The following is a 55,965-nucleotide window of genomic DNA, read 5'->3' on the forward strand; positions in this document are numbered from 1 at the left end:
CCCGGATCGAGGCGATCGACTTCGAGATCTTCGGCCGGCGTGCGACGGTGGGCAAGCCACGACGATTGGCCGTCGCCGTAGCGGGCATCGGCAAGGCATGGGTCAACCGAGTGCGACTCAGGAGAGTGTGAGGGTGGACCAGGGGCACCTCAAGGGGCATCGCAACGGATCCGATCGTCGGCGCAAGACCTGGCCCGCTCTCCCGGGCCGTGCCTCGGCGGGTGACGGCCGACCGCGCGTTGTCGTCATCGGCGGCGGCATCGCGGGTCTGGCCGCGGCCACCGGGCTGGCCGAACGCGGCGTCGCGGTCGACGTCGTGGAGAAGCAGGACTACCTCGGCGGGCGGGTCGGCGGCTGGCCGGACGCGCTGGAGGACGGCACACCGGCGGCGATGAACCGGGGCTTCCACGCGTTCTTCCGGCAGTACTACAACCTGCGGGCGATGTTGCAGCGCAGCGATCCCGGACTGACGGCGCTGACGCCGGTGGAGGACTACCCGCTGATCGACGGCGCCGGCAGGCAGGACACGTTCCGCGGGCTGCCGCAGACCCCGCCGTTGAACGCGCTGGCCTTCGCGTTGCGCAGCCCCACCTTCCGGCTGCGGGACCTGGTCCGGCTGGACGCCAAGGCCGCCGCGCCGCTGGCCGCGGTGTCGGTTCCCGAGACCTACGACCTGCTCGACGGCCGCGACGCGGCAACCTTCCTGCGCGACATCAACTTTCCCGAGGCAGCCCGGCACCTGGCCTTCGAGGTGTTCGCCCGCAGCTTCTTCGCGAGGCCGGAGACACTGTCGGCGGGCGAACTGGTCACCATGTTCCACATCTACTTCCTGGGCTCCAGCGAGGGCCTGATCTTCGATGTCGCCAACGCGAATTTCGATGTGGCACTGTGGAACCCGCTGCGCCGATATCTGGAGGGCCGGGGTGTGGTGTTCCACACCGGAGCCGAGGTCGACACCGTCACCGCCGGCGACGAGGTGACCGTGACCAGTGCCGGGGGCCGGACGTGGACGGCCGACGCCGCGGTGCTGGCCACCGACGTCGGCGCACTGCAGCGGTTGGTGACGGACTCGCCCACCCTCGGGGACCCGGGGTGGCGCGCACAGGTCGCCGCGATGGGCACCGCGCCGCCGTTCGTGGTGCTGCGGCTGTGGCTGGACCGTCCCGTGCGCCGCGACCGTGCGGCGTTCGTCGCCACCGGTGGACGTGAACCGCTCGACAACATCAGCGTGCTGGAGCGCTACGAGCGCGAGGCTGTCGAATGGTGCTCCCGCACAGGGGGTTCGGTGGTGGAGCTGCACGCCTACTCGATCACCGAGGGCGACGCAGACGTGCGCAGCGGGCTGATCGCCCGGATGCACGAGCTCTATCCCGAGACGGTGGGCGCGACGATCGTGGCCGAACGACTGCTCCGCCGCGCCGACTGCCCGCGGTTCGCGCCGGGCGATTTCGCCGACCGGCCCACCGTCGCGACGCCCGATCCGCGGCTGGTGCTGGCCGGCGACGGGATCCGCATCGATCTGCCGGTGGCGTTGATGGAACGCGCGGCGACGACCGGCTGGACGGCGGCCAACGAACTGCTCGCCGGTTTCGGTCTGGCTGGGCACGCGTTGCACACCGTCCCGAACCAGGGTCGATCGGCGGTGCTGCGCCGGCTCGCCACCTCGGCCGGGGGTGTGCGGTGAACACGTTGACGGGACTGCGGGCCAGGCTGGCCAAGGCGTGGCCGTTCGAGGTGGTGCGGGCCCCGTCGTGGTCGGCGCAGACGCCGACCTATCAGGACGCCAACCCGGCGGTGATCGACGCGGCGCTGCGGCGCACACTGCGCCGCCCCGGCGGCAACTGGTTCGTGCTCGCGGCGAGTTCGCAGATCACCACGAAGGCGTACGGGGCCACGGTGGCCGGCAGGCAACTGGTGGCCTGGCGAGGCGCCGACGGCGGCCTGCTGGTGGCCCCGCGCGCCTGCCCGCATCTGGGCGCCGACCTGTCGACCGCGCCGGTGGACTGCGGCACGCTGGTCTGCCCGTGGCACGGGCTGCGGCTGGGCGACCGCAGGCACGGCACGTGGAAGCCGTACCCCGCCCACGACGACGGCGTGCTGTGCTGGGTCCGGCTCGACACCCGATCCGGCGCCGAATTCGGTGGCGGCGTGGACATTTCGTCCCCGACCGAGGCGCCCGTCGTCCCGTTGCGGCCCGGAGAGCCGTCGCTGGCCGCGGTCACCCGGCTGGAGGGGGTCTGCGAGCCGCGCGACATCGTCGCCAACCGTCTCGATCCGTGGCACGGCGCGTGGTTCCACCCCTACTCGTTCACCCAGCTGCGGGTGATCAGCGCGCCGCCGGCCGACGACAACCTGGCCGAGGATCTGGACCGGTTCCTGGTCGAGGTCACGTTCCACATCGGCAAGCTGGGCGTTCCGGTGATCGCCGAGTTCACCACCCCCGGACCGCGCACGGTGGTCATGCGGATCATCGAGGGGGAGGGCCGCGGAAGCGTCGTCGAGACCCACGCCACCCCGCTGGGACCGGGCCCGGACGGACGGCCCCGCACCGCGGTGATCGAAGCGACGATCGCGCACTCGGACCGGCCGCGGTTCGGGACGGGACTGGTCGCGGCGCCGCTGATCCGGCCGCTGATGCGACACGCCGCGAACCGGCTGTGGCGCGACGACCTGGCCTACGCCGAGCGGCTTTTCGAGCTGAGGTCCTAGCTCTGATGCCCGATCCCGGCCTCGTCCAGCAGCGGGACCTGTTCGACAGCCCACGGGCTGATCGCCCAGCTCAATTGCGCTGCCGCCCGCAGCTGCGACCACGGCACCCACGCGTAGTCGGCGACCTCGTCGGGAGCGGGGCGCACCGGACCGACGGCCCGCCCGCAGAACACCGGGCACACCTCGTTCTCCACGACGCCGTCGGCGGCCACCGCGTAGTAGCGGAAATCGGGCAGCACGCAACGCAGCCCGGCGATCTGCAGCCCGAGCTCCTCGTACACCCGGCGGGTCACGGCCTCGTCCGGCGCCTCGCCGGGGGCGGGATGCCCGCAGCAGGTGTTGGTCCAGATGCCGGGGAACGTGCGCTTGTGCAGGGCGCGGCGGGTCAGCAGGACGCGGCCCGTGCCGTCGAAGAGGTAGCAGGAGAACGCCAGATGAAGCGGGGTGGATGCGTGGTGGACCTGCGATTTGGGCGCCGACCCGATGTTCTGGCCGGCGTCGTCGAGAAGGACCACCATCTCGGCGGTGTCGATTGGGTGCATGTTCGTGATTCGTCGCCGCTGCCGACGCGGATCGGTGCCACCTCGGGAGGCGTGCGATGGCGGTAGTGCTGGCCTACACCGCACCGGCGATCGGTCACCTGTTCCCGTTCTCGGCGCTGCTGCAGGAGCTGTCCTCGCGCGGCGACGAGATCCACGTGCGCACCATGGCCTCGGGCGTCGACCTGTGCCTGGGCATGGGATTCAAGGCCGCGCCGGTGGATCCGCGCATCGAGGCCCTGCAGAGCGCGCACACCACCAGCGGGGTGCTCAGGTCGGCGCAGGAGACGGTCCGAGTGCTCACCGAACGGGCCGGGTACGAGGTCGACGACTTCGCCGACGCGGTGCGCGCGGTGGATCCCGACGTGATCCTGGTGGACGCGAACTGCTGGGGCGCGATGTCGGCCGCGGAGGCGCAATCGCGGCCGTGGTTGGTGTTCTCGCCATTCATCCCGTACCTGCGCTCGCCGGGCTCGCCGCCGTTCGGTGCGGGTGCGCGGCCGTGGCCCGGTCCGCTCGGCGCGGTGCGCGACCTGGGCGTCGGTACGGTCACCCGCTTCGTGTTCGACCGGCCGTTCCGTGCCGGGATCCGTTCGGTACGAGCGTCGTTGGATCTTCCCGCGGTCGGCTCGGCCGATGAGCTACTGCGCCGCGCACCCCGCATCCTGGTGCCCACCGGCAAACCGTTCGAGTACCGGCACACGGACTGGGGCCCGACCGTCGACCTGATCGGTCCGGCGATCTTCGACCCGCCGGCCCCGCGCCGGACTGGCTCGACGACATCGCCGAGCCGATCGTGCTGGTGACCACGTCGTCGGTCGGTCAGGCCGACCGGGCGTTGGTCGCCGCGGCGATGCGCGCGTTCGAGGACGACCCGGTGCACGTGGTGGCGAGTCTGCCCGCCGACGGCAGCGGGCTGCTGCACCGCGGCCGCCGCGTCACGCTCACCCGATTCGTCCCGCATTCGCCGGTACTCGACCGCGCGGTCTGTGTGGTCACCCACGGCGGCATGGGGGTCACGCAGAAGGCTCTCGATCGCGGGATACCGGTCTGCGCAGTGCCTTTCGGCCGGGACCAGTTCGAGGTCGCACGCCGCATCGAGGTGGCGCGCTGCGGCGTCCGGCTGCCTGCGCGCGAGCTCAGCGGTCCGCGGTTGCGGGCCGCGGTGCGCTCGGCGATGACGATGAAGGCCGGCGCGGCCGAGGTGGCTGCGGGCTTCGCCGCGACCGGCGGGATGCGCCGCGGCGCCGACATCGTGGAGGCGCACGCGGTTTCGGTGTGACAGCTCAGTCGCCGCGGGTGCGCTGATAGTGCCTGCGGGCCTTCATCCGGTTGCCGCAGATCGCCATCGAGCACCAGCGGGCGGTGTTGGGCTTGCTGCGGTCGATCAGGAACAGTTGGCACTCGGTGTTCGCGCACGGGCGCAGCCGTCCCGGGCTGGTGAGCCGCAACCCGTCCCACGCCAGGACCGCGCGCACCGCACCCGAGGCGTCGCCGCTGTCGAGCCGCCAGTGCACGCCGGACCGGTCCGCCGACGGGACCAGGCGGGCGTCGGTCAGGAACCGCTGCAGCACGGCCGGGGTCCGCTCGCCGCGGATCACCGCCTGCAGGCAGGCGCGGGCGTCGGTCAGGCGGGTCCACTCCGCGTCGGTGGCGGGGACGCCGTGGGCGCGCATCCACGGCGACGCGGTGGCGAGGTCGGGCAGCTCGTCGGTCGGCACGCCGTCGACGACCGGGGTGGTGTTGAGCAACGCCAGCAGGAACGCCTCGTCCTCCGGGGTGGTCGCGTACACATCCATCACTAACCTCCAAACTCTTGTTGACAGGTTACAGGCTCCGGCGTTGAATGCACCTAACCGGTAAAACAATTTAAGGAGTTAGTCATGATCGACGTGCATCACCGCTACGCCACCGTGGACGGCCGCCGGCTGTTCTACCGCGAGGCCGGAACGCCCGGAAATCCGGTGATCGTGCTCCTGCACGGCTTCCCGACGAGCTCGTTCATGTTCCGCAACCTGATCCCCGAGCTCGCCGACCGCTACCACGTGATCGCGCCCGACTACCTCGGCTTCGGTTACTCCGACGCACCGCCGGTCGAGGAGTTCGACTACACCTTCGACGCGCTGGCCGACTCGGTGGCCGGCCTTCTGAGTCAACTGGGCGTCGACCGGTACGCGATCTACGTCCAGGACTACGGCGCACCGGTCGGCTGGCGGCTGGCCCTGCGCGACCCCGAGGCCCTCACCGCGATCGTCACGCAGAACGGCAACGGCTACGACGCCGGCTTCGTGGTCGACGGCTGGGTGCCCGTATGGGATTACCAGCGCGAACAGACCCCCGAGACCGCGGCGGCGCTGCGCGGGATGCTCACCTTCGAGGCGACCAGGATGCAGTACCTGGCCGGCGTGCCCGACCAGTCGGTGGTCAGCCCGGACGCCTGGCACCACGACTACGCGTTGCTGTCGCGCCCCGGTAACGACGCGATCCAGCTCAAGCTGTTCCTCGACTACGCGACGAACCCGAAGATCTATCCGGCGCTGCACGACTACCTGCGCACCAGCGCGGTGCCGCTGCTCGCGGTGTGGGGCGACAAGGATCCGTTCTTCGGGCCGGACGGCGCCCGCGCGTTCGCCGACGACGCCGTCGACCCCGAGATCCACCTGCTCGACGGCGGGCACTTCCTGCTGGAGAGCGCTCCGACCCAGGCGATCGCGCTGATCCGCGACTTCCTGTCCCGTCGGCTGCGGTGATCCCGGCGGGCCCGTCGGCGCCGGGCGATGATTCTCACCACGCAAACACCAGTTGAAGCGGGCCGGGGTGGGGTAGAAGAGGCGGGTGAACGCTACGACGCCGGCAAACCCCACCCGCGGATCGATCTACCGAAGCCATCTCCGGGCGAGTGCGACCGTCGCGCTGTGGTTCCTCGCGGTGTCCGCGGCGCTGTGGGTGCTGTCCTGGGTGGTCGGCAAGACCTGGGTGGTCTTGCTGCCGGTGCTGCTGGCCCTGATCGTGTGCACGGTGCTCTGGCCTCCGGTGCGCTGGCTTCGCAGCCGGCGGGTGCCCCCGGCGGCCGCGGTGCTGCTGGTCCTGGTGCTCGCCCTCGGTGTGGTGGCCGGGGTGATCGCCGCAGTGGCGCCGGCGGTCGTCGACCAGGCCACCGAGCTGGCCGAGCAGGCCACCGCCGGCGTGGTCAAGGTGCGGGACTGGCTGGACGGGCCGCCGCTGAACATCAGTGAGGCCCAGCTGAATTCGGCGGTCGAGGCGATCAACGACACGCTGAACTCCAGCAGCGCGCAGATCGCGTCGGGCCTGTTCACCGGCGTGGGTGCGGCGACGTCGGCGCTGGTCACGCTGTTCACCACGATCGTGGTGGCGTTCTTCCTGCTCAAGGACGGTCCGGCGTTCACCCCGTGGCTGCGGCGCACCGTGGGCATGCCGGCCGCGCCGCACCTGGCCACGGTGCTGGAGCGGGTGTGGTCGACGCTGGGCGGGTTCATCCGGACGCAGGCGCTGGTCAGCCTGGTCGACGCCGTGCTCATCGGGATCGGGCTGGTCATCCTCGGTGTGCCGCTGGCGTATGCACTGGCGATCATCACGTTCATCGGCGGTTTCGTGCCGATCGTCGGTGCGTTCGTGGCGGGCGGTCTGGCGGTGCTGATCGCGCTGGTCGCCAACGGTCCGGTGAACGCGCTGATCGTGCTGGGCATCATCCTGGCGGTGCAGCAGCTCGAAGGCAACGTGCTGCAGCCGTGGTTGCAGTCGAGGTCGATGAAGCTGCACGCGGTGATCGTGCTGCTGGCGGTGACTCTGGGCGCCTCGACGTTCGGGGTGATCGGCGCGTTCCTGGCGGTACCGGTGGCCGCGGCGATCGCGGTGGTGCTGCGCTACTACGACGAACAGGTCGCCGCAGCCACGGGGGAGGACCTCGCCGAACCCGACCAGAACGAGGCCGAGGACGACGCCGACGCCGAAGATGCCGAGGAGGCGGTCGAGGCCTAGCGCGCCGAATTCACGAGTGGGCGATCGAGGTGCGCACCTCGGCGACGATGAGGTCGTACATGCGGCGGGTCACGTCGGTGTTGTCGCTCATGATGTTGTAGCCGTGGTCGACGCCGGCGACGTCGTCATGGCGGACCAGCGCTCCGGCCGCGTCCAGCTTCGCGGCGTACCGCGCGCCCTCGTCGCGCAACCGGTCGTACTCGGCGGTGATGACCAGTGCGGGCGCGATTCCGGCGATGTCGTCGGCGTTGGTTCCCCACGCCGGCGAGGCGAGCCGGTGTTTCCGGTGCGCGGGATCGGGGATGTAGGCGGTGTCGAACACCTCGCCCATCCACGGCTTGAGAATCGCCCGGTTGCCCAGCGGCGAGAACTTCGCCGCGGTCGGGGTCACCAGGTCCAGCGGTGCATAGTGCAGCACCTGCAGGGCGATGGCCGGGCCGCCCTCCTCGAGCGCGACCCGGCTGACGGCAGCAGACAGATTGCCACCTGCGCTCTGGCCGCCCACGCACAGCCGTGCGCCGTCCCAGTCCCGGTCCGGCGAGGCCGCCCAGCGCACCACGTCCACGAGTTGTTCGACCGCAGTGGGGAATCGGGCCGCCGGTGCCACCGCGTAGTCGACGTTGACGACGACCACGCCTGCGCGCGCGGCCAGGTAGCGGCACCACGGGTCGTCCTGCTCCGGGTGGCCGACGACGAACCCGCCGCCGTGCACGTTGACGTAGACGCCGGGGCGGTCGGTGGTGTCGGCACGCGGGCGGTAGATCGTCACCGGCGTGGGTCCGTGGCGGGTGACGACGACGTCGTCGCTGCGGTCGCCTTCGATGTCGGGGAAGCGCACACCGGGTTTCGGCGCGGGCCTGACCACCCGGGCGAAGACGCGGGCCAGCGCGTCGGCGACGGGCGGTCGGGACAGTATCGACATGTCATCCCCCTTGCGAATTCGGCGCGCTATGCGACACAGGGTGTCGCATAGCGCGCCGAATTCACCGGTCAGCGGGCGAACATCAACGCGCGCTTGACCTCTTGGATCGCCTTGGTCACCTGGATGCCACGCGGGCAGGCCTCGGTGCAGTTGAACGTCGTGCGGCAGCGCCACACACCGTCGACGTCGTTGAGGATGTCCAGCCGCTCGGCGGCACCCTCGTCACGCGAATCGAAGATGAACCGGTGGGCGTTGACGATTGCGGCCGGGCCGAAGTAGGAGCCCTCGCTCCAGTACACCGGGCAGCTCGTGGTGCAGCACGCGCACAGGATGCACTTGGTGGTGTCGTCGTAGCGGGCGCGGTCGGTCTGGCTCTGAATCCGTTCGCGCGTAGGCTGATTCCCCGAGGTGATCAGGTAGGGCTTGATCGCGCGGAACGCGTCGAAGAACGGCTCCATGTCGACGACGAGATCCTTCTCCACGGGCAGGCCGCGGATCGGCTCGATCGTGATGGTGAGCTGCTTCTTCGGGTTCTTCGGCAGCATGTCGCGCATCAGCACCTTGCACGCCAACCGGTTGACGCCGTTGATGCGCATCGCATCCGAGCCGCACACGCCGTGCGCGCAGGACCGGCGGAACGTCAAAGTCCCGTCCAGGTACCACTTCACGTAGTGCAGCAGGTTCAGCAGCCGGTCGCTCGGCAGGCACGGCACCCGGAAGCTCTGCCAACCGGCGTCGTCGGGCGCCTCCGGGTTGAACCGGGCGATCTTCAGGGTGACCATCACCGCGCCCTCGGGCACGGGGGGAGTCTCTTGCTTGTCCAGAACAGGCGCGCTCATGTCAGTACTTCCGTTCCATCGGCTCATACCGCGTCATGACGACGGGCTTGTAGTCCAATCGGATGTCGGAGAGCAGATCGGTGCCCTCCTTGTACGCCATGGTGTGGCGCATGTAGTTGGTGTCGTCGCGGTTGGGGTAGTCCTCGCGGGCGTGTCCGCCGCGAGATTCCTTGCGGTTCAACGCTCCCACCACGGTGACCTCGGCCAGCTCCAGCAGGAAGCCCAGCTCGATGGCTTCCAGGAGATCGCTGTTGTAGCGCTTGCCCTTGTCCTGCACGGTGATTCGCGAGTACCGCTCCTTCAGCGCGTGGATGTCGGTCAGCGCCTGCTTGAGGGTCTCCTCGGTGCGGAACACCGCGGCGTTGTTGTCCATCGACTGCTGCAGCGCACCGCGGATGTCGGCGACGCGCTCGTTGCCGTGCTCGCTCAAGATGTCGCCGACCCAGCCGACGACCATGTCCGCGGGCTTCTCCGGCAGGTCGACGAAGTCGTGGCCCAGCGCGTAGTTCGCCGCGGCGATGCCGGCGCGGCGGCCGAACACGTTGATGTCCAGCAGCGAGTTGGTGCCCAGCCGGTTGGCGCCGTGCACCGACACGCACGCGCACTCGCCGGCGGCGTACAGGCCGGGGATGACTGTGGTGTTGTCCGAGAGCACCTGGCCGTTGACCGTGGTCGGGATGCCACCCATGACGTAGTGGCAGGTCGGGTAGACGGGCACGAGCTCCTTGACGGGGTCCACGCCGAGGTAGGTGCGGGCGAACTCGGTGATGTCGGGCAGCTTGGCTTCCAGCACGTCCTCGCCGAGGTGGCGCACGTCGATGTAGACGTAGTCCTTGTTGGGGCCGGCGCCGCGGCCCTCCAGCACCTCCAGCACCATCGAGCGGGCCACGATGTCGCGGGGGGCCAGGTCGACGATCGTCGGCGCGTAACGCTCCATGAAGCGTTCGCCCTCGCCGTTGAGCAACCGGCCGCCCTCGCCGCGCACGGCTTCGGAGATCAGGATGCCCAGGCCGGCCAGACCTGTCGGGTGGAACTGGTGGAACTCCATGTCCTCCAGCGGAAGTCCCTTACGGAAGATGATGCCGAGGCCGTCGCCGGTCAGCGTGTGCGCGTTCGACGTGGTCTTGTACATCCGTCCCGAGCCGCCGGTCGCGAACACGATCGCCTTGGCATGGAACACGTGGATGTCGCCGGTGGCCAGCTCGTAGGCGATGACGCCGGTGGCCACCGGGCCCGACGGGGTGTCGGTCAGCGAGATGTCGAGGGCGTAGAACTCGTTGAAGAACTCGACGTCGTGCTTGACGCAGTTTTGGTACAGCGTCTGCAGGATCATGTGGCCGGTGCGGTCGGCGGCGTAGCAGGCGCGGCGCACGGGCGCCTTGCCGTGGTCGCGGGTGTGGCCGCCGAAGCGGCGCTGGTCGATGCGGCCCTCGGGGGTGCGGTTGAACGGCATCCCCATCTTCTCCAGGTCGAGCACCGCGTCGATGGCCTCCTTGGCCATGATCTCGACGGCGTCCTGGTCGGCCAGGTAGTCACCGCCCTTGACGGTGTCGAACGTGTGCCACTCCCAGTTGTCTTCCTCGACGTTGGCCAGCGCGGCGCACATGCCGCCCTGGGCCGCGCCGGTGTGGGAGCGGGTGGGGTAGAGCTTGGTCAGCACGGCGGTCCGGACCCGGGGCCGGCTTCGACGGCCGCCCGCATGCCTGCTCCACCGGCGCCGACGATCACGACGTCGTAGCGGTGTTCAATGATCATTTCTGGATCACTCGGCCCTTCTGGTCAGGAGATCGTCGCGTCGAACGTCAGCAGCACGTAGGTCCCCAGGACCAGGGTGAACACGATCGACAGCGCCAGCAAGGAGTTGAGCCAGAACTTGGTGGAGTCCTTGCGGGTGTAGTCGGCGATGATCGTGCGCATCCCGTTGCCGCCGTGCAGCTGGGCCAGCCACAGCAGCAGCAGGTCCCAGGTCTGCCAGAACGGCGACGACCAGCGCTCGGCGACGTAGTTGAAGTCGATGCGGTACACACCGTCTTGCCACATCAACATGATGAACAGGTGGCCCAGCGCCAGGAAGATCAGCACGATCCCCGAGAAGCGCATGAACAGCCAGGTGTACTTCTCGAAGTTCGGCATCCCGCCCGAGCGGCGCGGCGCCCGTGGATTGTCCAGGCCGGCGGGCCGGTCGAAGCTGCGCTGCATGACGGGTGCGGGCCCGCCGCGCTCAGAGACGTGGTCGTACGGGTTCTCGGCCCGTCCGGCGGCGGTCACAGGAACCGCTCCGCCATGTGCATGCCGATCACGCCGAGCGAGGCGATCATGACGGCCAGCCAGATGCCGGCGATCACCCACAGCATCAGCCGCTGGTACTTCGGCCCGTCTTTCCAGAAGTCGATCAGGATCACTCGAACTCCGTTGAGTGCGTGGTAGAGCACGGCGGCGACGAGGCCGATCTCCATGAGCCCGACGATCGGGCTCTTGTAGGTCTCGATGACCTGGTTGTAGGCCTCCGGGCTGACCCGAACCAGGGCGGTGTCGAGCACGTGCACGAACAGGAAGAAGAAGATGGTCGCACCAGAGATGCGATGCAGCACCCAGGACCACATGCCCGGGTCACCGCGGTAGAACGTCCGGCGGCGCTGCGGGTGCGATCGCGGTGCCGGTATGTCGGTATCAGCGGATGTCGCCGTACTCATGTGACCCTCCAACGCCATCGGTGGACGTCTGAAGCTCGCTCCTGCTTTCGGAGCCCCAAACCTCGGGGCGACTCTAATCCCCTACGTGCTGTGGAACGAACTAGCGTGAGGCCGTATGCCCTGGTTCCAGGGTAGAAGTTAGGGTCGCCTATCTGGGATTTCGGGTCACGGGACGGGGTGTTCGGAATGGATTCAGAATCAACTCGGGTGGCATGACGCGATGACGCATGTTGACTGGAACATGTTGCGCCGCAAGGCAATCGACGCATCTGTGCACGCCTACGCGCCGTATTCGCGGTTTCGGGTGGGCGCGGCCGCGCTGGTCGACGATGGGCGGATGATCGCCGGCTGCAATGTGGAAAATGTCTCATATGGCCTGGGTCTCTGTGCCGAGTGCGCAGTGGTCTGCGCCCTACATTCCGGCGGCGGCGGACAACTGGTCGCGCTGTCCTGCGTGGGCCCCGACGGGGAGTTGCTGATGCCCTGTGGGCGGTGCCGGCAGCTACTCCTCGAACACGGCGGGCCGGACATGCTGATCGACCATCCGCTCGGCCCGCGACCGCTGCGCGCGCTGCTTCCCGACGCGTTCGGACCGGACGATCTGGCCCGAAATCGGCTGCCTGCCGAGGAAACACCGTGACCGGCCTCACATCGCAGACGTCACCTCTCGACGCGCCGACGGTGATCCGGACCAAGCGCGACGGCGGTGTGCTCTCCGACGCCGCGATCGACTGGGTGATCGACGGCTACACCCACGGCCGCGTTGCCGACGCGCAGATGTCGGCGCTGCTGATGGCGATCTTCCTGCGCGGCATGACCAACGGCGAGATCGCCCGCTGGACCGCGGCGATGATCGACTCAGGGGAGCGGCTGGATTTCGGCGACCTGCGCCGGGACGGCAAACCACTGAGGCTGGTGGACAAACACTCCACCGGCGGTGTGGGAGACAAGATCACGATCCCGCTGGTGCCCGTGGTGATGGCCTGCGGTGGTGCGGTGCCGCAGGCGGCCGGGCGGGGCCTCGGCCACACCGGCGGCACCCTGGACAAATTGGAGTCGATCCCCGGATTCACCGCCGAGATCTCCAAAGATCAGATCCGCCAACAACTTCGTGAGCTCGGCGCGGCGATCTTCGCCGCCGGGGAGCTGGCTCCGGCCGACCGGAAGATCTACGCGCTGCGCGACGTCACGGCCACCACCGAGTCGCTGCCGCTGATCGCGAGCTCGGTGATGAGCAAGAAGATCGCCGAGGGCGCCCGTGCGCTGGTGCTCGACACGAAGGTCGGTTCCGGGGCGTTTCTGGCCACCGAGGACGAATCCCGGCAACTCGCGCGCACCATGGTCGAGCTCGGCGCCGAGCACGGTGTGCCGACCCGGGCGCTGCTGACCGACATGAACACTCCGCTCGGGCGCACCGTCGGCAACGCCGTCGAGGTCGTCGAATCGCTGGAGGTGCTCGAGGGCGGCGGTCCCGACGACGTGGTCGAGCTGACGCTGGCCCTGGCCCGGGAGATGTGCGACGCCGCGGGCCTGGACGGCGTCGATCCGGCGCAGACGCTGCGCGACGGCACCGCGATGGACTGCTTCCGCCGGCTGGTGGCCGCGCAGGGCGGAGACGTCACCAAACTTTCCGCTGACGTTCTGCCTCTGGGTGCGCATTCCGACACCGTGCGCGCCCCACGCGGTGGCACCATGGGAGACATCGACGCGATGGCGGTGGGACTGGCGGTGTGGCGGCTGGGAGCAGGTCGCTCGGCCCCCGGTGAACAGGTGCAGTTCGGCGCCGGAATGCGCATCCACCGCAGGCCCGGGGAGCCCGTCGCCGCTGGTGAGCCGCTGTTCACCCTCTACACCGACACCCCGGAACGCCTCGCAGGGGCCACCGCCGAACTCGACGGCGCGTGGAGCGTCGGCGATCAGTCCCCGGCCGCGCGTCCGCTCATCATCGATCGGATCAGCATGTAGAAAGGCTCCGTCGTGAGAAAGGTTTCGTCGTGACGACACCGTTGACGTTCGACAACATCCGGCGCGCACCCAAGGCGCTGCTGCACGACCATCTCGACGGCGGCCTGCGGCCGGCGACGGTGCTGGACCTGGCCGAGCAGTACGGCTACGAGGACCTGCCGGCCACCGACGCCGACGGCCTGGCCACGTTCTTCCGCACCGCCGCGCACAGCGGATCCCTGGAGCGATACCTGGAGCCGTTCGCGCACACGGTCGGCGTCATGCAGACCCCGGACGCGTTGCACCGCGTCGCCCGCGAATGCGTCGAGGACCTGGCCGAGGACAACGTCGTCTACGCCGAGATCCGGTTCGCCCCCGAACTGCACATCGACGGCGGGCTGAGCCTGGACTCCGTCGTCGACGCGGTACTGGCGGGGTTCGCCGACGGCGAGAAGTCCGCCGCCGCCGACGGCCGCATCATCACCGTGCGCTGCCTGGTCACCGCGATGCGGCACGCCGCGCGCTCGCGCGAGATCGCCGAGCTCGCGATCCGGTTCCGCGACAAAGGCGTGGTCGGGTTCGACATCGCAGGCGCCGAGGCCGGTTACCCGCCCACCCGCCACCTCGACGCGTTCGAGTACATGCGAGGCAACAACGCGCGCTTCACCATTCACGCCGGCGAGGCGTTCGGGCTGCCGTCGATCCACGAGGCGATCGCGTTCTGCGGTGCCGACCGGCTCGGCCACGGGGTGCGCATCGTCGACGACATCGAACTCGACGCCGACGGCAACGCCAAGCTGGGCCGGCTGGCGTCGCTGCTCCGGGACAAACGGATTCCATTCGAGATGTGCCCGAGCTCCAACGTGCAGACCGGCGCGGTCGCCAGCATCGCCGAGCACCCGTTCGACCAGCTGGCCCGGCTGCGGTTCCGGGTCACGGTCAACACCGACAACCGGCTGATGAGCGACACCACGATGAGCATGGAGATGCTGCGCCTGGCCGAGACTTTCGGCTACGGGTGGAGCGATCTGGAGCGTTTCACGATCAACGCGATGAAGTCGGCGTTCATCGCGTTCGACCAGCGGCTGGCCATCATCGACGAGGTGATCAAACCGCGCTACGCCGTGCTCGTCGGTTAGGCGAATCGGGCGCGCCCAGGCACCTCGAGGGTGCTCAGGCGCGCCGGATTCACTCCTCGCGCAGGCGGGATTCGGCGAACGACTCCAGCGACTCCCACTGCGCGACCGCATCGGCGTAGGGCCCGCTCGGCCGCGGCTTCGCCGGGTCCAGCACGTGGGCGATGACCTTGCCGAGCGCGGTCCCCGGGGCGAGCTTGGCCTCCACGCTGGTGTCCTCGGAGTAGTCGCCGATGTCGCGTAGCAACTCGACGGCCAGCTCGAGCTGGTCGTGGTCGAGCGCGTCGGGGCCCTCGGCGAGGTCGTCGACGATGCCGGTCAGCACATAGATGTTGTCGTCAGTGACCTCGACACGCAGCGAGCCGTCGGTGGCCGCAGTGCGGATGTCGTCGTAGGTGGCCAGGTCGGACAGGTCGTGATCGTGCTCGTCGGCCAGGTAGCGGGCCAGCGCGCGCTCGGACGGGAACACACTGATCCGGCCGTTGCGGCCGAGGAAGATCGGATGGTCGTCGAGGTAGCAGCGCAGCGTGAAGAACGTCCCGCGGCTGGTCATGATCCGGACCGGGTCGATGCCGACGCGGACCCAGAAGTCCTTGTCGCTGCCCAGCACCTTGGTCGCGGCCTCGGCGGCCAGGGAGTCGGACTCCTCCTCGGTGTCCACCACGTCGTCGATGATCAGGTCGTCCTCGTCGGGCTCCGGGGCCGGCTCGTCGAGCTCGGCCTGGGCCTTCTGCACCGCGGCGCTGTCCACCTCCGGGATGACGATGATCTCGTCGAGCGCCTCGATCACCTTGTCCCAGCCGCGGGCGATGATCTTCTCGATCTCGGCCCAGCGCTTGCGTCCGGCGCGACCGGCAAACGCCTCCACGCCGCCGCCGACGGTGCCCAGCATCGGGTTGCCGTTGAAGAACTTGGTGACCGCGGGCAGCTCGCACACCGATCCCAGCGACGACACCACCGCAAGCGCGCCGTGCAGCGCCCGCACGCTGTCCTCGGTCGGCTTCTGCGCGAGCAGTTCCTCGATCACGACCAGGTCGTGGGTGTGGTCCTCAGTCGGAACGAGCCGGTGGGCGTTGGCCTCGGTGAGCTTCTGCCACGCCGGGTGGTCGACCAGGTCGTTGTCGGTGCTGGTGCGGACGAAGGCCGTCAGGTCGGCCACCGATTCGAGGACGTAGAGGTCCTCGTCCTTGCCGAGGAAGGCCTCCCACTCGTCGCCGTCGGCACGCCACCGCGGCGCCCACAGTGTGTACACGTCGCCCTTGGTCAGCGTCAGCCCGATCGGCACGATGTCAGCAGCCATGCGGCACAGCCTAACGACCTGGCCTGCGGGCATCGGGGGCATGGCTGTGCTTTGGCCCGGGCGCGTCGCACCGTTGCCGTACCGCAACCCGTTCGACGCTCGGGATGTTCGTCACGCCTGCCATGATCGCCGGGTGACCAGACTCGGCCTGCACGGCCTCGGTATCGGTGCGGGCGCGCAGCGCACCGTCATCGATGCGGTGGCAGCGGCGGCCGAGCGGTCGGGCTTCGCGACGCTGTGGGTGGGCGAGCACGTGGTGATGGTCGACGAACCCGGGTCGACCTACCCCTACAGCGACGACGGCCAGCTGGGAATCTCCTCGCAGACCGACTGGCTGGACCCGATGGTCACGCTGAGCTTCGCCGCGGCGGCGACCAACCGCATCGAGTTGGCCACCGGGGTGCTGCCGCTGCCCGAACGCAACCCGGTCGCCACCGCCAAGCAGGCCGCGTCGCTGGACCGGATGACCGGCGGCCGGCTGTCGCTGGGCGTCGGCATCGGATGGTCTAAGGAGGAGTACGACGCGCTCGGGGTGCCGTTCGACGAGCGCGGACGCCGGCTGGCCGAGTACGTCGAGGCGATGCGCACCCTGTGGCGCGACGACGTCGCATCGTTCTCCGGCGAGTTCGTGTCCTTCGACGCCGTGCGCGTGAACCCCAAGCCCCACGGCCGGTCGATCCCGATCGTCCTCGGCGGCAACTCCGATGCGGCGTTGCGGCGCGTCGCCGAGTGGGGCGACGGCTGGTACGGCTTCCACCTCGCCGATGTCGAGGAGGCGGCCTCGCGGGCGTCGAAGCTGCGGGCGCTGTGCCGGGAGGTGGGCCGCGACCCGGCCGATCTGAGGTTGGCGGTCTCGTTGCAGGACCCGGTGCCCGCCGACTCGGGCCGGCTGGCCGACGCGGGCATCGACGAGTTGGTCCTCGTCGCCTCCCCACCCGCCGACCCGATCGCCGCCGAGGCGTGGATCGCCGAGCTGGCCGGCAAGTGGATGCGCGTCCGCACCTGAGCTCACCCCTCCCGCCGAAATTGCATTCCATGCGCGAACGAGCGGGTGCTGACCGCATGGAATGCGGTTTCGGCGAAGGCCGGGTCAGGCGGTGGGCCGCCAGAAGCCCTGGAACCCCTGACCGGCGTTGGCGGTGCGCACAGGCGACAGCTGCACGGGATCGCCCGCCTCGACCATGATGCCGTTGCCGACGATCATCGCGACGTGGCCGTCCCACACCGCGAGGTCGCCGGGCAGCAGCGCGCCCGCGGCGACCGCGCGGCCGATGTCCTGCTCCTGGGCCAGTCGCGGGAGGTCGAGTCCCGCCTCGCGGTACGCCCACTGCGTCAGCCCGCTGCAGTCCAGCCCGACCCCGGGCGTGGTGCCGCCCCACTGATAGGGCACGCCGAGCTGGGTCAGCGCGTGCCGGACCGCGCCGGCCGCGATCGCGTTGGGCGCCATCACGACCGTCCCGTCGGGCAGGCGTACGGCCACACCTTCACCGAACGACGCCGCGTCCGGCGTCTCCGCGCCGTCGGGACGGGTGAATGCGGCCGGCTCCGCGAACCCGCCGCCACCCAGGCCGCCCGCACCCAGAGCGCCCGGTCCCGCGCCGAAGCCCGGCGAGCCGACCGCCGGAGCGCCGGCCGCCGGCGCACTCACCCCCGGTGCGGCTCCGCCGGAGCTGAACCCGGCCGGAGCCGTCGCCGCCGACGCCTCCACCGCGGCCGCCTGACCGTCCAGTTCGGCCGACAGCTCCTCGACCACCGCGATCGCCCGGGCCAGCGCGTCACGGGCCTCGGTCAGCAGTTCCCGGGCCACCCCCGGCGAATCCAGATGCGGTTCCAGCGCGGTTGCCCGAGCCTCGAAGTCCTCGACGATGTGCTGGAGTCGGCGGTGGGCGCGGGCCACCGCGGCGGCGGCATCGGCGGCCACCACGCCGAGCCCGCCTGCCCGCTCGGCGGCGGCGTCGATCGCCGAAGCCGTCGACGTCGCGAACGCCGCGGCCGCGTCCGCCCCGTCTCCCGACCAACTGTCGCCGGTGCGCCGCCACGCCTGGCTCGCCGATCCGGCCACCTCGGCGAGCATCGCGCGCACCCCGTCGAGCTCGGCCGCCGGATCGGATGCCGGCACGCCCGACCAGCCGGGGCCGACCAGCTGTTGGACCCGCCGGATCGGCGCAGCCAGCGCGGCGACCGTCGGGCCAGGCATCACCACGGCCCGATGACCCGCGCGGCCGCGGCGTCCTCGGAGACGTCGTAGGCGCGTGCCGAGCCCGACGCGGCGGTGCCCCCTTCCGTGAGACGGCCGCCGACCGCGCCGAGGAAACCGGCCTGCTGTTGGACCGTCCGGGAAAGCGACGCCAGGAACCGGGCCCCGACGGGTCCGAACATGGGCGCTGCCGCGGCGGCCGCGCCGGCCAGCCGTGCCGCGGCGGTATCGAGGTCGGCGGCGTGCGCGGTGCAGGCGGCTCCGTAAGCGCGGAGGGACGCGGTGTCCACGGACAGTGGGGCGGGCATATGGATAGGACGCCGGGAACGGCTGCCCGGTTCCCGTTAAGGTCTGGTCCCATGGATGTGCGCGTGGTGGATCACCCGCTGGCCGCGGCGCGGCTCACGACCCTGCGCGACGAGCGCACCGACAACGCAGGCTTCCGCGCCGCGCTGCGCGACCTCACGCTGATGCTGGTCTACGAGGCCACCCGGGACCTCGAGGTCGACGTCGTGCCGGTGCGCACCCCGGTGTGTGAGACCGCGGGGACGCGGTTGGCCTCTCCGCCGCTGCTGGTCCCGGTGCTGCGCGCCGGTCTCGGCATGGTCGATCAGGCGCATGCGCTGATCCCGGAGGCGCGGGTCGGCTTCGTCGGGGTCGCCCGCAACGAGGAGACCCACCAGCCCACGCCCTACCTGGAGTCGCTGCCCGAGGACCTCAGTCACCAACCGGTGATCGTGCTGGACCCGATGCTGGCCACCGGCGGTTCGATGGCGCACACGCTGGAGCTGCTGTACGCCCGCGATGCCGTGGACGTCACCGCGATCTGTGTCGTCGTGGCCCCGGAGGGCCTCAAGGCACTCGAAAAGGTCGCCCCGCGCCTGAAACTGTTCACCGCCACGATCGACTCCGGCCTCAACGACATCGCCTACATCGTTCCCGGTCTGGGCGACGCGGGGGACCGCCAGTTCGGGCCGCGCTGACCGACCCGGGTCACAGGGCGCACAGCGCCGCGCGCAGCCGGCCGTCGAGGTCGCCGTCGCCGAACTGGTAGAGCGGGCCGCCCCCGTCGGACAGCACCCGCCGGATCCGTGCCATCCCTTTGGCCTGCACCGGCCGTGGTGAACGCAGTCGGTCGACGATCAGCTCGACGGCGTCGCCGGCCAGGCGAATATTGCTACGGTGCAGAGGGATTCGTCCGGTCCGCCACGCGCTTGCGTCATGGGCGTCGGCGGCCACCCGCTGGAGTGAGCCCGCGATGCGCTGCCGCTCCCGCCGGGATTCCAGGCGCCGGGCATGGGCTGCCAGAGGCGTGCCGGGTTTGCCGGTGAAGCCCAGAGCCAGCTGCTCATCCAATCGGCCGGCGAATGTCCATGCGGTGAGGCGTGCGGTCAACGAGCGGGAATCGGGGTCTCGGAGGGTGAAGGGGGCGTCGAGCATGATTCTTCCTTTCCTGAAAGGCTCTGGGGGGTGGTGCACGTCGCATTCCCGACAGCGAACGCCAGCACCTGGGTGACCTGGTCGGCGGCGAAGTCGTCGTCGCTGACGGCCACGACGGTCGGGCGGCCGTCGGGTAGTGCGGGCCCGAGGGTCATCCCCTCGAGGTTGGCCACCGGCCCGAGGTGGGGGGTGGCGGCGAGATCGGCGAGCAGGGTCTTGCTCATCGACGACACCGGACGGCCGTCGAGGGCGGGCACATCCATGATGTCCTGCGCGTCGCCGATCTCCGCGTGGTAGATCCGTGCCGAGGTACGGGAGCCACGTCCCCGTTCGAGGATCAGGAAGTTGGAGTCGTCCAGCGCCAGGAGATCGGACAGCCCGTTGTCGCCGCCACTTCCCGAGGTGACCGGGTCCAGTGCGTAGGCGTACTGCGCAGTGGGTTCGAGAGTGTCGGGATCGAACCGGGTGATCCGGGTCAGCGCACCACGCACCGGCGTCGGGCGCGGCCCGTCCTCGAACAGCGGACCCTCCATAGCCGCGAACAAGGAGTCTCCGCTGGGCGTCAGGGACAGGCCCTCCAGCGCGAGATTCTGGCGTGGGCCGTGGTCATCGGCCGACATGAGCAGGTTGGTCGGCATCGTGAACTCGCCGAGTCCGCTCCCGTCGAAGTCGACGATCCGCACCGACGGGTCCTGTAGGACACTCGAATTCGGTTCATCGACGAGTCTCTGCCCCTCGCCGGCCCAGTAGATCCGTTGACGGCGGCTGTCGACGGCGATCCCCTCGGGGTCCGGCGGCACGAACGAGGCGCGGGTATCGGTGCTCGCCGCGTGGAACTCGGTCCGCCGGGCAGGGGACAGCGGGCGGGAATCGAGGAACTCCACGGATTGAATACCGTTGGCCTGCAGTTCGATTCGGGATACATAAAACCGGGTCGGCCCGTTTCCCAGCTGGTCGTCGGTGACGAGGTAGTACACGTCGCCGACCGGGTCGTAACTGATGCCGGACAACCCGCCGATCACCGAGGTGCCGACGGTCGACAGATGCGGAACCTGTGACTGTCCCAGATACGTCAGGGCGGCGGGGGTGGTGTGGGTCGACGTGCAGCCGGCGGCCGCGACGGACGCGGCCAGCAGCGTGACGCAGAGGTGACGCTTCATGCCGTCACCGTTGACGGCAGATAGTTGTGGCGCATTGTCTGTCCTTTGATCTGGAATGCTCCGGAGGGGTGAATGGGTCGGGCCGGGAACCGAGTGACGGTGTGACCCGGCGGCCTGTCCGGAGCGGGCCGCGTTAACACAGTGAATCGCACCGTGCATTGCGGAGAGAAGGCAGGACTTTTCCTAGGAGGATGACAACCACCCTGAGAGGGTTGGATTCTCGCCACGGAGCACGGTACAGCGGCCCTCGGAACTCGGCTCGGGTTCGCCGAATTTGGTTGTAGCCAAAGGATACCGCCGGGCATACACTCAGGGGGTGTCCAAGAAGAACCATCCGCTCGCGGAGTTCTTGCGCACCCACCGGAACAAGCTCCAGCCCGCCGATGTCGGGATACCAGCCGGTGGTCGTCGCCGCGTCGCCGGCCTTCGACGCGAAGAGGTGGCCGGGCTGGCGGGGATCAGCACCGACTACTACCACCGGATCGAACAAGGCAGGGAGCGGCCGTCGGATCAGGTGCTCGACGCGATCGCGCGGACTCTGCGGCTGAGCCCGGACGCGGCCGAGTACCTGAGAAATCTGGTGACGAACCATATTCCGCGCCAGAACCTCGCGAGGCCGCAGCGGCTGTTGAACCCGGCGCTGCAGGTCCTGATCGACGGCTGGCCCGTCTCGCCCGCACACGTTCACGACGTCAGCGTCAGCGTGGTGATGGCCAATCCGACCGCGGCGGCGTTGTCTCCGAGTTTTGCGACCGGTGGTAATCCGTTGCGCAGCCTCTTTCTCGACGAGCAGATGCGCGAGTTCTACCGCAACTGGGACGGGTTGACCGCGTGGGCGGTCCGCTGGCTGCGCGACTTCGTCGGGCGCCACCCGGATCCGAAGCTGCACGCGCTGATCGACGAATTGCACAGCCGAAGTGCACGGTTCGGCTCACTGTGGGGCACCTACGACGTCCGCGGACACAGCCGCGGTCTGCTGTTGATCGATCACCCGGTAGTGGGACCGCTCGACCTGCATTTCCAGCATCTGAACCTGCGCGGAAGCGAGTACACCATGGTCACCTACTGGGCGGAACCGCAGTCCCCGTCCGACCGCGCACTGCGCCGGCTGGCGGAGATCCAGGGTTTCTGATCGGTGGCCTGTCGCATACTAGGAGAATTCCGGACTGGGTAAGGTCCTGCGACGCCGTCACGATGAAGCATGCACTCGACCGATGACGGGACCGCGGGACAATGCTGAGGCTGGGACCCTCGTTCATCCAAAACCCCCATCCGGCTTACGATCTGCTGCGTCGGCAGGGCGCCGCGCACCAGATCGAGATGGCGGGAGGTGTGCCGGTATGGCTGATCACCCGTTATGCGGAGGCCAGGAGTCTGCTCGCCGATCCACGACTGTGCAAGGACGGCGCCACCGCAAGCGCCCTCTACCCGGCCGGCACCGACGTATCGGTCGCGGTGTGGGGCGACAACATGCTCTTCCGGGATCCACCCGACCACACGAGGCTGAGGCGGTTCGTCACCGCGGCGTTCACCGCGCACTCCGTCGAGAAGCTACGGTCCACGGTCGCGGCGATCGTAGATGAATTGCTCGCTGCGGTGGCCGCGTCGGCGCCTGGGCCCGTGGATCTGATGCAGGCGCTGGCCCGGCCGCTACCGATCAGGGTGCTCGATGAGCTGCTCGGGGTTCCGCCGGACCATCGGGACCGGTTCTACTTCCTCGCAGCGCTCATGTTCACCAGTGCTGACGCTGCTGAGTTGACCTGTGCACAGGGACAACTGACGCAACTGCTGAGGATGATGATGGCAGTCAAGCGTGACCAACCGGCCGATGACCTGCTGAGTGGGCTGATCCACCTCCGGGAGAACGGCGATCGGCTCAGCGAAGAAGAGCTGCTGGGGACCGCGTGCCTGTTGATCGTCGCCGGTTACGAGACGACTGCGAACCTGATCGGCAACGGTGTGTTGGCGCTGCTGACCCACGAGGCGCAATTGCACGCGCTCCGCGCCGACCGGTCACTGCTGCCCGCTACGGTCGAGGAGGCTCTGCGTTACGACAGTCCCGTGAACGCCGCGAGTGTCCGTTTCACCAATGCCCCGATCCAGCTGGGCGAGGTGACGATTCCTGCCGGGCATCTGGTCTTGATCGCGCTGCAGTCGGCCAATCGTGACGTCGCACAGTTCGCCGGCCCGCACCGGTTCGACCTGTCCCGCACCGGCAATCGTCACCTCGCCTTCGGTCATGGTGCGCACTACTGCCTCGGAGCGCCGCTGGCCCGAATGCAAGCCGAGATCGCCTTCGACGGGCTGCTGTCACGATTCGACCGCATCGAACTGGCCCGGTCCGAACCCCTGCGGTACCGGCCGAGCACCCTGCTGCGGGGTCTGCACACACTGCCTGTTCTGCTCGGACGCTCCGACTGAGTGCCGTGGTGTCAGAGCAGTTCCATCACGACGACGAGCAGTGCGGCCGTGAGAATGACCGTACGCACCACGGAAACGACTGTACCTCTGTAGAACTCGGAAGTCCGGTCATGTTCCGGATGCATGAACACATCGTCACCGGCGCGGGGGAGTCCATCCAGGCAGCGTCGTCACCACCGTCGTGCGACTGCGGGAAGCGTTCATGCTGGGCCTCACTGCAGGGGTTCGGTTTCGTCGCGGGCCCGGCGCAGTAGCGCGACGACGCCGTCGACGATCGCGTCGAAGAGCAGTGCGCCCGAATCCGCGCTGGCCGAGGTGGGGGAGCCCACCACTCCGCTGCGCGTCACGTCGGGCATCGCGTAGGTCAGCACGCGGGTGGAGGTGCGGTCCTCCTCGTCGACTGCACGGTCGAGGGAGACCAGCCCGGCGTCGAGGTGAAGCAGCATCGACGTCTCGGCGGCGTTGGCGTGCGGGTCGTCCGCGTCGCCGAAGTATCCTGCGCGGGCCTGCGGCGTGATGTCGTACAGCGACGCAAAACGCGTGTGCAAAGAAGGGATCTCGTGTCGGAGGGTGAGAAGCGCACTCTTCGTGGGTGGGCCGTTGGTGGCGTGGGCGTTGATCACCACCATCTTGCGGAAACCGGAGCTGAACACCCACCGCCCGATGTCGGTGACGAGCGCGGTCAGCGTCGAGACCGACAGTGACAGCGTCCCCGGCCAACGGGCCGTATGCCCGAGGGAACACCCGTATGCCAACGCGGGCAGCCCGACGTTACCGGTCCGGGCGACCGCGGCCTCGACCGCAGCGGTGGCGAGAAGGGTGTCCGTGCCAGTGGGCAGATGGGACCCGTGCTGTTCGACCGCGCCCATCGGCAGCACCGCCACGGCGCCCGAACGTGCGGCGTCGGCCACCTCATCTCGACTCAAATCGCTCCAGTTGGGCATGGCCGCGGATTGTCCCTCCTACGACCGGTCATCGTCGGTCGCGACCTAGAAGTTATGTCCCCGAAGGGGATCGAACCAGGCCTGCCATCAAACTATGGTCACGTTGCACGGGACTCCGCCGTGAAGAAGACTCCGCCGTGAAGAAGTGGCCGACTTGGCGGGGATGAGCGCCGACTACTACCACCGCATCGAGCAGGGCCGGGAACGGCCGTCCGACCAGGTCCTCGATGACCAGATGCGTGAGTTCTACCGCGACTGGGAGAGTATGACGGCGTGGGCGGGTCCGGTGGCTGCGCGATTTCGCCGGAGAACAGCAGAACCCGGAGCTCGACGCGGTGATCGACGAATTACGCACCTGCAGTGTTCTTTTCGATCAGCTGTGGGTCCACCACGACGTCGTGAAGCACGGCGGCGGTCTGCTTCTGGTCAGCGACCACATCATGTCCACCTACTGGGCCGACCCGGGCTCGCCGTCGGAGCGCGCATTGCGCAGGTTGACGGTCTGCGAGGTGTCTTGAACCGATCCTGGGTGTCCGTCTACTAGGTGAAGTTCAGCCTGGGTATCCCCGCGGCGTGTCGGCACGCTGGAGCGCAACAGCCATCGGCACAGCCGCTTCACCGACGACGGGACCGAGAAACGATGTTGAAGCTGGGAGCTTCGTTCATCCAGAATCCGCACCCCACCTATGACATGTTGCGCAGGCAGGGCCCTGCCCACCAGGTCGAGGTGTGGGGCGGGGTGCGGGTGTGGCTGGTCACCCGGTACGCGGAAGCTCGGCTTCTGCTGGCGGATTCGCGGCTTCGTAAGGACGGCGGCATCGCGAGCGGGCTGTTCCCCGCAGGCACCGACGGTTCCATCGGTTCGGTGCTGGGCGACAACATGCTGTTCCGCGACCCACCCGATCACACCCGGCTGCGCCGGTTCGTCACCTCGGCGTTCACCGCGCATTCCGTTCGGCGCCTGCGGCCCGCGATCGTCGGGATCGCCGACGAGCTGCTCGACGTGATGGCCGAGAAGGCGCCCGGGCAGCTGGATCTGATGCAGTCGCTGGCGCAGCCGCTGCCGATCCGGGTGATCGGCGAACTGCTCGGCGTGCCGCCCGGCGAGCACGACCGGTTCTCCTCGCTGGCCATGCCGATCTTCACCAGCACCGACCCCGACGAGTTGGCGTTCGTCCAGCGGGAATTGACACATCTGCTCCGTGGGATGTTGGCGGCCAAGCGCGAACAGCCGGCTGACGACGTGCTCGGACATCTGGTCCACCTGCGTGACGACGGGGATCAGCTGACTGAAAAGGAATTGCTGGGCACCGCGTTCCTGTTGATCGTCGCCGGTTACGAGACCACTGTGAACCTGATCGGCAACGGAATGCTGGCGCTGCTGCGCAACCCGATGCAGATGCGTGCACTGCGCCGCGACCGGTCGCTGCTGCCCGCGGCGGTGGACGAGGCGCTGCGGTTCGAAAGTCCGCTGAACACCGCGACGGTCCGGTTCACCTGCGCACCGGTCACCGTGGGTGAGGTCGAGATACCCGCCGGTCAGCTGGTGCTGATCGGGTTGCAGTCGGCCAACCGCGACATGATCCAGTTTCCCGGAGCCAACCGCTTCGACATCTTCCGCCCCGTGAACCGGCACCTCGCGTTCGGCCACGGGGTACACCACTGCATCGGGGCTCCGCTGGCCCGGATGGAAGGCGAGATCGCCGTCGACCGGTTGTTGTCCCGGTTCGAGGCCATCGAACTGGTCGATACCGAGCCGCTGCGGTACCGGCCGAGCACGTTGATGCGGGGCCTGGAACGGCTCCCGGTCCGGGTGGGGTCACCGAGCACGGTCGCGCACTCCGACGAGCGTGTCGTCTCGGTCGTCGCATCCGATCAGAGTTGACCGGATTCCTTGGCGGCGCGGTCGATCACGTCGGCGACGGCGCGCGGGTGAGTGAGGAACAGCACGTGGCTGCCCTCGACCTCGGTGATCTCGGCGCCGATGCGCTGGGCGGTCTGGCGCAGCATCCTCGGATCGATCGCCTCGTCCTGAGTGGCCACCACCGCCCAGCTCGGCTTGGTCCGCCACGCGGCCTGCGTGAGCTTCTCCTCGAACGCCGCCATCCGTACGGGCACCTGCGCATCGCGCAGGAACGCCGCTTCCTGGTCGCTGGTGTCGGCGGCGAAACCGGCCTTGAACTTCTCGTCGTTCAGGAACCCGAAGCCGTCCGGGCCGGTGTCGATGACGAAGTCGGGCGGGGCCGGGTAGTCGGCGTACTGCTGGCCGGTGGTCTCCCCGGCGTCAGGCGCCAGGCCCGATACATACACCAGGCCGGTCACCTTCGGGTCCACCCCGGCCTCGGTGATGACGCTGCCGCCCCAGGAGTGGCCGACGAGCACGGTCGGGCCGTCCTGGCGGTCCAGGACGCGTTTGGTCGCGGCGACGTCGTCGGCCAGTGAGGTGAGGGGGTTCTGGACGATGGTCACCCGGTAGCCGCGGGCGGTCAGTTCGTCGTGGACCCCGCGCCAGCCGGATCCGTCGGCGAAGGCGCCGTGCACCAGCACGACGTTGCGCACCTCGGCGGGTTGGGCGTGTGCCGCGCCGCCGGGGGCGAGGACGGCCACCGCCACGGCGGCGGTGACGACGAGGCTGCGGAGTTGGCTGCTCATGATTGTCCTTCCGGCGGGCTGGGGGATCGGCCTGGGCGGGGCCGTTGGGCAGAAGCTATGTCGCTGAAGGGGGCCGAACCAGTCCTGCCATGAAACTATGGTCAAGCTGCACGCAGACCGGCTCGTCGTGGACGAGCTAGTTTTGCCGGATAGCGACGCGATGCCGACGGAGGGAGCTCGGCGATGACCGATACGTGGATCGAGGGCGGGGTCACGAACGGCGAAGCCGACGCCGGGGTGGCGGCGGCGCGCGCCCTGTTCGAGCGTCACCGGATCACCACCGTGCAGTTCGGGATGACCGACATCGACGGTCAGCTGCGCGGCAAGTTCGTCGCGGCCGAGGTGTTCCTCGAGTCCATCGCGCGGCGGGGATCGACGATTCCCAACATCGTGTTCGGCTGGGACATCGAGGACACGTTGATGGACTGCTTCACCGTATCGGGTTGGCAGACAGGCTACTCCGACGTCGTCCTGGTGCCGGACCTGGCGACGCTGCGGCCGGTTCCGTGGGAACCGGGTCACGCCTTCGTGCTCTGCGACGTGGTGAACACCGACGGGTCCGCGGTGGAGGTCTCACCGCGGACGGTGCTCGCCGAGCAGGCCGCGCGCGCCGAAGCTCTCGGCTACCGGGTCACTGCCGGCTACGAGCTCGAGTTCTATCTGTTCCGGGAGACCCCGGAGACGGCTTCGGCGAAGGGTTACCGGAACCTGACCCCCGCCGCGCCCGGCATCGCGACGTTCAGCCTGAATCGGCACAGCGCTCTCGAAGAGGTCATCGGTGCGATCCGAGAAGGCATGCGCGCCTGCGATATTCCGATCCTGGCCTCCAACACCGAGTACGGCGCGGGTCAGATCGAGATCAACATCGAACACGCCGATGTGCTCACCACCGCCGATCGGGTGGCGATCTACAAGAACGGTGTCCGCCGCATCGCCGAGCAGCACGGTTACCTGGCCTCGTTCATGGCCAAGGTCGACACGGAGTCTGCGGGTTCGAGCGCGCACATCCATCAGAGCATGCAGCGGATCGACACCCCGGCGCGCAACGCGATGTGGGACGGCGACGGGCCCTCGGCACTGTTGCGTCACGCGGTGGCCGGGCAATTGGCGTCGATGCGTGACTTCACCGCGCTGTACTGCCCGACGGTCAACTCGTACAAGCGGCGGGTGCCGGGGTCCTGGTCGCCGGTGTCGGCGGCGTGGGGCACCGACAACCGCACGGCCGCGCTGCGTGTCATCGCCGACGACGAGTCGGCGTGCCGGATGGAGAACCGGCTACCCGGCGCCGACGCGAACCCCTATCTCGCGTTGTCGGCGTGCGTGGCAGGGATTCTGCACGGCATCGACAATCACCTCGAGCCGCCCGCCCCGGTCGTCGGCAACGCCTACGAGGGAGCCGAAGCTGCGCTTCCCCGTTCGCTGGCCGAAGCCGTCGACGCGTTCGGGCACAGCGGTCTGGCCCGCTCCGCATTCGGCGACACCTTCGTCGAGCACTATCTCGCGTCGCGGTTGTGGGAGCGTGATCGGCACCGCGAAGCCGTCAGCGACTGGGAGACCGGGCGCTACTTCAGCCGTGTCTAGGAACTGGGCGATGTCTCCCGGCGACGCTGCCGGCGACCTACGATGGGCCATGCCCGATGAACCGCTGGCCCAGGTGGAGTTGCGGGGCGTGCAACACCTGGCCCGGGTGCTCGGGTCGACGACCGACGTCACGGTCGTCGCGCAGGGCGTGGCGGACGCGATCCAGGCGGGCCGCGGGAACCGGGACGTGTACTCCTACGTCTACGACACCGCGGCCAAGGAACTGGTGTTGACCGGCGCCACCGAGAGCCCGGCCGCCGAGCATGTCGGTGTCCTGCGAGTCGCCTACGGGGACGGCGTCACCGGGTGGGTGGCCGCGACCAAGCAGAGTTATCTCGTGGCCGGCGAGCCCGCCGGAGATCCCCGGTTCCTGCCCTACCCCGGTATCGGGGAGGAGCGTTGGGGCGCGATCTTCTCGGTGCCGATCGTGTCCCCGCAGGAGGAGCCGCTCGGCTGTATCACGGTGTGGGCCACCACCGGTCACCAATTCGATCCGGGTGAGGTGGCCTTCGTCGAGCGGATGGCGGCGCTGGTCGCGCCGGTGTTCGGCACGGCCAGGGAGCGGCAGACCGGCAGCCGGTTGGTCGTGGTGGCCGACGGCTGACCGAGCTGGCCTCGATGGTCGCGTCGGGCACCCCGACGGGTCCCACGCTGGACCACGCGGTCGCGTTCCTCACCGCGGCGGCCGACGTCGACGTCGCGGTCATGGTCGGGACGGACCCGTCGGGTGCGGACCGGATGCACATGAAGGTCGGTGCCGCGGCCGGGTCCGGCCGGTCAGAGCTTGAGGTGCTGCGGCACGAACTGCTGACCATCGACAAGGACGTCCGGCACGGGGTCACCGACTGGCGGGTCGCTTCGCAACTGGTCAACCGTGCGCTCGACGGCGTCGCCGGTGCGGTGACGAGTGCGGCGGTCCGGGTCGGCGCGGAGGAATTCGGTGTGCTGACCTGCGCGCGCCTGCGCCCGCAGCGGTTCACCGCCGGGGAGACCGCGCTGGTTGCGGCGGTGGCGCATCAGGGCGCGGTTGCGATCAGGCTGGCGGTGCTGACCGACGAACTGGCCTCGCGCAACCGGCTGAACTGGTTCCTGCGCGATCTTTCCGCGGGACGGCTGGGGCCCGAAGAGTTGCGGCGCCGCGCAGCGGCGGTCGGGATCGACACCGCCGAACGCCACGTGTTCGTGGTCGGCAGCGTGTCGGCGCTGTCGATGCCGCGCGGTGAGACCGGCGCGGTCAGCGTCGCGCTCGGGGATCTGCTGGCCAAGGGGTCGGTGCTGCCCGCAGGCACGCTGTACGCGTCGACACCGCATCAGACCGTGGCGGTGGTGCCGTGGCAGGGCGACGACCAGTCGATCGACGCGCTACGGATGCCGCTGCTGGAAGTGTGTTCCCGGCTCCGGTCTGCCGGACGTGCGGTCACTTTCGGTGTGTCGGCGCCTGTCTCGGCGACCGCCGAGCTCAGCGGCGCCCTCGCCGAGGCGCGTGAGGCGATGGCGATCGGCAGCGGCCTGGACAATCCGAACGGGGTCTTCACCCTCGACGACGTCGGGCACCATCTGCTGCTGATGCGGGTGTCGGGGGCGGACTCGATCCGCGACCGCTACGCCACCGCGATCACCCGCATCGCCGAGTACGACAGGGTCAAGGGCACCGAGCTGTTGGAGACGCTGTCGGTGTTCCTGCACTATCGCAGTCAGAGCGCCGCCAGCCGGGAACTCTACGTGCACCGCAACACCCTCAACCAGCGCCTGACGCGGGCGGCCAATCTCAGCGGCGTCGACGTGCTGGAACCCTCGGAATGGTTCCCGTTGCAGCTGGCGCTGAAGGTGCACCAGTCCCGGGCTGGGGAGCCGCGGCGTACGCACCCGGGCAACGAACCCGACGAGGCCGGCTAAGCCCAGTCCCGCACCGCGACGGCCACGGCGTTCTGCACCCGCGCCGCCCGTGCCCGGGCGGCGTCCAACTCTCCGGAACACCGGATCTCGATGTAGCACTTGACTTTCGGTTCGGTGCCGGACGGGCGGATCACCACCCGCACCGATGTCATGTCGTCGCCGCCGGTGAACACCAGCGCGTCGGTGCGCGGCGCGAGATCGGCTGCAGTGACCGCGAACCCGGCCACCGCCTCCGGTGGGGCGGCGCGCAGCCGCGCCATCAGCGCCGCGGCCTGCTGCGCCGAGTCGACCCGGCGGGTCACCGCGACGGTACTGTGCACGCCGTGCCGGCGGGCCAGTTCGTCGAGCGCGTCGAGCACGCTCAGGCCGCGATCCCGCAGTGCCACCACCAGATCGGCCGCAAGCACCGCGGCGCTGATCCCGTCCTTGTCCCGCACCGCGTCAGGGTCCACGCAGTGCCCGATGGCCTCCTCGTAGGCGTACACCAGCGTCGCGTCCAGGCCTTCGTCGGCGCGCGCCAGCCACTTGAACCCGGTCAGCGTCTCCACATGGCGCGCCCCGTGCTCGGCGGCGATGGCGGCCAGCATCCGCGACGACACCACGGTGCTGGCCACCACGGTGGCGGAGTTGTCACGGCCGGTGAGCAGGTATTCGCCGAACAGCCAACCGGTCTCGTCGCCGGAGAGCATCCGCCAGCCGTCCGGGGTGGGCACGCCGATTGCGCACCGGTCGGCGTCGGGATCGAGTGCGATCGCGAGGTCGGCGCCGACCTCGTCGGCCAGTGCGGTCAACAGCGCTGCGGCGCCCGGTTCCTCGGGATTCGGGAACGCCACCGTCGGGAAGTCGGGGTCCGGCGCGAACTGGGATTCGACGACGTGCACGTCGTCGAATCCGGCCAGTGCCAGTGCGTCGAGGGCGAATTCGCCGCCCACGCCGTGCATCGGGGTCAGTGCGATCCGGGCGGTGCCGGCGGTGTGCCGCACGGTGGCGGTGCGTTCGACGTACGCCCGCAACAGCTCGGTGCCCGACGCGTCGACGGCGCGGCGGGGGATCTCGTCGGCCGGCGGAGCGGAGGAGATGGCGTGCTCGATGTCGCGGTCGGTGGGGGAGACGATCTGCAGGCCGCCGGCGAAGTACACCTTGTAGCCGTTGTCGCTCGGCGGGTTGTGGGACGCGGTGATCTGCACCCCGGCTGCGGCGCCGGTGTCGCGCACCGCGAATGCCACCGCGGGCGTGGGCACCGGGAACGGCATCAGCGTCACGGAAAATCCCTGTGCGGAAAACACTTCGGCGGCGGCCCGGCCGAACTCGGACGAGCGGTGGCGGGCGTCGTAGCCGACCACCACCGGCGCGCCGCCCAGTCCGCGGTCGGCCAGCACCCGGGCCACCGCCCATGTCGCGCGCAGCACCACGGCCAGATTCATGCCGTTGGGGCCGGCGCGCAGCGGCCCGCGCAGGCCCGCGGTGCCGAACGTCAGGGACCCGTCGAAGCGCGCGGCGAGTTCGTCGGGACCGCATGCGGCCAGCTCCTCGGCCGCACCGGGATCGGGGTCGTGGGAGAGCCATTCCTGCACGGCGGTGCGCAAGGACGGGGTCACCCCATCACCCCACCAGAGGCGGATCGGGCGCGCAAACGTGCCACAGGTGTCGCCTAACGCGCCGGATTCACCTCTCCGCGAGCTTGCGCAGGACCGGCGCCACCAGCATCAGCAGGTCGAACTCCAGCTCGGACAGGCTGTCGCGCATCGTCTGGTGCAGCCAGGCGTCGCGCTCGGCGCGGTCGGCCTCCAGCAGCGTGACGCCGTCGGCGGTGATCTCGACCAGCTGGCGGCGGCGGTCGTTCTCGTCGGGCCGGCGCGCGACCAGCCCCCGCGACTCCAACTCGTTGAGCGAGTCGGTCAGCGATTGCACGCGGACGTGCATCCGGATGCCGAGCTCGGCAGGGGTGGTCACGCCGGCGCGGCTGATCTCGCCGAGCAGCTGCATCTGGCTCAGGGTCAGGCCGTTGTCCGGGCGATGCCGGCGCAGCTGCCGTGCCACCGCCATCAGCGATTCCCGCAGTTCGGTCGCGGCCGAGAACGCCCGCTCTGACTCCCGATTCATCGCCAAGCTAAACCTTGGTAATTGCTGTGTGTCACAGGTCATCACCCCTAGTTGAGATCGTGTTATGGCAAGAGGATACTTGGCATCAATGACGACGTGGGCATTCTGGCGACAAATCCCGGGCTGGGCGCTGCTTCTTGCGCTCACCGTCGCGGTGACCGTTCCGCTGACCCTGGTGGGGGTGCCGTCGGCGGCGCTGTTCGCGGCACTGGTGGTCGGGATCGCGGTGGCGTTGTGGTCCCGAGGTCCCACAGCGGTCCCGCGCAGACTCGGCGTCGCGGCCCAGGGCGTGCTCGGTGTCTACATCGGCACGATGGTCCAGCAGGACGCGCTGCCCGCGCTGAAGGACGACTGGGCGATCGTGCTCGCCGTCGTGCTCGGCACGCTGGTGCTCAGTGTGATCGCCGGTGCGCTGCTCGGACTGCGCCGCGACGTGACGCCACTGACCGGCTCACTGGCGCTGGTCGCCGGCGGCGCGTCCGGTCTGGTCGCGATCGCGCGCGAGCTCGGCGGCGACGACCGCGTGGTGGCGGTCGTGCAGTACCTGCGGGTCGCGCTGGTCACCGCGTCGATGCCGGTCGTGGTCACCCTTATCTATCACGCCGACCGCTCCCACAGTGTGGTCGAAGCCGCCCGCACCGACTCGGCGCCCTGGTATCTGAGCGTCGCGATGATGACGGCATTGGTGCTGGTCGGGGCCACCGGGGGCCGGTTGATCCGGTTGCCGGGCGCGGGCCTGCTGGGTCCGCTGGCGTTGACGGTCGCGCTCGAGGTCAGCGGGCTGTCGTTCGGGCTGACGGTGCCGGTGCTGCTGGTGCAGGCCGGCTACATGCTGATCGGCTGGCAGGCAGGGCTGGCGTTCACCCGGGAGTCGCTGCGCGAGATCGGTCGGCTGCTGCCCGCCGCGGTGGCGCTGATCGTGTTCCTCGGGGTCGCGACCGCCGGGCTGGGGGTGCTGCTGGCCCGCGTCGCCGGGCTGACCCCGCTGGAGGGATATCTGGCGACCAGTCCCGGCGGGGTGTACGCGGTGCTGGCCACGGCGGTGGAGACCGGCTCCAACGTCACGTTCGTCGTCGCCGCGCAGGTGTTGCGCATCCTGCTGATGCTTTTCGCGGCGCCGTTGCTGGCGCACGGGGTGTTGTGGGCGACCCGCCGGTTCGGCCGCAACCGCGATCAGAGCCGGGAGATCACCGACGAGAGCAGGGATCCCATCCGGGTGGCCGACTGACGGCCCGCCTCCAGCACCTCGTCGTGGCTCAGCGGCTGACCCGTCATGCCCGCCGCCAGGTTCGTCACCAGCGAGATGCCCAGCACGTCCGCACCGGCGGCCCGCGCCGCGATGGTCTCGTGCACCGTCGACATGCCGACCAGGTCCGCGCCCAATGTGCGCAGCATCCGGATCTCGGCCGGCGTCTCGTAGTGCGGGCCGGGCAGCCCGGCGTACACGCCGTCGGCCAGGTCCGGCTCGATCTCGCGGGCCAGCGCGCGCAGCCGCGGCGAGTACGCGTCGACCAGGTCCACGAACTGCGCGCCCACCAGTGGGGAGCGCGCGGTCAGGTTCAGGTGGTCGCTGATCAGCACGGGCTGGCCGACGGAGAAGTCGTTGCGCAGCCCGCCCGCGGCGTTGGTCAGCACCACGGTGTGCACGCCGGCCGCGCACGCGGTGCGCACCGGATGCACCACATGGCGCAGGTCGTGCCCTTCGTAGGCGTGGATGCGGCCGAGCAGCACCAGCACGCGGTGCGCGCCGACCCGCAGCGACAGCACCTGGCCGCCGTGGCCCTGCGCGCTGGGCGGGGTGAACCCGGGCAGCTCGGCCATCGGCACCGCGGCGGTCGGATCCCCGAGCTGCGCCGCGGCCGGCGCCCACCCGGAACCGAGCACCACGGCGACGTCGTGGACGCCGCTACCGGTGCGTGTGCGCAGCGCGTCGGCCGCACGTTCGGCCGATGCCGCAGGGTCTTCCACAGACCGCAGCTTAGTTGGGGTGTTTGTGCAGTGAGATACTTGCCAGCATGCCCACCGCTCCCGCGTCGACCTGCGTCGAAGACGTGGTCCGGCGTCGCCGCGGTGACCTGGTCGAGCTGTCCCACGCGATCCACGCCGAACCCGAACTGGCGTTCGCCGAGCACCGCAGCTGCGCCAAGACCCAGGCGCTGGTGGCCGAGCGCGGCTTCGAGATCACCGCGGGCGTCGCAGGCCTGGAGACCGCGTTCCGCGCCGTGTACGGCAGCGGGCCGCTGGTCATCGGCGTCTGCGCCGAGTACGACGCGCTGCCCGAACTCGGGCACGCCTGCGGGCACAACATCATCGCGGCCTCGGCCGTCGGCACCGCGCTGGCGCTGGCCGAGGTCGCCGACCTGCTCGGCCTGACGGTCGTGCTGCTGGGCACCCCGGCCGAGGAGCTCGGCGGCGGCAAGGCGCTGATGCTGCGGGCGGGGGTGTTCGACGACATCGCCGCGGCGGTGATGCTGCACCCCGGCCCCGTCGACATCGCCGCGGCACGGTCGCTGGCGCTCTCGGAGATGACGATCGGGTACACCGGTCGCGAGGCGCACGCCGCAGTCGCCCCGTACCTGGGCGTCAACGCCGCCGACGCCGTCACCGTGGCCCAGGTGGCTATCGGGTTGCTGCGCCAGCAGCTCGCGCCCGGCCAGATGGTGCACGGCATCGTCACCGACGGCGGCCAGGCCTCCAACGTCATCCCCGGGCACGCCGAGATGCGCTACACGATGCGCGCGACCGACTCGGAGTCGTTGCGCGCGTTGGAAGTCCGGATGGCCGGCTGCTTCGCCGCGGGCGCGCTGGCCACCGGTTGCGAGCATCTGGTCGCCGAGACCGCGCGGCCTACGCCGAGCTGACCCCCGACCCCTGGATGGCCGAGACGTTCCGCGGCGAGATGACGCGCGTGGGCCGCACCCCGGTGCCCGCGGAGCTGGAGGCGTCGGTGCCGCTGGGCAGCACGGACATGGGCAACGTGACCCAGGTGATGCCCGGCATCCATCCCGTCGTCGGTGTCGACGCCGGCGGCGCGTCGATCCACCAGCCCGAGTTCGCCGCCGCGGCGGTGAACGCCAGTGCCGACACCGCGGTGATCGAGGGCGCGATCATGCTGGCGCGCACCGTGGTCGCGCTGGCCGAATCCGACACCGAACGGGACCGGGTGCTGGAGCACCGGCGGAGGCGCGCGGCATGAGTGTGTTGAAGCATGCGGCTGCGCGTTGGCTCAGCGAGCACCACGACGACCTGATCGGGTGGCGACGGCACCTGCACCGCCACCCGGAGCTCGGGCGCCAGGAATTCAAGACGACGCAGTTCGTGGCCTCGCTGCTGGCCGACGCCGGCCTCAACCCGAAGGTGCTGCCCGGCGGGACGGGGCTGACGTGCGACTTCGGTCCCGACGACGCACCGCGGGTGGCGCTGCGCGCGGACATGGACGCGTTGCCGATGGCCGAGCGCACCGGTCTGCCGTTCGCGTCGGAGGTGCCGAACGTCGCGCACGCCTGCGGGCACGACGGGCACACCGCGGTGCTGCTCGGCGCGGCGATGGCGATGGCCTCGGAGACCGAGCTTTCGGTGGGGGTGCGGCTGATCTTCCAGGCCGCCGAGGAGTTGATGCCCGGCGGTGCGCTCGACGCCATCGCCGCGGGCGCGCTGACCGGGGTGTCGCGGATCTTCGCGTTGCACTGCGATCCGCACCTGCCGGTGGGCCGGGTCGCGGTGAAGCCGGGGCCGATCACCTCGGCGGCCGACCACATCGAGGTGACGCTGCACTCGCCGGGCGGGCACACCTCGCGCCCGCATCTGACCGGCGATCTGGTCTATGCGCTGGGCACGCTGATCACCGGGGTGCCGGGGGTGCTGTCGCGGCGCATCGATCCGCGCAACAGCACGGTGATGGTGTGGGGCGCGGTGCACGCCGGGATGGCCGCGAACGCGATCCCGCAGACCGGCACGCTGACCGGAACCATCCGCACGGCCAGCCGCGAGACCTGGTTGACGCTCGAAGGCATCGTGCAGGAGACGATCTCGTCGCTGCTGGCGCCGCTGGGCGTCGAGCACGTGCTGCAGTACCGCCGGGGTGTGCCCCCGGTGGTCAACGAGGAGATCTCCACCCGGATCATGACCCACGCGATCGAGGAGATCGGGCCCGGCGTGCTGGCCGACACCAAGCAGTCCGGCGGCGGCGAGGACTTCTCCTGGTATCTGGAGGAGGTGCCCGGCGCGATGGCGCGGCTGGGGGTGTGGAGTGGGCGCGGCCCGCAGCTGGATCTGCACCAGCCCACGTTCGACCTCGACGAGCGCGCGCTCGGTGTCGGTGTGCGACTGATGGTCAACCTCGTCGAGCAGAGCGCGGCCGCGCTGTAGCCGTAAGCCCCATTCCGCCGAGCGTGCATTGCTCCTATGTCAAGCGGCGGCTGGTGTGTCGCGTTTGGGGTGGCTTTCTCGGGGGTGCTCGTCAGCGTGTAGGCGGCGGTAGACGGTGCGGGCGAGGTGGCGTTTGAGGCAGCGCAGGGCTTCCTTGGTGGCTTTGCCGTCGGCGAGACGGTTGCGGTAGTAACGCTGTCCGGCACTGTCGGTCAGTCGGATCTGTGTGATGGCGATGCGATGCAGCGCGGCGTTGAGTTGACGATTGCCTGAGCGGTTGAGCCGGACCCGGCCCGCGGTGTTTCCGGACCAGACCGGGATCGGGGCGGTCCCGGTGTGGCGGGCGTACGCGGCCTCGCTGCGGAACCGGCTGATGGTCGCGGTCTCGCCGACGATTTTGGCCGCGGTGAGCTCACCGCAGCCAGGCAGTGCCAGCAGGGATGGGGCTACCTCGCGGACGCGCTCACCGATACGGGCAGCCAACGCGTCGATGGCCTCGGTCAGGCGCATCACGTCGGCGAGCTCATCGCGGGCCAGCTCGGCCAGCACTCCCGATTGAGTGTCCAGCCACGCGCTCAACACGGCGCAGGGATTGGCGCGGTGCAGCGATGCAGGCTTGGGTTCGGCAGCGGGATCGAGCTCATGAACCCGCTGCCGAAGGCGGTTGATCGTCGAAGTGCGCTGGCAGACAAGGTCTTCACGGCGATCAGTCAACAACTTCAGTTCACGCGAGATCGCGTCATGGGCGGCGATCGGCAGATCGGGCCGCAGCACCGCCTGCGCGACCGCCAACGCATCGATCGGATCGGACTTGCCGCGGGTTCGTGCCGAGGCGCGGCTTTGCGACATGAGTTTGGGGGCGACCCGTACCACCGACTGACCGGCGGTAAGCAGATCACGTTCCAAACGCGCCGACAGATTGCGGCAGTCCTCGATACCCCACAGCAGGTCGTTGCCGAACTCTTGGCGCGCCCACGCCAACGCCTTGAGGTGCCCGCCCGTCGTGGCAGGTACGACCTTTTCAGCGAGTTTGCGCCCGACCGCATCAACGGCGACGAAGGTGTGAGTGCGCTTGTGTACATCGGTTCCAACGACCACCATGGACGGTGCCTTCTTTCATCAGAGGGATGAGGGTGAAGGTCGGGCTGCCGGCAGGACATATCTCAGTGGGGGCGGTGCCACGCTCCTATCAGGTCATTTGCCGGTCGGTCCTTCCCACCTAATGTCGGCACAACGCACGAACGCCACGAAGGCAGTGTCTGCAGGAGCCAGACACCAGGTGAGAAGACCCAACCACCGCACAGCGGCACCGTCCACCCTCACACTGAGTGTCTGCGGGCGCCACGCCGAGCAATTCGGGAAGTTTGCGCACGCTCGCGCCGTGCGATGCGCACGCTCAGTCAGGCGATCGGCACGCACACGTCGAGGAACGTTTTGGTCAGCGCCAACAGCACCTGCTGGAGTTCGGCGTCGTCGAGGTCGGCGATCGTCGGGTCGGTGACACAGCCGTGGACGCCGGCGATGAGCATCGAGATCGCCACCCGGGTGGCGGTGTCCGGGTCAGGGCCGAGCAGCGCTACGGCGAGCCGGTCGCCGATCCGGCGGAACTCGTCGTTGTCTTCGAGCAGCCGGTGCACGGTCGGGTCGCCGTAGAACACGCTGGAGATGCGGCGGTGCCGGATGATCAGTTCGACCATGCCGGCGGCTGCGACGTTGCGCCGGGTCGCGGCGGTCGGCAGCGTCTCGGCGATCCGCAGCAGATGCTCGATGTCGTCGAAGACCGGTCGGACCACGGCCAGCGTGATGTCGTCTTTGGAGTGGAACTGGTAGTAGACGGCGGCCTTGGTCACCCCGAGCCGGTCGGCGATCATCTGTAGCGAGGTGCCGCTGACGCCGTAGTCGGCGAACAGTTCCAGGGCGGCCTCGAGCACCCGCTCGCGGGCGAAACCCCGGGTCGCAACCGGCTTGGCCATCGTTCCCCCTCGTGCACCCGCGAATCTGGGCGACTGTATCCCAGATCACTTTGCCGCTCGATCCCGCCTCAGACCACTGGTTAGCCTATCGGCTTGTCTGAAGTTAGCCAGTTGGTTAGTGTAACTTGTTAGTTTGCACACTCCCTGTCGAAGGCGGCTGCGCCGTAACGACTTTCGATTAACTCTTCTGGAGGAGTCGCGCGTGGACGGGTACCGATGAGCCGCTTGCGCGAAGAGAATCAGGCCCGATGAGCCGCTTGCGCGAAGAGAATCAGGCCCGATGAGCCGCTTGCGCGAAGAGAATCAGGCCCGTCCCCACTTCTACGGCATCGCCCGGTTCATCCGTGCCTCCTCGATCCCGATCATCCTCATCTGGGTCGCGCTCGCCGCGTTCCTGAACATCTCGGTGCCGCAGCTCGAAGAGGTCGGCAAGCAGCGGTCGGTGTCGATGAGCCCCGACGACGCGCCCGCGGTCATCTCGATGGAACACATCGGCAAGGTGTTCCAGGAGTACGAGTCCAACAGCTCGGTGATGATCGTGCTGGAGGGGCAGGAGACTCTCGGCGACGACACCCGCAGCTACTACGCGGACCTGATCAGCGCGCTGGAAGCCGATACCAAACACGTCGAGCACGTCCAGGACCTCTGGAGCGACCCGCTGACCGCGGCAGGCGCCCAGAGCGCGGACGGCAAATCCACCTATTTCCAGGTCTATCTCGCGGGCAACCAGGGCGAGGCGCTGGCCAACGAGTCGGTGCGCGCAGTGCAGGAGCTGGTGGCCGAGAGCCAGCCGCCGGCAGGGGTGCAGGCCTACGTCACCGGCGCGTCGGCGCTGGCCTCCGAACAGGAGGAGGCCGGCCACAGCAGCATGCGGATGGTCGAGGCGCTGACCTTCCTGGTCATCACGATCATGCTGGTGCTGTTCTTCCGCTCGATCGTCACCACGCTGCTGATCCTGGTGATGGTCGGGCTGAGCCTGATGACCGTGCGTGGCGCGGTGGCGTTCCTCGGCTTCCACGACATCATCGGGCTGTCGACGTTCGCGACCAGCCTGCTGGTGACGCTGGCCATCGCGATCGCGGTGGACTACGCGATCTTCCTGATCGGCCGCTATCAGGAGGCGAGGTCGGCCGGGGAGAGCACGGAGTCGGCGTACTACACGATGTTCGGCGGCACCGCGCACGTGATCGTCGGCTCCGGCCTGACGATCGCCGGGGCCACGTTCTGCCTGAGCTTCACCCGGTTGCCGTACTTCCAGAGCCTCGGCGTGCCGCTGGCCCTGGGCATGCTGGTGCTGATCGCGGTGGCGATGACGTTCGGGCCCGCGGTGGTGACGATCGCGAGCAAGTTCGGGCTGCTGGAACCCAAGCGCGCCATGAAGGTGCGCACCTGGCGCAAGATCGGCGCGATGACCGTGCGCTGGCCTGCCGCGATCCTGGTGGCCAGCGTCGCGGTCTCCCTGATCGGCCTGCTGGCCCTGCCCGGCTATCAGACCAGCTACAACGACCGCAATTACCTGCCCGATGACATCCAGTCCAACATCGGTTACGCCGCGGCCGAGCGGCACTTCTCCCCGGCGCGCCTCAATCCCGAGGTGCTGATGATCGAGACCGACCACGACCTGCGCAACCCGGCCGACTTCATCGTCATCGAGAAGATCGCCAAGGCGCTGTTCGCCGTCGAGGGCATCGGCCGGGTGCAGACCATCACCCGTCCCGACGGCAAACCGATCAAGAGCACCACGATCCCGTACGCCATGAGCCGCCAGAGCACCACCCAGCAGCTCAACGAGAAGTACATGCTGGACCGGATGGACGACATGCTCGTCCAGGCGGAGTCGCTGCAAACCACCATCAACACGATGGAGAAGATGCAGAGCCTCATGACGCAGATGTCGGAGATCACCAACAGCATGGTGACCAAGACGAAGACCATGGCGGTCGACATCACCGAGCTGCGGGACCACATCGCCGACCTGGACGACTTCATCCGGCCGATCCGTAACTACTTCTACTGGGAACCGCACTGCTACAACATCCCGGTCTGTCACTCGATGCGGTCGCTGTTCGACCTGATCGACGGCACCAACCTGCTGACCGACAACGTCCAGGACCTGGTCCCGGACCTTGAGCGGATGGCCGCGATCATGCCCGAACTGATCGCGCTGCTGCCGTCGCAGATCGAGTCGATGAAGTCGCAGCGCATCAACATGCTCACGCAGTATCAGACGCAGAACTCGCAGCTGGAGGCCGGCGCCGAGATGCAGGTCGATGCCGGCGCGATGGGCGACGCGTTCAACGACGCCTGGAACGCCGACTCGTTCTACCTGCCCCCTGAGGCCTTCGACAACGCCGACTTCCAGAGCGGCATCGAGCAGTTCATCTCACCCGACGGCAAGGCGGTGCGCTTCATCATCGCCCACGAGGGTGACCCGCTGTCGCCCGACGGCATCGAGAAGATCGACGGGTTGAAGGTCGCGGCCAAGGAGGCCGTCAAGGGCACCCCGCTGGAGGGGTCGAAGATCTACCTCGGCGGTACCGCGGCGACGTTCAAAGACATGGCCGACGGCACCAAGTACGACCTGCTGATCGCCGGGATCGCCGCCATCTGCCTGATCTTCATCATCATGCTGATCCTGACCAGGGCGGTCATCGCCGCGGCGGTGATCGTCGGCACGGTGGTGCTGTCCCTGGGGGCGTCGTTCGGCTTGTCGGTGCTGGTCTGGCAGCACATCATCGGCATCGAACTGCACTGGATGGTGCTGCCGATGGCGGTGATCATCCTGCTGGCCGTGGGTGCGGACTACAACCTGCTGGTGGTGGCCCGACTCAAGGAAGAGGTCCACGCGGGTCTGCAGACCGGCCTGATCCGGACGATGGGCGGCAGCGGGTCGGTGGTCACCGCGGCGGGCATGGTCTTCGCGCTGACCATGATGACCATGGCGGTCAGCGACCTGACGATCATCGGCCAGGTCGGCACGACGATCGGCATGGGCCTGATCTTCGACACGCTGGTGATCCGGTCGTTCATGACGCCGTCGATCGCGGCGCTGCTGGGCCGGTGGTTCTGGTGGCCGCAGAAGATCCGGTACCGGCCGGTGCCCTCGCCGTGGCCCGCCGCGGCGGCACGGCCCGCCCAGACCGAAAGCTAGCCGGCGCTGCCCACGTAGACGATGCCGGACGGCTGCGCGGTGGTCGCGGCGGCGGCGACGGCGGGCACCATCACGGTGTCGTCGGTCATCTCCGCGGAGACCACGGTGAAGCCGATGCCGGCGTGCGCGAACTCCGACCGCATGCCGTAGAGCGCGGTCTCGCCGGCCCGCTGGCTCGCCGCGATCCCGGCGTAGCCCTTCGGCACTGCCTTGTGCGGGTAGAAGTGGGCCTGGTGGCTGGTGACGAACACGATCCGGGCGCTGGCCGGCATCAGCGGCATCGCCGTTCTCGCGAGCCGCCGTGCCGCGCCGCCGTCGACCAGGCCGCCGGACCCGGCGAGGATCAGCACGTCCAGTCGGCCGAAGCGGGCCCGGACGGTGTCGATCATCGCCGCGACGGCGAACTCGTCGTGGACGTCGGCGGCGATCGTCGACGCGTGTCCGCCTGCGGCCCGGATCGCCCGGGCGACGTCCTCGGCGCGCCCGGACTTTCCGCCGTGGTGGACGACGACGTGGGTGTCGGGCCCGGCGACGCGCCGGGCCACGTCGGCGCCGACGCCGTTCGATGCGCCGGTGACCAGGATGATCCGCTCAGGGGACTGCAGCATGAGGGTTCCTTCCGTAGCGACGGCCGCTTTCGAGTCACCCTACACGCAATCTAAGAAAGTTAAGGGAACAATAAGGTCACCGTAAGGCGATTGGTGGACCGCCGCCGATCACGCGGTGGTCAGAACTGGTGCTCACCGCCGTCGATGTCGATGTTCGCGCCGTAGATGAAGCTGCTGTCGGCCGACGCCAGGAACGCCACGGCGCCTGCCACTTCCTGGGGACGTCCCAGCCGTCCGATCGGCACGCCCTTGGCCATCTCCGCCTTGAACCCCGCCGCGTCTTCCGGCCCGACGGCCTTGTCGGGCGCCGGGGTGTCGATCGAGCCCGGCGAGACCGCGTTCACCCGAATGCCCCGGTCCTTGAGTTCGTTGGCCCAGCTGCGCACGAGCGAGCGCACGGCGGCCTTGGACGCCGAGTAGAGGCCGAAGTTCGGCCAACCGTCGTCGGCGCGGATGGACGAGTTCACGATCACGGCCGCGCCGTCGTTGAGCAGCGGCACCGCCTTCTGCACCGTGAGCCATGTTCCGCGCACATTGATGTCGAAATTCTGCTCGTAGTCCTGCTCGGTGGCGTGGGTCAGCGGCCCGATGACCGCCAGGCCGGCGTTGGCGAACAGCACGTCGAGGCCCTGGCCGCGCTCCCGGACAGCGTCGTAGAGCCGATCGAGATCGGCGGCACTCGCGATGTCGCCCACCACCGGGGTGGCCGCGGAGCCGATCTGCGCGGCGGCCGCATCCAGTGCCGCCTGTTGCCGGCCGGTGATGAAGACGTGGGCGCCTTCGTCGGCGAGTCGTTGTGCCGCAGCCAGTCCGATGCCGCTGCTGCCGCCGGTGACGACCGCGGTCTTGCCCTCGAGTGTTCCCATGCGATGACTCCATTCTTTTGTACCGATCGGTGCACAATTAACGTAGCACTTCTGGACCGATCGGTACTTAATTGCTGAGGGGGTGCGATCCGGTTCCCTACCGATCGGTGCAGAAGGGGTAGGATCGCCGCCAAATGGGATCGCCGAGAACGTCTTCGATCGGCCGACCCAGAAGCTTCGACACCGACGAGGCTCTGGACCGGGCCATGCTGGTGTTCTGGGAACGTGGCTTCGAAGGTGCCTCGCTGACCGATCTGACCGAAGCCATGGGCATCACCCGCACCAGCATGTACGCGGCGTTCGGCAACAAAGAGGAGCTGTTCCAGGCGGCCGTGCGCCGATACCTCGCCGGGCCGGGCGGCTATCTCACCGCCGCGCTGGCGGAGCCGACCGCGCGTGGGGTGGCCGAGGCGTTCCTGCGAGGTGCGGTGCGCACCACCACACGTCCCGACGGTCCCGCAGGATGTCTGGTCGTACAGGGCTCACTGGCGGCGGGGACGGCCGGGCAACCGGCGCGCGACGCGCTGATCGAGTGCCGCGAAGAGACGGTGTCACACCTGCGCGAGCGGTTCCGCCGGGCGGTCAAGGACGGTGACCTACCCCCGGAGGCCGATGCGGGGCTGCTGGCCCGCTATGTGATGACCGTGGCGAACGGGATCGCGGTCCAGGCCACCAACGGCGTCGGGCGCCGAGAACTACAGCGGCTGGCCGACATGGCGCTGCGGCACTGGCCGCTGCTCTGACGCTAGGCCCCGGGGCCCACGTTGCCGGCCGGGTCCGCAAGTCGTGCACGTACTCCGGTGGCGCACCGGCGATTTCGGCTGCATCGGCCATCACGCCGAGATAGCGAGCCGACGGGATGCCGCCCTCCCACGCGTCGAGCACATACAGCCACGCCAGCACCGGTTCCAGTGCGGTGTCCGAGGAGAACCCGGAAGTGCGGTCCACCCGGCACCGGATCTTCTTGTGGAAGCCGAGTTCGGAACCCTCCCAGCGGTCGAGGTTCTCCTCGTCCTCCTTGGTCACGTCGTAGAGCACGACGAACACCTTCGACGTCGGATCCTCGACGATGGTGGCCAGCGCGCCCTCCCACGTAATGTCCGCGCCGCCGAACGTCAGCCGCCACCCGTGCAACCAGCCCGTCCCGGCCATCGGGGAGTGCGGCGCCCGCTGCAGCATCTGGTCCGGATGCATATTCGATCCGTAGGCGGCGTAGATCGGCACGCGAGAAGCTTAGACGTACCGACGGCTTCCGGCGGGACCTGGACGGCCGAGCTGTCCACGCCACGGCTACCTCCGTGGCCTAGGTTTGAACCGTGGTAACGCGCATCGTGATCATCGGCGGAGGGCCAGCGGGATACGAGGCGGCTCTGGTGGCGGCCGCCCGGGGCCGCGACGTCACCCAGGTGACGGTGATCGACCAGGACGGCCTCGGCGGGGCGTGCGTGCTCTATGACTGCGTGCCGTCCAAGACGCTGATCGCCGCGACCGGCGTGCGCACCGAGCTGCGCCGCGCCGAGGGGCTGGGCTATGACATCGGCATCGAGGACGCGAAGATCTCGCTGCCGCTGATCAACAACCGCGTCAAGACACTGGCCGCGTCGCAGTCGGCCGACATCGGCAGTCAACTCCTCAACCAGGGCGTCACCATCATCGGCGGCCGCGGCGAGCTCGTCGACGACATCGCCGGCATGGCCCACCACCGGGTGAAGGTCACCACCAACGACGGCAAGGTCGGCGTGCTCAAGGCCGACGTCGTGCTGATCGCCACCGGCGCCAGCCCGCGGGTGCTGCCCAACGCGGTGCCCGACGGCGAGCGGATCCTGACCTGGCGCCAGGTCTACGACCTGACCGAACTGCCCAGCCACCTGATCATCGTCGGCTCCGGGGTCACGGGCGCGGAGTTCTGCAACGCCTACACCGAACTCGGCGTGCGGGTGACCGTGGTGGCCAGCCGCGACCAGATCCTGCCGCACGAGGACTCCGACGCGGCGGCCGTGCTGGAAGAGGTGTTCAACGAGCGCGGTGTGACGCTGGTCAAGAACGCCCGCGCCGACTCGGTCACCCGCACCGACACCGGTGTCCGGGTCGCGATCGCCGACGGCCGCGTCGTCGAGGGCAGCCACGCGCTGATGACGGTCGGCTCCGTGCCGAACACCGAGCACCTGGGTCTGGAGCGCGTCGGCATCGAACTCAAACCCGGCGGCTACATCCCCGTCGACCGGGTGTCGCGCACCCCGGCCACCGGGGTCTACGCCGCGGGGGACTGCACCGGTCTGCTGCCGCTGGCCTCGGTGGCCGCCATGCAGGGCCGCATCGCGATGTACCACGCGCTGGGGGAGGGCGTCTCACCGATCCGGCTGCGTACGGTCGCGTCGGCGACGTTCACCCGGCCCGAGATCGCTGCGGTCGGCATCCCGCAGTCGGCGATCGACGACGGCAGCGTGCCGGCCCGCACGCTGGTGCTGCCGCTGAGCACCAACGCCCGCGCGAAGATGTCGCTGCTGCGACACGGCTTCGTGAAGATCTTCTGCCAGGCCACCGGTGTGGTGATCGGCGGGGTCGTGGTGGCCCCGATCGCCTCGGAGCTGATCCTGCCGATCGCGCTGGCCGTGCAGAACCGCATCTCGGTGACCGACCTGGCGCAGACGCTGTCGGTGTATCCGTCGCTGTCGGGATCGATCGTGGAGGCCGCCCGTCGGCTGATGGCGCACGACGATCTGGACTGATGCGGCTGAACCCGATTGCCGACTCCTTAACGCGGCTCGTTCCTCGCCGCTTGATCGTCGTCCGGCTCAATTTGATGACCGAACTCTCCCCCGCAAGCGGGAGGTACCCCCACAACGCGGCTCGTTCCTCGCCGCTTGATCGTCGTCCGGCTAGCCTGGGAGTCGACCATCCGTACTGACGAGTAACGAGGAGCCGGTCGACGTGACTGACCCGATCCCCGCTCCAGGCAACGGCCAGACGTTTCTGAGCCCGCGGCAGCGGGAGGGCGCCTGGGACCGGCTCGGCAGCGAACAGTTCGATGTGATCGTCATCGGCGGCGGCATCGTCGGCGCCGGCGCCGCGCTGGATGCGGCCACCCGAGGCCTGAAGGTCGCGCTGGTCGAGGCCCGCGACTTCGCCTCGGGCACGTCCAGCCGCAGCAGCAAGATGTTCCACGGCGGCCTGCGGTATTTGGAGCAGCTGGAGTTCGGGCTGGTGCGCGAGGCACTGCACGAACGCGAGCTGTCGCTGACGACGCTGGCCCCGCATCTGGTCAAACCGCTGCCGTTCCTGTTCCCGCTGACCAACCGGGGGTGGGAGCGGCCCTACATCGCGGCCGGGATCTTCCTCTACGACCAGCTCGGCGGCGCGAAATCGGTTCCGCCGCAGAAACATCTGACCCGGGCGGGGGCGCTGCGGCTGTGTCCCGGGCTCAAGCGCAGCTCGCTGATCGGCGGAATCCGGTACTACGACACCGTCGTCGACGACGCCAGGCACACGATGACGGTCGCGCGCACTGCGGCGCACTACGGCGCGGTGGTGCGCACCTCGACGCAGGTGGTGGCGATGCTGCGGGAAGGCGATCGGGTCACCGGTGTGCGGGTGCGCGACTCCGAAGACGGTTCGGTCACCGAGGTGCGCGGCCATGTGGTCGTCAACGCGACCGGGGTGTGGACCGACGAGATCCAGGCTCTGTCCAAGCAGCGAGGCCGGTTTCGGGTGCGGGCGTCCAAGGGCGTGCACATCGTGGTGCCGCGCGACCGGATCGTCAGCGAGGTCGCGATCATCCTGCGCACCGAGAAGTCGGTGCTGTTCGTGATCCCGTGGGGCACGCACTGGATCATCGGCACCACCGACACCGACTGGAACCTCGACCTCGCGCACCCCGCCGCGACGAAGGCCGACATCGACTACATCCTGGGCCACGTCAACAAGGTGCTCGCCACCCCGCTGAGCCACGACGACATCGACGGCGTGTATGCCGGGTTGCGCCCACTGCTGGCCGGGGAGAGCGAGGAGACCTCGAAGCTGTCCCGCGAGCACGCGGTCGCGGTGCCGGCTCCCGGCCTGGTGGCCATCGCCGGCGGCAAGTACACCACCTACCGGGTGATGGGTCAGGACGCGATCGACGCGGCCGCGGAGTTCGTCCCGACCCGGGTGGCGACGTCGATCACCGAGAAGGTGCCGCTGCTGGGGGCCGACGGTTACTTCGCGATGGTCAACCAAACCCAAAGTGTCGGTGCGTATTACGGCCTGCATCCGTACCGGGTGCGGCATCTGTTGGACCGGTACGGCTCGCTGATCGGAGAGGTGCTCTCGCTGGCAGACAGCAGGCCGGAACTGCTCGAGCCGATCACCGAGGCGCCGGTGTACCTGAAGGTGGAGGCCGCGTACGCCGCGGTCGCGGAGGGCGCGCTGCACCTGGAGGACATTCTCGCGCGGCGGATGCGGATCTCCATCGAGTACCCGCACCGGGGTGTGGACTGTGCCCGTGAGGTCGCCGAAGTGGTTGCGCCCGTGCTGGGTTGGAGTGCCGAGGACGTCGACCGCGAAGTCGGGACCTACCTGGCCCGCGTCGAGGCCGAGGTGCTGTCGCAGACCCAGCCCGACGACGAGTCCGCCGACGCGTTGCGCGTGGCCGCCCCGGAGGCGCGTGCGGAGATCCTCGAGCCGGTGCCGCTCAATTGAGGCGGCCCGCACCGCTTCCGGTGCGCGACGGGCTCGGCCCTGCGCGGGTGCGGTTGCGTGGCGGTGCGGTGCTGGTGGAGTTCGCCGACCGGTTCGGTGAGGCCGCCGCGCAGAAGGTGCTCGACGGCGAGGTGTTCACCGCCGACGGTGAGGTCGTGGGCGCGGGCACTGTGCTGCAACCCAATTCGGTGGTCTACCTGTACCGCGACCTCCCCGACGAGGTGCCGGTGCCGTTCGACATGCCGATCGTGTACCGGGACGAGAACGTCGTCGTCGTCGACAAGCCGCACTTCCTGTCCACGATGCCGCGCGGCAGCCACGTCGCCGAGACCGCGCTGGTGCGGCTGCGCCGCGAGCTCGACGTGCCCGAACTCAGCCCCGCGCACCGGCTGGACCGGTTGACCGCCGGGGTGCTGGTGTTCACCACCCGGCGCACGGTCCGTGGGGCGTACCAGACGATGTTCGCGCGCGGGGAGGTGACCAAGACCTATCTCGCGCGATCGTCGGCGCCGACCACCGGGCGCGAGTTCCCGGTGACGGCACGCAGCCGGATCGTCAAGCGCCGGGGTCTGCTGCAGGCCGTGGAGGAGCCGGGGGAGCCGAACGCCGAGACGGTGGTGGAGTTTCTCGGCGACGGTCGTTATCGGCTCACGCCCAGGACCGGACGCACCCACCAGCTGCGGGTGCACATGAACTCGCTCGGGCTGCCGATCGACGGGGATCCGCTCTACCCCGACGTCCTGGAGGTGGCGGTTGGCGACTTCTCGACGCCGCTGAAACTGCTCGCGCAGACGTTGGAGTTCACGGATCCGATCACGGGCTTGCGGCGGCGGTTCACCAGCGAGCGGAGCCTGTGAGCGTGCGCTCAGATCGCGACTCCCCTCGAAGATCGCTCCATCGCGATCTGAGCGCACACAGACGCCGGCGGAGCGGCCTGCGCTCCCGTGTCTCGTGCGTCGCCCGGCGCCCCGGCGTCGCACACTTCTGAAATGTACTTGATCTGTCAATAATTCGCTGCCCGGATTGTGCGTCATCGTCAACAGGGGTCTGACTAGGCATTGTTTCCGCGAAGGTGGATGTTCGGCACTTTGCGCGCCGACAGGTGCCTCCCGGCAATCCCGGCACCGGAAGCGTGCCGGACGGCGGACCCGCGGCGTCCTGTGTAGATGGATTCAAATCGTCCGGAGGCGGTCGGTGAGGGCAAATCGGGCGGGCTGTCCGGTCGCGCCGGGCACCCCGCGCCGGAGCCGGGCTCGTTCCGGGTGGCTGGGACGGGGCTGTCACAATCGCGTGATGTGGATTACACCGGCGCACAACATTGACGGGGGCATCGGCGAGGGTGGGTGGAGCTGATGGACCGGACCTCTTTCGACCGGCTGTTCGACATGACGGATCGGACCGTCGTCGTCACCGGCGGTACCCGCGGGATCGGGCTGGCGCTGGCCGAGGGCTACGTGCTGGCCGGTGCCCGCGTCGTGGTGGCCAGTCGCAAGGCTGAGGCCTGCGAGAAGGCCGCGCAGCATCTGCGCGAGCTGGGCGGCTCGGCGATCGGGGTGCCCACCCACCTCGGCGAGGTTGAGGACCTCGGCGCGCTCGTCGAACGCACGGTCGCCGAGTTCGGCGGGCTGGACGTGGTGGTCAACAATGCCGCGAACCCGCTGGCGCAGCCCTTCGGGCAGATGACCGGCGACGCGCTGACGAAGTCGTTCGAGGTCAACCTGCGCGGCCCGGTGCTGCTGGTGCAGGAAGCGCTGCCGCATCTGAAGGCCAGCGAGCACGCCGCCGTGCTGAACATGGTGTCGGTCGGCGCGTTCATCTTCGCCCCGATGCTGTCGATCTATGCGTCGATGAAGGCCGCGATGATGTCGTTCACCCGGTCGATGGCCGCGGAGTTCGTGCAGCACGGCATCCGGGTCAACGCGCTGGCGCCCGGACCGGTGGACACCGACATGATGCGCAAGAACCCGCAGGCGGCCATCGACGGGATGGTCGGCGGCACGCTGCTGGGCCGTCTGGCCAGCGCCGACGAAATGGTCGGTCCCGCTTTGCTTCTCACCTCGGATGCGGGAAGTTACATCACCGGACAGGTGATCATCGCCGACGGCGGCGGCACCCCGCGCTGACCCGCCTCGTTCCTCCGCCGAAATTGCATTCCACGCGGTCTTTTTCGCGTTTCGGCCGCGTGGAATGCAATTTCGGCGCAGGTCAGGACTTGCGCAGGATCTTGGCGGCCATCTCGCGCATCTCACCGCTGGTCGACGCGACGATCTGGCTGCGGTTCTCCAGGTGCAGCGCGGCCTCCAGGCTGGCGGCCCCCAGGTTGGCCCACAGCACCTGCTTGGTCGACTCCAGGCCGAATTTGCCGTAGCCGCAGAGGGTCTCGGCGATGGTTAACGCCTCGTCGAGGGCCGGGTCGGCCACCCGTGACACCAGCCCGAGCCGCAACGCCTCGTCGGCGTCGACCGCGCGGGCGGTCAGGATCATGTCGAAGGCCGGTCCGGCGCCGATGACGCGCGGCAGCGTGTAGCTCACCCCGATGTCGCACCCGCCGAGCCCGAGCTTGATGAACTGCGTGCAGAACCGCGCCGTCGGTGCCGCGACCCGGATGTCACATGCGGCGGCGATGCCGAGCCCGCCGCCGTAGGCCACGCCGTTGACCGCCGCGATCACCGGCTGCCGTAACCGGTGGATCTTGGCGGTGAGGTCGGCGATGCGTTCCTGCCAGCGCATGCCCGAGCGGGGGAACTCGGTGCCGCCGCCGGTCTGCTCCGGGTTGGGCGCGCTCAGGTCGAGGCCGGCGCAGAAGCCGCGCCCCGCGCCCGTCAGCACCACGACGCGGCAGGTGTTGTCGTCGGCCAGAGTGTCGAGGGCCCGGTGCAGTTCCTCGACCAGTTCGTAGGACAGCGCGTTGAGCTTGTCGGGCCGGTTGAGGGTCACAACAGTGATCTCCGGCCGGGGGTGGGCGATCTCGACGACGGGCGACATGCCCGTCACGTTAACTGCTTCGCCAGCCCGCCACGCCGACAGTGATCATCCTCAGTTGCTTGATCGCGATCCGGCGGATCTCGGCGACGCCGGCGGGGTCGGTGGTGTCCTCGAGCGACTCGGCGATCACGATCATCGAGTTGACGAACACGCTGGCCAGGATGTTGAGGTCCTCGCTGCTCCACGTGTTGAGGTTCGGGAAGCGGGCCAGGTCGATCGCCAATTCCGAAGTGATCAACCGGATTTCGGTGCGGATCGCGTACCGCAGCACGGTGACGCCGGTGGAGCGTTCGCGACCGATGAAGCGCCAGTGCTCTCGGCGCTGCTGAACCCCGTCGATCAGGATGTCCACCGAGGACTCGATCACCCGGTTCGGGTCGAGCTTGCCTGCGCGCGCGCCGCGCAGCATCTCGCGCAGCGCGCGGAACGACTCGTCGATCAGCACGAGGCCGAGGGCTTCCATGGACTCGAAATGCCGGTAGAACGCCGCGGGCACGATGCCGGCCTCGCGGGTGACCTCGCGCAGGCTCAGTCCGCTGAAGCTGCGTTCGGCGAGCAGATGCAGTGCCGCGGCGACGATCGCGCGGCGGGTGGCTTCCTTGCGTGCCTCGCGCGACAGGGTCTCCCCGCTCTTCTCCCGGGATCTGGAACGTCCCGTTCGCGAGCTGGGCGTACGACTGTTCACTGTGTGAAAACTACCACAAGCTGCATGAACCCCTTGACGTACTCGCAGCAATGCGCGCACGGTGTACATATGTTCACTGAAACGATGACCCGGGTGCGGCGGTCGTCCCTATTGGACCTGCTCACCGGTCCGCACGGGGTGGACCGCTACACCGAGCTGGTCGATCCGACCTGGACCCGCGGCGACGCCCGGGCCCGGGTGGTGGCGGTGCGACGCAGCACGCCGCGCAGTGTGACGCTGACGCTTGCGCCGAACCGGGCCTTCACCGGTTTCCGGGCGGGTCAGCACATCAATTTGTCAATCGAGATCGACGGCCGCCGGCGCACCCGGCCGTATTCGCCGGCCAATGCCGAGGGCGACTCGCTCATCGAGCTGACCGTCGGACGTCACGACGGCGGCCTGGTCTCCACATACCTGTGCGACAAGGCCCGCCCGGGCATGGTCGTCGGGTTGGATTCCGTCGGCGGCGACTTCACGCTGCCGCGCGACGCGGGCCGCCTGCTGTTCGTCTCCGGCGGCAGCGGCATCACCCCGGTGATGTCGATGCTGCGCACACTGCGAGACCGGCGGCACGGCGGGGAAATCACGTTCGTCCACTATGCACGCTCGATGCAGGAGGCCGGCTATCACGCAGAGCTCGCCGACATCGCCCGGGCGATGCCGAATGTAACGGTGCGGCACGGCTTTACCCGTGACCGCAGCGGATCCGACCTGCCGCCGCGCTTCGAGGACCACGCATTCGAGGCCGACGCCGTCTTCGTGTGCGGGCCGCCGGCGCTCGTCGACGCGGTGCGGGCCGTCCATCCGGACGCGCGCTCGGAGAGTTTCGTCCCGCCGGTGTTCACCGGCGAAGCCAGCGGTGGCCGGGTCACTTTCGCCGACAGCGCCGTCGAGCTCACCGACGACGGCCGACCACTGCTCGATCAGGCCGAGTCGGCCTGCAGCCCGAGAGCGGTTGCCGAATGGGCATCTGCTTCTCCTGTACACGCCGCAAGACCAGCGGCGTGGTGCGCAACGTGATCACCGGGGCGGTCTCGACCGCCGAAGAAGAAGACGTGCAGCTCTGCGTCACCGCACCCGTCGGTGACGTCGACATCAACCTGTAACCGCCGAAATTGCATTCCACGCGCTGCTTTTCGCTGAAAGGCCGCCGCGGATGCAATCTCGGCGACACCGAGAGGGAGCACCATGACTGACCTTCTGGACACCACGACCACCCCGCCGCAGCAGACCATCACCAAGACGGTCTCAGGCACGCCCATCACCCTGACCCCGGAGCAGGCCGAGGCGTTCGGCCGCGAGCTCGACGCGCTCAAGGAGGCCGTCGTCGCTGACCTCGGTGAGCGCGACGCCACCTACATCCGGCGGATGATCAAGGCGCAACGCGGCCTCGAAGTGGGCGGGCGGACGCTGCTGTTCGGTGGGATCTTCCCGCCGTTCTGGCTGGCCGGCACCGCGATGCTGGGGCTGAGCAAGATCATCGACAACATGGAGATCGGCCACAACGTCATGCACGGCCAGTACGACTGGATGGGCGACCCGGCGATCTCCAGCCGCAACTTCGAATGGGACACCGCGTGCCCGGCCGACCAGTGGCGGCACTCGCACAACTACATGCACCACACGTACACCAACATCGTCGGCCTGGACCGTGACATCGGCTACGGCATCCTGCGGATGAGCTCCGATCAGCGGTGGCGGCCGTACTACCTGGGCAACCCGGTGTATGCGTTCCTGCTGATGGTGCTGTTCCAGTACGGCGTGGCGCTGCACGAGCTGGAGAGCGAGAAGATCGCCGCCGGCGAGATCACGCTGACCGACAAGCGGGAGATCCTGGACGGCATCTGGGCCAAGACCAAGCAGCAGACGCTCAAGGATTACGTGGCGTTCCCGCTGCTGGCCGGGCCGTTCGCGCCGTGGGTGTTCGCCGGGAACATGACCGCGAACCTGATGCGCAACGTGTGGTCGTACATGATCATCTTCTGCGGGCACTTCCCCGAGGACGTGCAGGAGTTCTCCATCGAGGAGACCAAGGCCGAGACCCGCGGGCAGTGGTACTTCCGTCAGGTGCTCGGCTCGGCGAACCTGACGGGGGGCAAGCTGTTCCACATCCTCTCCGGCAACCTGTCCTTCCAGATCGAGCACCACCTGTTCCCCGACATCCCGGCGTTCCGGCATGCGGAGATCGCACCCAAGGTGCAGGAGATCTGTGAGCGCTTCGGCGTGCCCTACAACACCGGCCCGCTGCCGCGGCAGTTCGCGACGGTGGTGCGCAAGATCGTGAAGTTCGCGCTGCCCTTCTAGACCTTCGCGCCGAAATTGCATTCCACGCGGTCCTCACCCGGGATTTGGCGCGTGGAATGCAATTTCGTCGTGGGGAGCTCGGGGACGTAGGTCTTGTGGCGGGGGCCGCCGCATGGTGGGGTGTGCGAGGTCGGACCCTCTGTGCGGAAGGAAGCTCTTTATGCGTGCTGCGTTGGCGGCGATGTCGGTGGTGGCTGCAGGTGCCGTGGGCGGCATGGGGGTGGCGTGGGCCCAACCGGTGCCTGACGCCGGCCAGCTGACCGCCGAACTGCGGCAGGTGCTCAACACCGGCGCCCCGGCGAGTGAGCGCGCGGCGAAGCTGGCCGGTGGCGACGCGGCGGTGCCGACCGCCGACAACATCGCCAATCGCCTGAACACCTACGGCGGCATGGTCAACTGGCAGGTGCAGAACCCGGTGCTCAACGGCGACCGGCTCGACGCGCAGATCGCGGTGACGATCCCGATCTTCGGCACCAAGACCCACGACATCTACTGGGTCGACCAGGACGGCGCATGGAAGCTGTCCAACCCGTCGGCGTGCGTGATCGCGCGCGACGTCGCCGGCGTCGACTGCACGGTGTAAACCTTCGCCGAAATTGCATTCCACGCGGCCGCTACGCCGAATGCGCCGCGCTGAGAGCAGTTTCGGCGAAGCGGTACGCATAGGCGTATGACGGGATCTGCACGGCTCCGCGCCAGCCGCGGGCCCGCATCGCCCCGTTCAACCGGTTGAGCACGACGACGGGGTCGTCCTCCTTGACGACCGTGGTGACATGCCAGCCCAGGCGGAGAAGTTCCGGCATGACGCGCCGGTCCTTGAGGTACTGCGCGCGGTCCGATTGGTGCTGCTCGCCGTCATACTCGAAAGCAACCCCGTAGTCCTCCCAGCCGAAATCGAGGACACGGACATGTCGGTCGTATTCGTCGACGACGCGGATCTGGGTTGCCGGCACCGGGAACCGCGCGTCGATCACCAGCTTGCGCCACCACGACTCGCGTGGTGACTCCGCACCGCCGTCGACGAACGGCAGCAGCGCTTTCACGCGGGCGACCCCGCGAGCGCCTTTGTACCGCTGAGTCAGCATCATTACGTCGTCGAGCGAGAAGGGCTCGGCCCGCATCAGCGCGTCGAGGCGTGCCAGGGCCTCGTAGTCGGGGCGGAAGCGGCCGAGGTCGAATGCGGTACGTGCGGGCGTGGCGGTGGGTATGCCGTCCAATAGCTGCCACTCGTCGGGGGCCAGGCGGTCAGCGCGGGCAACGATGCCCGCCGGGGGCCGTGGCCACTTGTAGATCAGCTCCACATCGACGGCGGTGTCGATCCAGCCCGACCCGTGCAGTGCCGAAGCCGCGAGTCCTGTCACGACGCCCTGGCGCCGGGACCACAGCCAGGCGCCCAGAGTGCGATCGCGCAGCGTGACCTCCCTGTCGATCGGTGCGTGCACGTTCGGATAGATCGGGCGGTACCAGCGTCGGAGCCGATGACTGGTCAGGGTGCCGTTGGCGACGGACTCTGTTCCGATGATCACGTTTCCCATGTTTCCCATGGCCGAATGATCGACGGCGACGCCGACAGCTTTCGTCGAGATTGCTTGCAACGCTGGAGTTATCCACAGAACGGCGCGTGGAATGCAATTTCGGCGGGGAGCTAGCGTTGGCAGGTGGGGCACCAGTAGGTGACGCGATCGCCGCCCTTGTCCGTCTCGATCCGTGTACCGCAGCGGCGACACGGCAGACCGGCCCGGCCGTACACCCACACGTCCTGGCCGGGCCGGGTGTTGCCGGTCGTGGTGCGGTTGAGCCGAGTCCGGTTGAGCCACAACATCTGCTGTGCACGGCTGACCAGGCGCAGCGGGTCGGACACCTCGCCGACGGC

51 protein-coding genes and 5 pseudogenes (2 of these 56 only partly in view) are annotated in these 55,965 nt (G+C 69.0%); 30 read left to right on the forward strand and 26 right to left on the reverse strand.

Going from position 1 to position 55,965, the window contains the following annotated elements:
* The 3 genes in view from C6A87_RS06530 to C6A87_RS06540 are tightly spaced (at most 2 nt apart) and all read left to right on the forward strand, a layout consistent with a single transcriptional unit that may run on beyond the window.
* Positions 1-131, forward strand: the end of a protein-coding gene (locus C6A87_RS06530) for a phytoene/squalene synthase family protein (protein WP_311116506.1). Its footprint begins 817 nt before the window's first position; 131 of the gene's 948 nt are visible here — the last part of the coding sequence; the start codon falls outside the window, past its left edge; it ends in the stop codon at positions 129-131.
* Between the two features lie 2 nt (positions 132-133).
* Entirely contained in the window at positions 134-1,684 is a 1,551-nt protein-coding gene (locus tag C6A87_RS06535) for an FAD-dependent oxidoreductase (protein ID WP_311116507.1), read from the forward strand.
* Positions 1,681-2,709 (forward strand): DUF5914 domain-containing protein, encoded by a 1,029-nt coding sequence (locus tag C6A87_RS06540; protein ID WP_311116508.1) that lies wholly within the window; start codon positions 1,681-1,683, stop codon positions 2,707-2,709. Before C6A87_RS06535 ends, C6A87_RS06540 begins: the two co-directional genes overlap by 4 nt.
* Here C6A87_RS06540 and idi read toward each other — a convergent pair.
* The gene (gene idi / locus C6A87_RS06545) at positions 2,706-3,251 is read right to left on the reverse strand and encodes an isopentenyl-diphosphate Delta-isomerase (RefSeq protein WP_311116509.1); all 546 of its coding nucleotides are present in this window, start codon (positions 3,249-3,251) and stop codon (positions 2,706-2,708) included. The genes C6A87_RS06540 and idi overlap by 4 nt on opposite strands.
* A gap of 56 nt (positions 3,252-3,307) precedes the next feature.
* Between idi and C6A87_RS06550 the strand changes: the two are divergent.
* A pseudogene (locus tag C6A87_RS06550) lies at positions 3,308-4,530 on the forward strand (glycosyltransferase).
* 4 nt (positions 4,531-4,534) lie between these two features.
* Here C6A87_RS06550 and C6A87_RS06555 read toward each other — a convergent pair.
* Positions 4,535-5,047, reverse strand: coding sequence for a CGNR zinc finger domain-containing protein (locus tag C6A87_RS06555; RefSeq protein WP_311116510.1), 513 nt, complete (start codon positions 5,045-5,047; stop codon positions 4,535-4,537).
* An 84-nt stretch (positions 5,048-5,131) separates the two neighbouring features.
* Here C6A87_RS06555 and C6A87_RS06560 point away from each other — a divergent pair, with 84 nt between their 5' ends.
* Together C6A87_RS06560 and C6A87_RS06565 are read left to right on the forward strand one after the other, a co-directional pair.
* Positions 5,132-5,998, forward strand: coding sequence for an alpha/beta hydrolase (locus C6A87_RS06560; protein ID WP_311116511.1), 867 nt, complete (start codon positions 5,132-5,134; stop codon positions 5,996-5,998).
* An 85-nt stretch (positions 5,999-6,083) separates the two neighbouring features.
* Entirely contained in the window at positions 6,084-7,247 is a 1,164-nt protein-coding gene (locus tag C6A87_RS06565; protein ID WP_311116512.1) for an AI-2E family transporter, read from the forward strand.
* A 10-nt stretch (positions 7,248-7,257) separates the two neighbouring features.
* On the opposite strand, the gene C6A87_RS06570 is transcribed toward C6A87_RS06565, so the two are convergent.
* From C6A87_RS06570 to sdhC, 5 genes and pseudogenes are all read right to left on the reverse strand, one after another.
* The gene (locus tag C6A87_RS06570) at positions 7,258-8,085 is read right to left on the reverse strand and encodes an alpha/beta hydrolase (RefSeq protein ID WP_311117832.1); all 828 of its coding nucleotides are present in this window, start codon (positions 8,083-8,085) and stop codon (positions 7,258-7,260) included.
* 152 nt (positions 8,086-8,237) lie between these two features.
* On the reverse strand, positions 8,238-9,008 hold the full coding sequence (locus tag C6A87_RS06575; protein ID WP_311116513.1) for a succinate dehydrogenase iron-sulfur subunit: 771 nt from the start codon (positions 9,006-9,008) through the stop codon (positions 8,238-8,240).
* 1 nt (position 9,009) lies between these two features.
* Positions 9,010-10,763, reverse strand: a pseudogene (sdhA, locus tag C6A87_RS06580) (succinate dehydrogenase flavoprotein subunit).
* A gap of 24 nt (positions 10,764-10,787) precedes the next feature.
* Positions 10,788-11,207 (reverse strand): succinate dehydrogenase hydrophobic membrane anchor subunit, encoded by a 420-nt coding sequence (locus C6A87_RS06585; protein WP_311117833.1) that lies wholly within the window; start codon positions 11,205-11,207, stop codon positions 10,788-10,790.
* Between the two features lie 65 nt (positions 11,208-11,272).
* Entirely contained in the window at positions 11,273-11,701 is a 429-nt protein-coding gene (sdhC, locus tag C6A87_RS06590; protein ID WP_311116514.1) for a succinate dehydrogenase, cytochrome b556 subunit, read from the reverse strand.
* A gap of 220 nt (positions 11,702-11,921) precedes the next feature.
* Here sdhC and C6A87_RS06595 point away from each other — a divergent pair, with 220 nt between their 5' ends.
* The 3 genes from C6A87_RS06595 to C6A87_RS06605 are packed head-to-tail and all read left to right on the forward strand — an operon-like array spanning position 11,922 to position 14,784.
* Positions 11,922-12,341: a cytidine deaminase gene (locus tag C6A87_RS06595; RefSeq protein WP_311116515.1), complete on the forward strand. Its 420-nt coding sequence runs from the start codon at positions 11,922-11,924 to the stop codon at positions 12,339-12,341.
* Positions 12,338-13,666: a thymidine phosphorylase gene (locus C6A87_RS06600; protein ID WP_311116516.1), complete on the forward strand. Its 1,329-nt coding sequence runs from the start codon at positions 12,338-12,340 to the stop codon at positions 13,664-13,666. Before C6A87_RS06595 ends, C6A87_RS06600 begins: the two co-directional genes overlap by 4 nt.
* A 29-nt stretch (positions 13,667-13,695) precedes the next feature.
* The gene (locus tag C6A87_RS06605) at positions 13,696-14,784 is read left to right on the forward strand and encodes an adenosine deaminase (RefSeq protein WP_311116517.1); all 1,089 of its coding nucleotides are present in this window, start codon (positions 13,696-13,698) and stop codon (positions 14,782-14,784) included.
* Positions 14,785-14,833: 49 nt separating this feature from the next.
* Here C6A87_RS06605 and C6A87_RS06610 read toward each other — a convergent pair whose 3' ends face one another.
* Positions 14,834-16,081 (reverse strand): primosomal protein, encoded by a 1,248-nt coding sequence (locus C6A87_RS06610; protein WP_311116518.1) that lies wholly within the window; start codon positions 16,079-16,081, stop codon positions 14,834-14,836.
* A 133-nt stretch (positions 16,082-16,214) separates the two neighbouring features.
* On the opposite strand from C6A87_RS06610, the gene C6A87_RS06615 reads away from it, so the two are divergent.
* Positions 16,215-17,087 (forward strand): LLM class F420-dependent oxidoreductase, encoded by an 873-nt coding sequence (locus C6A87_RS06615; protein ID WP_311116519.1) that lies wholly within the window; start codon positions 16,215-16,217, stop codon positions 17,085-17,087.
* Between the two features lie 84 nt (positions 17,088-17,171).
* Here the strand turns inward: C6A87_RS06615 and C6A87_RS06620 are convergent, their stop codons facing one another.
* Both C6A87_RS06620 and C6A87_RS06625 read right to left on the reverse strand, forming a co-directional pair.
* Positions 17,172-18,278, reverse strand: a complete 1,107-nt coding sequence (locus tag C6A87_RS06620) for a C40 family peptidase (protein ID WP_311116520.1) — start codon at positions 18,276-18,278, stop codon at positions 17,172-17,174.
* A complete protein-coding gene (locus tag C6A87_RS06625) occupies positions 18,278-18,586 on the reverse strand; it encodes a type VII secretion target (protein WP_311116521.1) in 309 nt (102 codons plus the stop codon). The genes C6A87_RS06620 and C6A87_RS06625 overlap by 1 nt, the downstream gene beginning before the upstream one ends.
* Positions 18,587-18,637: 51 nt before the next feature.
* On the opposite strand from C6A87_RS06625, the gene upp reads away from it, so the two are divergent.
* A complete protein-coding gene (upp, locus tag C6A87_RS06630; protein WP_311116522.1) occupies positions 18,638-19,261 on the forward strand; it encodes a uracil phosphoribosyltransferase in 624 nt (207 codons plus the stop codon).
* Between the two features lie 10 nt (positions 19,262-19,271).
* Here the strand turns inward: upp and C6A87_RS06635 are convergent, their stop codons facing one another.
* Together C6A87_RS06635 and C6A87_RS06640 are read right to left on the reverse strand one after the other, a co-directional pair.
* Positions 19,272-19,718 carry a hypothetical protein gene (locus C6A87_RS06635; protein WP_311116523.1) on the reverse strand — a complete coding sequence of 149 codons (447 nt, stop codon included), beginning with the start codon at positions 19,716-19,718 and terminating at the stop codon, positions 19,272-19,274.
* Positions 19,670-20,878 carry an esterase-like activity of phytase family protein gene (locus C6A87_RS06640; RefSeq protein ID WP_311116524.1) on the reverse strand — a complete coding sequence of 403 codons (1,209 nt, stop codon included), beginning with the start codon at positions 20,876-20,878 and terminating at the stop codon, positions 19,670-19,672. Before C6A87_RS06640 ends, C6A87_RS06635 begins: the two co-directional genes overlap by 49 nt.
* A 316-nt stretch (positions 20,879-21,194) precedes the next feature.
* Here C6A87_RS06640 and C6A87_RS06645 point away from each other — a divergent pair, with 316 nt between their 5' ends.
* Positions 21,195-22,010: a helix-turn-helix transcriptional regulator gene (locus C6A87_RS06645; RefSeq protein ID WP_311116525.1), complete on the forward strand. Its 816-nt coding sequence runs from the start codon at positions 21,195-21,197 to the stop codon at positions 22,008-22,010.
* A 101-nt stretch (positions 22,011-22,111) separates the two neighbouring features.
* Positions 22,112-23,299, forward strand: coding sequence for a cytochrome P450 (locus C6A87_RS06650; RefSeq protein WP_311116526.1), 1,188 nt, complete (start codon positions 22,112-22,114; stop codon positions 23,297-23,299).
* 212 nt (positions 23,300-23,511) lie between these two features.
* Here C6A87_RS06650 and C6A87_RS06655 read toward each other — a convergent pair whose 3' ends face one another.
* Positions 23,512-24,243, reverse strand: coding sequence for a creatininase family protein (locus C6A87_RS06655; protein ID WP_311116527.1), 732 nt, complete (start codon positions 24,241-24,243; stop codon positions 23,512-23,514).
* 335 nt (positions 24,244-24,578) lie between these two features.
* Between C6A87_RS06655 and C6A87_RS06665 the strand changes: the two genes are divergently transcribed.
* On the forward strand, positions 24,579-24,761 hold the full coding sequence (locus tag C6A87_RS06665) for a hypothetical protein (RefSeq protein ID WP_311118173.1): 183 nt from the start codon (positions 24,579-24,581) through the stop codon (positions 24,759-24,761).
* Between the two features lie 122 nt (positions 24,762-24,883).
* Positions 24,884-26,128, forward strand: a complete 1,245-nt coding sequence (locus tag C6A87_RS06670; RefSeq protein ID WP_311116528.1) for a cytochrome P450 — start codon at positions 24,884-24,886, stop codon at positions 26,126-26,128.
* Here the strand turns inward: C6A87_RS06670 and C6A87_RS06675 are convergent.
* Positions 26,119-26,895: an alpha/beta hydrolase gene (locus tag C6A87_RS06675; protein WP_311116529.1), complete on the reverse strand. Its 777-nt coding sequence runs from the start codon at positions 26,893-26,895 to the stop codon at positions 26,119-26,121. The genes C6A87_RS06670 and C6A87_RS06675 overlap by 10 nt on opposite strands.
* Positions 26,896-27,078: 183 nt before the next feature.
* Between C6A87_RS06675 and C6A87_RS06680 the strand changes: the two genes are divergently transcribed.
* The 3 genes from C6A87_RS06680 to C6A87_RS06690 are packed head-to-tail and all read left to right on the forward strand — an operon-like array spanning position 27,079 to position 30,372.
* A complete protein-coding gene (locus C6A87_RS06680) occupies positions 27,079-28,476 on the forward strand; it encodes a glutamine synthetase family protein (protein WP_311116530.1) in 1,398 nt (465 codons plus the stop codon).
* A 49-nt stretch (positions 28,477-28,525) separates the two neighbouring features.
* Complete coding sequence (locus C6A87_RS06685) at positions 28,526-29,080, forward strand: GAF domain-containing protein (RefSeq protein ID WP_311116531.1); 555 nt, start codon at positions 28,526-28,528, stop codon at positions 29,078-29,080.
* Positions 29,081-29,094: 14 nt separating this feature from the next.
* The gene (locus C6A87_RS06690) at positions 29,095-30,372 is read left to right on the forward strand and encodes a helix-turn-helix domain-containing protein (RefSeq protein WP_311116532.1); all 1,278 of its coding nucleotides are present in this window, start codon (positions 29,095-29,097) and stop codon (positions 30,370-30,372) included.
* Here the strand turns inward: C6A87_RS06690 and C6A87_RS06695 are convergent.
* Together C6A87_RS06695 and C6A87_RS06700 are read right to left on the reverse strand one after the other, a co-directional pair.
* Positions 30,369-31,970 carry a phospho-sugar mutase gene (locus C6A87_RS06695; RefSeq protein ID WP_311116533.1) on the reverse strand — a complete coding sequence of 534 codons (1,602 nt, stop codon included), beginning with the start codon at positions 31,968-31,970 and terminating at the stop codon, positions 30,369-30,371. The genes C6A87_RS06690 and C6A87_RS06695 overlap by 4 nt on opposite strands.
* Positions 31,971-32,037: 67 nt before the next feature.
* Positions 32,038-32,475: a MarR family transcriptional regulator gene (locus tag C6A87_RS06700; protein WP_311116534.1), complete on the reverse strand. Its 438-nt coding sequence runs from the start codon at positions 32,473-32,475 to the stop codon at positions 32,038-32,040.
* Between the two features lie 88 nt (positions 32,476-32,563).
* On the opposite strand from C6A87_RS06700, the gene C6A87_RS06705 reads away from it, so the two are divergent.
* Entirely contained in the window at positions 32,564-33,703 is a 1,140-nt protein-coding gene (locus tag C6A87_RS06705; protein ID WP_311116535.1) for an AbrB family transcriptional regulator, read from the forward strand.
* Here C6A87_RS06705 and C6A87_RS06710 read toward each other — a convergent pair.
* The gene (locus C6A87_RS06710) at positions 33,649-34,452 is read right to left on the reverse strand and encodes a purine-nucleoside phosphorylase (protein WP_396837074.1); all 804 of its coding nucleotides are present in this window, start codon (positions 34,450-34,452) and stop codon (positions 33,649-33,651) included. The genes C6A87_RS06705 and C6A87_RS06710 overlap by 55 nt on opposite strands.
* Before the next feature lie 38 nt (positions 34,453-34,490).
* Here C6A87_RS06710 and C6A87_RS06715 point away from each other — a divergent pair.
* Together C6A87_RS06715 and C6A87_RS06720 are read left to right on the forward strand one after the other, a co-directional pair.
* Positions 34,491-35,671, forward strand: a pseudogene (locus tag C6A87_RS06715) (M20 family metallopeptidase).
* Positions 35,668-36,843 (forward strand): M20 family metallopeptidase, encoded by a 1,176-nt coding sequence (locus C6A87_RS06720; protein ID WP_311116537.1) that lies wholly within the window; start codon positions 35,668-35,670, stop codon positions 36,841-36,843. Before C6A87_RS06715 ends, C6A87_RS06720 begins: the two are co-directional and overlap by 4 nt.
* A gap of 39 nt (positions 36,844-36,882) precedes the next feature.
* On the opposite strand, the gene C6A87_RS06725 is transcribed toward C6A87_RS06720, so the two are convergent.
* Together C6A87_RS06725 and C6A87_RS06730 are read right to left on the reverse strand one after the other, a co-directional pair.
* The gene (locus C6A87_RS06725) at positions 36,883-37,944 is read right to left on the reverse strand and encodes an IS110 family transposase (RefSeq protein WP_311116538.1); all 1,062 of its coding nucleotides are present in this window, start codon (positions 37,942-37,944) and stop codon (positions 36,883-36,885) included.
* Positions 37,945-38,243: 299 nt separating this feature from the next.
* On the reverse strand, positions 38,244-38,816 hold the full coding sequence (locus C6A87_RS06730) for a TetR/AcrR family transcriptional regulator (protein ID WP_311116539.1): 573 nt from the start codon (positions 38,814-38,816) through the stop codon (positions 38,244-38,246).
* A gap of 280 nt (positions 38,817-39,096) precedes the next feature.
* Between C6A87_RS06730 and C6A87_RS06735 the strand changes: the two genes are divergently transcribed.
* On the forward strand, positions 39,097-41,967 hold the full coding sequence (locus C6A87_RS06735) for an MMPL family transporter (protein ID WP_311116540.1): 2,871 nt from the start codon (positions 39,097-39,099) through the stop codon (positions 41,965-41,967).
* Here C6A87_RS06735 and C6A87_RS06740 read toward each other — a convergent pair.
* Complete coding sequence (locus C6A87_RS06740) at positions 41,964-42,575, reverse strand: SDR family oxidoreductase (RefSeq protein WP_311116541.1); 612 nt, start codon at positions 42,573-42,575, stop codon at positions 41,964-41,966. The genes C6A87_RS06735 and C6A87_RS06740 overlap by 4 nt on opposite strands.
* A gap of 119 nt (positions 42,576-42,694) precedes the next feature.
* On the reverse strand, positions 42,695-43,441 hold the full coding sequence (locus tag C6A87_RS06745) for an SDR family oxidoreductase (RefSeq protein WP_311116542.1): 747 nt from the start codon (positions 43,439-43,441) through the stop codon (positions 42,695-42,697).
* A 134-nt stretch (positions 43,442-43,575) separates the two neighbouring features.
* On the opposite strand from C6A87_RS06745, the gene C6A87_RS06750 reads away from it, so the two are divergent.
* Positions 43,576-44,184, forward strand: a complete 609-nt coding sequence (locus C6A87_RS06750) for a TetR/AcrR family transcriptional regulator (protein ID WP_311116543.1) — start codon at positions 43,576-43,578, stop codon at positions 44,182-44,184.
* 22 nt (positions 44,185-44,206) lie between these two features.
* On the opposite strand, the pseudogene C6A87_RS06755 reads toward C6A87_RS06750, so the two are convergent.
* Positions 44,207-44,665: pseudogene (locus C6A87_RS06755) on the reverse strand (gamma-glutamylcyclotransferase); the annotation flags it as partial.
* A gap of 92 nt (positions 44,666-44,757) precedes the next feature.
* Here C6A87_RS06755 and C6A87_RS06760 point away from each other — a divergent pair.
* From C6A87_RS06760 to C6A87_RS06775, 4 genes are all read left to right on the forward strand, one after another.
* The gene (locus C6A87_RS06760; protein ID WP_311116544.1) at positions 44,758-46,170 is read left to right on the forward strand and encodes an NAD(P)H-quinone dehydrogenase; all 1,413 of its coding nucleotides are present in this window, start codon (positions 44,758-44,760) and stop codon (positions 46,168-46,170) included.
* 202 nt (positions 46,171-46,372) lie between these two features.
* Entirely contained in the window at positions 46,373-48,118 is a 1,746-nt protein-coding gene (locus C6A87_RS06765) for a glycerol-3-phosphate dehydrogenase/oxidase (RefSeq protein WP_311116545.1), read from the forward strand.
* A complete protein-coding gene (locus C6A87_RS06770) occupies positions 48,115-48,975 on the forward strand; it encodes a pseudouridine synthase (protein WP_311116546.1) in 861 nt (286 codons plus the stop codon). Before C6A87_RS06765 ends, C6A87_RS06770 begins: the two co-directional genes overlap by 4 nt.
* Positions 48,976-49,470: 495 nt before the next feature.
* Positions 49,471-50,241 (forward strand): SDR family oxidoreductase, encoded by a 771-nt coding sequence (locus tag C6A87_RS06775; RefSeq protein WP_311116547.1) that lies wholly within the window; start codon positions 49,471-49,473, stop codon positions 50,239-50,241.
* Positions 50,242-50,323: 82 nt separating this feature from the next.
* On the opposite strand, the gene C6A87_RS06780 is transcribed toward C6A87_RS06775, so the two are convergent.
* Both C6A87_RS06780 and C6A87_RS06785 read right to left on the reverse strand, forming a co-directional pair.
* Entirely contained in the window at positions 50,324-51,103 is a 780-nt protein-coding gene (locus tag C6A87_RS06780; RefSeq protein WP_311117834.1) for an enoyl-CoA hydratase-related protein, read from the reverse strand.
* 10 nt (positions 51,104-51,113) lie between these two features.
* A complete protein-coding gene (locus C6A87_RS06785; RefSeq protein WP_311116548.1) occupies positions 51,114-51,788 on the reverse strand; it encodes a TetR family transcriptional regulator in 675 nt (224 codons plus the stop codon).
* A 69-nt stretch (positions 51,789-51,857) separates the two neighbouring features.
* On the opposite strand from C6A87_RS06785, the pseudogene C6A87_RS06790 reads away from it, so the two are divergent.
* From C6A87_RS06790 to C6A87_RS06800, 3 genes and pseudogenes are all read left to right on the forward strand, one after another.
* Positions 51,858-52,894 (forward strand): annotated as a pseudogene (locus C6A87_RS06790) (flavin reductase family protein).
* 82 nt (positions 52,895-52,976) lie between these two features.
* The gene (locus tag C6A87_RS06795) at positions 52,977-54,092 is read left to right on the forward strand and encodes an acyl-CoA desaturase (RefSeq protein WP_311116549.1); all 1,116 of its coding nucleotides are present in this window, start codon (positions 52,977-52,979) and stop codon (positions 54,090-54,092) included.
* A gap of 160 nt (positions 54,093-54,252) precedes the next feature.
* Positions 54,253-54,675, forward strand: coding sequence for a hypothetical protein (locus C6A87_RS06800; protein ID WP_311116550.1), 423 nt, complete (start codon positions 54,253-54,255; stop codon positions 54,673-54,675).
* A gap of 31 nt (positions 54,676-54,706) precedes the next feature.
* Here the strand turns inward: C6A87_RS06800 and C6A87_RS06805 are convergent, their stop codons facing one another.
* Both C6A87_RS06805 and nei2 read right to left on the reverse strand, forming a co-directional pair.
* Positions 54,707-55,627 carry a hypothetical protein gene (locus tag C6A87_RS06805; protein ID WP_311117835.1) on the reverse strand — a complete coding sequence of 307 codons (921 nt, stop codon included), beginning with the start codon at positions 55,625-55,627 and terminating at the stop codon, positions 54,707-54,709.
* 110 nt (positions 55,628-55,737) lie between these two features.
* A protein-coding gene (nei2, locus tag C6A87_RS06810; RefSeq protein WP_311116551.1) for an endonuclease VIII Nei2 crosses the window boundary here: on the reverse strand, positions 55,738-55,965 show its 3' portion. Its footprint extends 525 nt past the window's final position; only the last 228 of its 753 coding nucleotides appear in the window; the start codon falls outside the window, past its right edge — the gene reads right to left on this strand; the stop codon is at positions 55,738-55,740.

It is taken from the genome of Mycobacterium sp. ITM-2016-00317 (assembly GCF_002968295.1).
In the GTDB taxonomy this organism is placed as follows: Bacteria; Actinomycetota; Actinomycetes; order Mycobacteriales; family Mycobacteriaceae; genus Mycobacterium.

What these genes read in the sequence shown, in the direction of transcription:
- C6A87_RS06650 (WP_311116526.1), top strand. Translation starts at nt 22,112, where the DNA reads ATGCTGAGGCTGGGACCCTCGTTCATCCAAAACCCCCATCCGGCTTAC.
- C6A87_RS06780 (WP_311117834.1), bottom strand. Translation starts at nt 51,103, where the DNA reads ATGTCGCCCGTCGTCGAGATCGCCCACCCCCGGCCGGAGATCACTGTT.
- C6A87_RS06555 (WP_311116510.1), bottom strand. Translation starts at nt 5,047, where the DNA reads ATGGATGTGTACGCGACCACCCCGGAGGACGAGGCGTTCCTGCTGGCG.
- upp (WP_311116522.1), top strand. Translation starts at nt 18,638, where the DNA reads ATGGATGTGCGCGTGGTGGATCACCCGCTGGCCGCGGCGCGGCTCACG.
- C6A87_RS06735 (WP_311116540.1), top strand. Translation starts at nt 39,097, where the DNA reads ATGAGCCGCTTGCGCGAAGAGAATCAGGCCCGTCCCCACTTCTACGGC.
- C6A87_RS06625 (WP_311116521.1), bottom strand. Translation starts at nt 18,586, where the DNA reads ATGCCCGCCCCACTGTCCGTGGACACCGCGTCCCTCCGCGCTTACGGA.
- C6A87_RS06800 (WP_311116550.1), top strand. Translation starts at nt 54,253, where the DNA reads ATGCGTGCTGCGTTGGCGGCGATGTCGGTGGTGGCTGCAGGTGCCGTG.
- C6A87_RS06635 (WP_311116523.1), bottom strand. Translation starts at nt 19,718, where the DNA reads ATGCTCGACGCCCCCTTCACCCTCCGAGACCCCGATTCCCGCTCGTTG.
- idi (WP_311116509.1), bottom strand. Translation starts at nt 3,251, where the DNA reads ATGCACCCAATCGACACCGCCGAGATGGTGGTCCTTCTCGACGACGCC.
- C6A87_RS06725 (WP_311116538.1), bottom strand. Translation starts at nt 37,944, where the DNA reads ATGGTGGTCGTTGGAACCGATGTACACAAGCGCACTCACACCTTCGTC.
- C6A87_RS06700 (WP_311116534.1), bottom strand. Translation starts at nt 32,475, where the DNA reads ATGAATCGGGAGTCAGAGCGGGCGTTCTCGGCCGCGACCGAACTGCGG.
- C6A87_RS06560 (WP_311116511.1), top strand. Translation starts at nt 5,132, where the DNA reads ATGATCGACGTGCATCACCGCTACGCCACCGTGGACGGCCGCCGGCTG.
- C6A87_RS06680 (WP_311116530.1), top strand. Translation starts at nt 27,079, where the DNA reads ATGACCGATACGTGGATCGAGGGCGGGGTCACGAACGGCGAAGCCGAC.
- C6A87_RS06620 (WP_311116520.1), bottom strand. Translation starts at nt 18,278, where the DNA reads ATGCCTGGCCCGACGGTCGCCGCGCTGGCTGCGCCGATCCGGCGGGTC.
- C6A87_RS06685 (WP_311116531.1), top strand. Translation starts at nt 28,526, where the DNA reads ATGCCCGATGAACCGCTGGCCCAGGTGGAGTTGCGGGGCGTGCAACAC.
- C6A87_RS06795 (WP_311116549.1), top strand. Translation starts at nt 52,977, where the DNA reads ATGACTGACCTTCTGGACACCACGACCACCCCGCCGCAGCAGACCATC.
- C6A87_RS06585 (WP_311117833.1), bottom strand. Translation starts at nt 11,207, where the DNA reads ATGCAGCGCAGCTTCGACCGGCCCGCCGGCCTGGACAATCCACGGGCG.
- C6A87_RS06705 (WP_311116535.1), top strand. Translation starts at nt 32,564, where the DNA reads ATGACGACGTGGGCATTCTGGCGACAAATCCCGGGCTGGGCGCTGCTT.
- C6A87_RS06575 (WP_311116513.1), bottom strand. Translation starts at nt 9,008, where the DNA reads ATGAGCGCGCCTGTTCTGGACAAGCAAGAGACTCCCCCCGTGCCCGAG.
- C6A87_RS06595 (WP_311116515.1), top strand. Translation starts at nt 11,922, where the DNA reads ATGACGCATGTTGACTGGAACATGTTGCGCCGCAAGGCAATCGACGCA.
- C6A87_RS06690 (WP_311116532.1), top strand. Translation starts at nt 29,095, where the DNA reads ATGGTCGCGTCGGGCACCCCGACGGGTCCCACGCTGGACCACGCGGTC.
- C6A87_RS06750 (WP_311116543.1), top strand. Translation starts at nt 43,576, where the DNA reads ATGGGATCGCCGAGAACGTCTTCGATCGGCCGACCCAGAAGCTTCGAC.
- C6A87_RS06640 (WP_311116524.1), bottom strand. Translation starts at nt 20,878, where the DNA reads ATGAAGCGTCACCTCTGCGTCACGCTGCTGGCCGCGTCCGTCGCGGCC.
- C6A87_RS06720 (WP_311116537.1), top strand. Translation starts at nt 35,668, where the DNA reads ATGAGTGTGTTGAAGCATGCGGCTGCGCGTTGGCTCAGCGAGCACCAC.
- C6A87_RS06655 (WP_311116527.1), bottom strand. Translation starts at nt 24,243, where the DNA reads ATGCCCAACTGGAGCGATTTGAGTCGAGATGAGGTGGCCGACGCCGCA.
- C6A87_RS06745 (WP_311116542.1), bottom strand. Translation starts at nt 43,441, where the DNA reads ATGGGAACACTCGAGGGCAAGACCGCGGTCGTCACCGGCGGCAGCAGC.
- C6A87_RS06775 (WP_311116547.1), top strand. Translation starts at nt 49,471, where the DNA reads ATGGACCGGACCTCTTTCGACCGGCTGTTCGACATGACGGATCGGACC.
- C6A87_RS06670 (WP_311116528.1), top strand. Translation starts at nt 24,884, where the DNA reads ATGTTGAAGCTGGGAGCTTCGTTCATCCAGAATCCGCACCCCACCTAT.
- C6A87_RS06730 (WP_311116539.1), bottom strand. Translation starts at nt 38,816, where the DNA reads ATGGCCAAGCCGGTTGCGACCCGGGGTTTCGCCCGCGAGCGGGTGCTC.
- sdhC (WP_311116514.1), bottom strand. Translation starts at nt 11,701, where the DNA reads ATGAGTACGGCGACATCCGCTGATACCGACATACCGGCACCGCGATCG.
- C6A87_RS06740 (WP_311116541.1), bottom strand. Translation starts at nt 42,575, where the DNA reads ATGCTGCAGTCCCCTGAGCGGATCATCCTGGTCACCGGCGCATCGAAC.
- C6A87_RS06675 (WP_311116529.1), bottom strand. Translation starts at nt 26,895, where the DNA reads ATGAGCAGCCAACTCCGCAGCCTCGTCGTCACCGCCGCCGTGGCGGTG.
- C6A87_RS06805 (WP_311117835.1), bottom strand. Translation starts at nt 55,627, where the DNA reads ATGGGAAACGTGATCATCGGAACAGAGTCCGTCGCCAACGGCACCCTG.
- C6A87_RS06610 (WP_311116518.1), bottom strand. Translation starts at nt 16,081, where the DNA reads ATGGCTGCTGACATCGTGCCGATCGGGCTGACGCTGACCAAGGGCGAC.